Origin of the sequence: Methylobacterium sp. WL120, from assembly GCF_008039465.1 — a bacterium.
Taxonomy (GTDB): Bacteria; Pseudomonadota; Alphaproteobacteria; order Rhizobiales; family Beijerinckiaceae; genus Methylobacterium; species Methylobacterium cerastii.
This window is the reverse complement of record NZ_VRUT01000003.1, coordinates 1-55,954: the sequence shown is the minus strand read 5'-3', so window position 1 is coordinate 55,954 and position 55,954 is coordinate 1. Positions and strand designations below refer to the sequence as shown.

General features: G+C 70.2%; 54 protein-coding genes, 1 tRNA gene, 1 other RNA gene and 1 pseudogene (1 of these 57 cut by a window edge). 29 read left to right on the top strand and 28 right to left on the bottom strand.

Translation table 11 applies throughout. The features are described 5' to 3' along the window. Positions 1-140 carry the 3' end of a protein adenylyltransferase SelO gene (locus FV229_RS01330; RefSeq protein ID WP_246688001.1) on the top strand. It extends 1,303 nt beyond the left edge of the window, so only the last 140 of its 1,443 coding nucleotides appear in the window; the start codon falls outside the window, past its left edge; the stop codon is at positions 138-140. A gap of 4 nt (positions 141-144) precedes the next feature. On the opposite strand, the gene FV229_RS27160 is transcribed toward FV229_RS01330, so the two are convergent. Next, the gene (locus FV229_RS27160) at positions 145-288 is read right to left on the bottom strand and encodes a hypothetical protein (protein WP_187275018.1); all 144 of its coding nucleotides are present in this window, start codon (positions 286-288) and stop codon (positions 145-147) included. Positions 289-344: 56 nt separating this feature from the next. Here FV229_RS27160 and FV229_RS01325 point away from each other — a divergent pair, with 56 nt between their 5' ends. Both FV229_RS01325 and FV229_RS01320 read left to right on the top strand, forming a co-directional pair. Next, complete coding sequence (locus tag FV229_RS01325) at positions 345-572, top strand: hypothetical protein (protein WP_147750210.1); 228 nt, start codon at positions 345-347, stop codon at positions 570-572. A gap of 4 nt (positions 573-576) precedes the next feature. Beyond that, positions 577-933 (top strand): hypothetical protein, encoded by a 357-nt coding sequence (locus tag FV229_RS01320; RefSeq protein ID WP_147750209.1) that lies wholly within the window; start codon positions 577-579, stop codon positions 931-933. 22 nt (positions 934-955) lie between these two features. Here FV229_RS01320 and FV229_RS01315 read toward each other — a convergent pair whose 3' ends face one another. Both FV229_RS01315 and FV229_RS01310 read right to left on the bottom strand, forming a co-directional pair. Then, positions 956-1,321, bottom strand: coding sequence for a photosystem reaction center subunit H (locus FV229_RS01315; RefSeq protein WP_147750208.1), 366 nt, complete (start codon positions 1,319-1,321; stop codon positions 956-958). A gap of 38 nt (positions 1,322-1,359) precedes the next feature. Further along, complete coding sequence (locus tag FV229_RS01310) at positions 1,360-1,785, bottom strand: response regulator (RefSeq protein ID WP_147750207.1); 426 nt, start codon at positions 1,783-1,785, stop codon at positions 1,360-1,362. A gap of 207 nt (positions 1,786-1,992) precedes the next feature. On the opposite strand from FV229_RS01310, the gene FV229_RS01305 reads away from it, so the two are divergent. The 4 genes from FV229_RS01305 to FV229_RS01290 all read left to right on the top strand — a co-directional run bounded on the left by FV229_RS01305 (position 1,993) and on the right by FV229_RS01290 (position 5,731). Next, the gene (locus FV229_RS01305; protein WP_147750206.1) at positions 1,993-2,667 is read left to right on the top strand and encodes a YoaK family protein; all 675 of its coding nucleotides are present in this window, start codon (positions 1,993-1,995) and stop codon (positions 2,665-2,667) included. A 63-nt stretch (positions 2,668-2,730) separates the two neighbouring features. Next, complete coding sequence (locus FV229_RS01300; protein WP_147750205.1) at positions 2,731-3,732, top strand: WD40 repeat domain-containing protein; 1,002 nt, start codon at positions 2,731-2,733, stop codon at positions 3,730-3,732. A gap of 71 nt (positions 3,733-3,803) precedes the next feature. After that, positions 3,804-4,328 (top strand): DUF2937 family protein, encoded by a 525-nt coding sequence (locus tag FV229_RS01295; protein ID WP_147750204.1) that lies wholly within the window; start codon positions 3,804-3,806, stop codon positions 4,326-4,328. Positions 4,329-4,486: 158 nt separating this feature from the next. Further along, the gene (locus tag FV229_RS01290; protein WP_147750203.1) at positions 4,487-5,731 is read left to right on the top strand and encodes a peptide ABC transporter permease; all 1,245 of its coding nucleotides are present in this window, start codon (positions 4,487-4,489) and stop codon (positions 5,729-5,731) included. A 37-nt stretch (positions 5,732-5,768) separates the two neighbouring features. Here the strand turns inward: FV229_RS01290 and FV229_RS01285 are convergent, their stop codons facing one another. From FV229_RS01285 to argC, 5 genes are all read right to left on the bottom strand, one after another. After that, positions 5,769-6,191 (bottom strand): metallopeptidase family protein, encoded by a 423-nt coding sequence (locus FV229_RS01285; RefSeq protein ID WP_147750202.1) that lies wholly within the window; start codon positions 6,189-6,191, stop codon positions 5,769-5,771. Beyond that, positions 6,188-6,901: a pyrimidine 5'-nucleotidase gene (locus FV229_RS01280; protein WP_246688000.1), complete on the bottom strand. Its 714-nt coding sequence runs from the start codon at positions 6,899-6,901 to the stop codon at positions 6,188-6,190. The genes FV229_RS01285 and FV229_RS01280 overlap by 4 nt, the downstream gene beginning before the upstream one ends. A 120-nt stretch (positions 6,902-7,021) precedes the next feature. Next, the gene (gene argB, locus FV229_RS01275; RefSeq protein ID WP_187275017.1) at positions 7,022-7,921 is read right to left on the bottom strand and encodes an acetylglutamate kinase; all 900 of its coding nucleotides are present in this window, start codon (positions 7,919-7,921) and stop codon (positions 7,022-7,024) included. 64 nt (positions 7,922-7,985) lie between these two features. Continuing rightward, on the bottom strand, positions 7,986-8,456 hold the full coding sequence (locus FV229_RS01270; RefSeq protein ID WP_147750200.1) for a nuclear transport factor 2 family protein: 471 nt from the start codon (positions 8,454-8,456) through the stop codon (positions 7,986-7,988). 76 nt (positions 8,457-8,532) lie between these two features. Further along, a complete protein-coding gene (gene argC, locus FV229_RS01265) occupies positions 8,533-9,480 on the bottom strand; it encodes an N-acetyl-gamma-glutamyl-phosphate reductase (protein ID WP_147750199.1) in 948 nt (315 codons plus the stop codon). Positions 9,481-9,657: 177 nt separating this feature from the next. Between argC and FV229_RS01260 the strand changes: the two genes are divergently transcribed. Then, positions 9,658-10,161: a hypothetical protein gene (locus FV229_RS01260; RefSeq protein WP_147750198.1), complete on the top strand. Its 504-nt coding sequence runs from the start codon at positions 9,658-9,660 to the stop codon at positions 10,159-10,161. A 139-nt stretch (positions 10,162-10,300) separates the two neighbouring features. Here the strand turns inward: FV229_RS01260 and rpsI are convergent, their stop codons facing one another. The 3 genes from rpsI to FV229_RS01245 all read right to left on the bottom strand — a co-directional run bounded on the left by rpsI (position 10,301) and on the right by FV229_RS01245 (position 12,055). After that, positions 10,301-10,786 (bottom strand): 30S ribosomal protein S9, encoded by a 486-nt coding sequence (gene rpsI / locus FV229_RS01255; protein WP_147750197.1) that lies wholly within the window; start codon positions 10,784-10,786, stop codon positions 10,301-10,303. 1 nt (position 10,787) lies between these two features. Next, positions 10,788-11,249 (bottom strand): 50S ribosomal protein L13, encoded by a 462-nt coding sequence (rplM, locus tag FV229_RS01250; RefSeq protein ID WP_147750196.1) that lies wholly within the window; start codon positions 11,247-11,249, stop codon positions 10,788-10,790. Positions 11,250-11,476: 227 nt separating this feature from the next. Then, on the bottom strand, positions 11,477-12,055 hold the full coding sequence (locus FV229_RS01245; RefSeq protein ID WP_147750195.1) for a CoA-binding protein: 579 nt from the start codon (positions 12,053-12,055) through the stop codon (positions 11,477-11,479). A gap of 199 nt (positions 12,056-12,254) precedes the next feature. Between FV229_RS01245 and FV229_RS01240 the strand changes: the two genes are divergently transcribed. Together FV229_RS01240 and FV229_RS01235 are read left to right on the top strand one after the other, a co-directional pair. Next, positions 12,255-13,673: an alpha/beta hydrolase gene (locus tag FV229_RS01240; RefSeq protein ID WP_246687999.1), complete on the top strand. Its 1,419-nt coding sequence runs from the start codon at positions 12,255-12,257 to the stop codon at positions 13,671-13,673. Further along, entirely contained in the window at positions 13,670-15,217 is a 1,548-nt protein-coding gene (locus FV229_RS01235; protein WP_147750193.1) for a GMC family oxidoreductase, read from the top strand. Before FV229_RS01240 ends, FV229_RS01235 begins: the two co-directional genes overlap by 4 nt. Positions 15,218-15,316: 99 nt before the next feature. Here FV229_RS01235 and FV229_RS01230 read toward each other — a convergent pair whose 3' ends face one another. Then, positions 15,317-15,589: a DUF2312 domain-containing protein gene (locus FV229_RS01230; RefSeq protein WP_147750192.1), complete on the bottom strand. Its 273-nt coding sequence runs from the start codon at positions 15,587-15,589 to the stop codon at positions 15,317-15,319. A 95-nt stretch (positions 15,590-15,684) separates the two neighbouring features. Here FV229_RS01230 and ssrA point away from each other — a divergent pair. Continuing rightward, positions 15,685-16,042: a transfer-messenger RNA gene (gene ssrA / locus FV229_RS01225) on the top strand. A 132-nt stretch (positions 16,043-16,174) separates the two neighbouring features. Here ssrA and FV229_RS01220 read toward each other — a convergent pair. Continuing rightward, positions 16,175-16,372, bottom strand: a complete 198-nt coding sequence (locus tag FV229_RS01220) for a hypothetical protein (protein ID WP_147750191.1) — start codon at positions 16,370-16,372, stop codon at positions 16,175-16,177. A 177-nt stretch (positions 16,373-16,549) separates the two neighbouring features. On the opposite strand from FV229_RS01220, the gene FV229_RS01215 reads away from it, so the two are divergent. Next, complete coding sequence (locus FV229_RS01215) at positions 16,550-16,945, top strand: TIGR02300 family protein (protein WP_147750190.1); 396 nt, start codon at positions 16,550-16,552, stop codon at positions 16,943-16,945. Positions 16,946-17,205: 260 nt separating this feature from the next. Here the strand turns inward: FV229_RS01215 and FV229_RS01210 are convergent. Beyond that, positions 17,206-17,280, bottom strand: a tRNA-Val gene (locus FV229_RS01210). Between the two features lie 231 nt (positions 17,281-17,511). Here FV229_RS01210 and FV229_RS01205 point away from each other — a divergent pair. The 7 genes from FV229_RS01205 (at position 17,512) to FV229_RS01175 (ending at position 32,237) form a co-directional block, all read left to right on the top strand. After that, positions 17,512-18,564, top strand: a complete 1,053-nt coding sequence (locus FV229_RS01205; protein WP_147750189.1) for a hypothetical protein — start codon at positions 17,512-17,514, stop codon at positions 18,562-18,564. A gap of 10 nt (positions 18,565-18,574) precedes the next feature. Then, positions 18,575-20,728: a glycosyltransferase family 2 protein gene (locus tag FV229_RS01200; protein WP_246688005.1), complete on the top strand. Its 2,154-nt coding sequence runs from the start codon at positions 18,575-18,577 to the stop codon at positions 20,726-20,728. A 164-nt stretch (positions 20,729-20,892) separates the two neighbouring features. Then, positions 20,893-22,233, top strand: a complete 1,341-nt coding sequence (locus FV229_RS01195; RefSeq protein WP_147750187.1) for a UDP-glucose/GDP-mannose dehydrogenase family protein — start codon at positions 20,893-20,895, stop codon at positions 22,231-22,233. 292 nt (positions 22,234-22,525) lie between these two features. Then, positions 22,526-29,947, top strand: a complete 7,422-nt coding sequence (locus FV229_RS01190; RefSeq protein ID WP_187275016.1) for a type I polyketide synthase — start codon at positions 22,526-22,528, stop codon at positions 29,945-29,947. Further along, positions 29,944-31,311, top strand: coding sequence for an aminotransferase class I/II-fold pyridoxal phosphate-dependent enzyme (locus tag FV229_RS01185; RefSeq protein ID WP_147750185.1), 1,368 nt, complete (start codon positions 29,944-29,946; stop codon positions 31,309-31,311). Before FV229_RS01190 ends, FV229_RS01185 begins: the two co-directional genes overlap by 4 nt. Positions 31,312-31,578: 267 nt before the next feature. Continuing rightward, complete coding sequence (locus FV229_RS01180) at positions 31,579-31,788, top strand: hypothetical protein (protein ID WP_147750184.1); 210 nt, start codon at positions 31,579-31,581, stop codon at positions 31,786-31,788. 203 nt (positions 31,789-31,991) lie between these two features. Next, positions 31,992-32,237: a hypothetical protein gene (locus FV229_RS01175; RefSeq protein WP_147750183.1), complete on the top strand. Its 246-nt coding sequence runs from the start codon at positions 31,992-31,994 to the stop codon at positions 32,235-32,237. Between the two features lie 7 nt (positions 32,238-32,244). Here FV229_RS01175 and FV229_RS01170 read toward each other — a convergent pair whose 3' ends face one another. Beyond that, on the bottom strand, positions 32,245-33,015 hold the full coding sequence (locus FV229_RS01170) for an MOSC N-terminal beta barrel domain-containing protein (RefSeq protein WP_147750182.1): 771 nt from the start codon (positions 33,013-33,015) through the stop codon (positions 32,245-32,247). A 203-nt stretch (positions 33,016-33,218) separates the two neighbouring features. Between FV229_RS01170 and clpB the strand changes: the two genes are divergently transcribed. Continuing rightward, entirely contained in the window at positions 33,219-35,849 is a 2,631-nt protein-coding gene (gene clpB / locus FV229_RS01165; RefSeq protein ID WP_147750181.1) for an ATP-dependent chaperone ClpB, read from the top strand. 85 nt (positions 35,850-35,934) lie between these two features. Further along, positions 35,935-36,603: a metallophosphoesterase family protein gene (locus tag FV229_RS01160; protein WP_147750180.1), complete on the top strand. Its 669-nt coding sequence runs from the start codon at positions 35,935-35,937 to the stop codon at positions 36,601-36,603. A 4-nt stretch (positions 36,604-36,607) separates the two neighbouring features. On the opposite strand, the gene FV229_RS01155 is transcribed toward FV229_RS01160, so the two are convergent. The 8 genes from FV229_RS01155 to FV229_RS01120 form a co-directional block, all read right to left on the bottom strand. Beyond that, entirely contained in the window at positions 36,608-37,165 is a 558-nt protein-coding gene (locus FV229_RS01155; RefSeq protein ID WP_147750179.1) for a sugar O-acetyltransferase, read from the bottom strand. A gap of 66 nt (positions 37,166-37,231) precedes the next feature. After that, entirely contained in the window at positions 37,232-37,609 is a 378-nt protein-coding gene (locus FV229_RS01150; protein WP_147750178.1) for a DUF423 domain-containing protein, read from the bottom strand. Continuing rightward, complete coding sequence (yihA, locus tag FV229_RS01145; protein WP_147750177.1) at positions 37,609-38,262, bottom strand: ribosome biogenesis GTP-binding protein YihA/YsxC; 654 nt, start codon at positions 38,260-38,262, stop codon at positions 37,609-37,611. The genes FV229_RS01150 and yihA overlap by 1 nt, the downstream gene beginning before the upstream one ends. 1 nt (position 38,263) lies before the next feature. After that, a complete protein-coding gene (gene yidC / locus FV229_RS01140) occupies positions 38,264-40,108 on the bottom strand; it encodes a membrane protein insertase YidC (RefSeq protein WP_147750176.1) in 1,845 nt (614 codons plus the stop codon). After that, positions 40,098-40,667, bottom strand: a complete 570-nt coding sequence (gene rnpA / locus FV229_RS01135; protein ID WP_147750175.1) for a ribonuclease P protein component — start codon at positions 40,665-40,667, stop codon at positions 40,098-40,100. The genes yidC and rnpA overlap by 11 nt, the downstream gene beginning before the upstream one ends. A 67-nt stretch (positions 40,668-40,734) precedes the next feature. Then, on the bottom strand, positions 40,735-40,869 hold the full coding sequence (rpmH, locus tag FV229_RS01130; protein WP_082643292.1) for a 50S ribosomal protein L34: 135 nt from the start codon (positions 40,867-40,869) through the stop codon (positions 40,735-40,737). 194 nt (positions 40,870-41,063) lie between these two features. Then, the gene (locus FV229_RS01125; RefSeq protein ID WP_147750174.1) at positions 41,064-41,606 is read right to left on the bottom strand and encodes an adenine phosphoribosyltransferase; all 543 of its coding nucleotides are present in this window, start codon (positions 41,604-41,606) and stop codon (positions 41,064-41,066) included. A gap of 70 nt (positions 41,607-41,676) precedes the next feature. Further along, entirely contained in the window at positions 41,677-42,471 is a 795-nt protein-coding gene (locus FV229_RS01120; RefSeq protein WP_147750173.1) for an inositol monophosphatase family protein, read from the bottom strand. 310 nt (positions 42,472-42,781) lie between these two features. Here FV229_RS01120 and FV229_RS01115 point away from each other — a divergent pair, with 310 nt between their 5' ends. Together FV229_RS01115 and FV229_RS01110 are read left to right on the top strand one after the other, a co-directional pair. Next, a complete protein-coding gene (locus FV229_RS01115) occupies positions 42,782-43,801 on the top strand; it encodes a cytochrome c peroxidase (protein WP_147750172.1) in 1,020 nt (339 codons plus the stop codon). A 21-nt stretch (positions 43,802-43,822) separates the two neighbouring features. Beyond that, the gene (locus FV229_RS01110) at positions 43,823-45,484 is read left to right on the top strand and encodes a HAMP domain-containing methyl-accepting chemotaxis protein (RefSeq protein ID WP_147750171.1); all 1,662 of its coding nucleotides are present in this window, start codon (positions 43,823-43,825) and stop codon (positions 45,482-45,484) included. Between the two features lie 125 nt (positions 45,485-45,609). Here FV229_RS01110 and FV229_RS01105 read toward each other — a convergent pair whose 3' ends face one another. After that, complete coding sequence (locus FV229_RS01105) at positions 45,610-46,824, bottom strand: NADP-dependent isocitrate dehydrogenase (protein WP_147750170.1); 1,215 nt, start codon at positions 46,822-46,824, stop codon at positions 45,610-45,612. A 212-nt stretch (positions 46,825-47,036) separates the two neighbouring features. On the opposite strand from FV229_RS01105, the gene FV229_RS01100 reads away from it, so the two are divergent. Together FV229_RS01100 and FV229_RS01095 are read left to right on the top strand one after the other, a co-directional pair. Next, complete coding sequence (locus FV229_RS01100; RefSeq protein WP_147750169.1) at positions 47,037-47,585, top strand: formaldehyde-activating enzyme; 549 nt, start codon at positions 47,037-47,039, stop codon at positions 47,583-47,585. 73 nt (positions 47,586-47,658) lie between these two features. Then, positions 47,659-48,402, top strand: a complete 744-nt coding sequence (locus FV229_RS01095) for an RNA methyltransferase (protein ID WP_147750168.1) — start codon at positions 47,659-47,661, stop codon at positions 48,400-48,402. Between the two features lie 99 nt (positions 48,403-48,501). Here the strand turns inward: FV229_RS01095 and FV229_RS01090 are convergent, their stop codons facing one another. Further along, entirely contained in the window at positions 48,502-49,293 is a 792-nt protein-coding gene (locus FV229_RS01090) for a tetratricopeptide repeat protein (protein WP_147750167.1), read from the bottom strand. Positions 49,294-49,397: 104 nt separating this feature from the next. Here FV229_RS01090 and FV229_RS01085 point away from each other — a divergent pair, with 104 nt between their 5' ends. Together FV229_RS01085 and FV229_RS01080 are read left to right on the top strand one after the other, a co-directional pair. Then, a complete protein-coding gene (locus FV229_RS01085) occupies positions 49,398-50,798 on the top strand; it encodes a leucyl aminopeptidase family protein (protein ID WP_147750166.1) in 1,401 nt (466 codons plus the stop codon). 120 nt (positions 50,799-50,918) lie between these two features. After that, positions 50,919-51,125, top strand: a pseudogene (locus FV229_RS01080) (DUF4287 domain-containing protein); the annotation flags it as partial. A 12-nt stretch (positions 51,126-51,137) separates the two neighbouring features. Here FV229_RS01080 and FV229_RS01075 read toward each other — a convergent pair. The 3 genes from FV229_RS01075 to FV229_RS01065 all read right to left on the bottom strand — a co-directional run bounded on the left by FV229_RS01075 (position 51,138) and on the right by FV229_RS01065 (position 54,157). Next, positions 51,138-52,313, bottom strand: coding sequence for a M20 aminoacylase family protein (locus tag FV229_RS01075; protein WP_187275022.1), 1,176 nt, complete (start codon positions 52,311-52,313; stop codon positions 51,138-51,140). Positions 52,314-52,503: 190 nt separating this feature from the next. After that, positions 52,504-52,788 (bottom strand): hypothetical protein, encoded by a 285-nt coding sequence (locus FV229_RS01070; RefSeq protein ID WP_147750165.1) that lies wholly within the window; start codon positions 52,786-52,788, stop codon positions 52,504-52,506. 61 nt (positions 52,789-52,849) lie between these two features. Continuing rightward, the gene (locus FV229_RS01065) at positions 52,850-54,157 is read right to left on the bottom strand and encodes a capsule biosynthesis protein (RefSeq protein ID WP_147750164.1); all 1,308 of its coding nucleotides are present in this window, start codon (positions 54,155-54,157) and stop codon (positions 52,850-52,852) included. A 212-nt stretch (positions 54,158-54,369) separates the two neighbouring features. Here FV229_RS01065 and FV229_RS01060 point away from each other — a divergent pair, with 212 nt between their 5' ends. Both FV229_RS01060 and FV229_RS01055 read left to right on the top strand, forming a co-directional pair. Then, on the top strand, positions 54,370-54,744 hold the full coding sequence (locus FV229_RS01060) for a (2Fe-2S) ferredoxin domain-containing protein (protein WP_187275015.1): 375 nt from the start codon (positions 54,370-54,372) through the stop codon (positions 54,742-54,744). After that, complete coding sequence (locus tag FV229_RS01055) at positions 54,741-55,799, top strand: flippase-like domain-containing protein (RefSeq protein WP_147750163.1); 1,059 nt, start codon at positions 54,741-54,743, stop codon at positions 55,797-55,799. The genes FV229_RS01060 and FV229_RS01055 overlap by 4 nt, the downstream gene beginning before the upstream one ends. Positions 55,800-55,954: the final 155 nt, after the last annotated feature.

Sequence of the window (55,954 nt, the reverse complement as noted above, 5' to 3'; positions counted from 1 at the left end):
GCACGCTGCTGATCGACGAGGTCGAGGCGCTGTGGGCGCCGATCGCTGCGTCCGACGACTGGTCGGCGCTCGACGACAAGCTCGCGGCGATCGCGCGCATGGCCGAGGCCTACGGCACGGCGCCCGCGCCGGTTTGGTAAGGCCTCAACGCTCCTCCTCCTCGCGGCGGCGCGCCTCGGCGTGGCCGGCGCGGATGCCGAGGTCGACCATCGTGCGTGTGATGCGCAGGCCGAGCCAGAACAGCAGAACGCAGACGGCGACCGCGGCGGCGATCTTCACGGGGTTCACGGGCGGCGCCCTCGCGGCGGTGGACGATCGGATTGAGTTAGGGCAGAGGCACTGGTGTGCGCGAGACCTTTCACATCGAAGTCCTCGGCCCCGAGCCGGGTGACGTCCAGACCCGGATCTCGGTGCGCAGCGCCGGGCTCGAGGGGGCGCAGGAGCGTGCGCTGCGCCTATTCGCCCGGGCCCGCGTGCCGCAGCGCTCGGTCGGACCGGCGGAAGCGGTGCGGGTGATCGACGGCGCCGGACGCGAGGTGTTCTTCCGCAGCCGCTTCGACGAGCCGGGCTAGGCGCATGCGCAGGGCTCTCTTGGTCCTCGCGCTGGTCGTGCTGCTGCCGGCACTGTTCGTGCGCAGCTACAGCCTGCCGCCGGCACCCGACCGGCGCGGTGGGACGACGATCCTGCTGAGCGTTCCGAACCGGCCGCTGTTCGGCAGCCCGCGGGCCGATTGCGTCGACACGCCGGAGGACGGCTCGGTGATCGCCTGCCTGATCGCCTCGGTGAACCGGTCGCGGGCGGAGGGCGTCCCGCTCCTGTCGCTGCCGTTCTCGCCGACCGCATACGGCCTGTCGGAACGGGTGGCGCTGCTCGGGCGGGACGAAGCCGCGGGGAAGGCGCAGCTCGCCCGGATCGCCCGCTTCGGCTGGTGAGGCGCGCTCACCCGCGCAACATTTATTTGGGCTTGGCCGGCGCGGCGGGCTCGACTGCGGGCTTCGGCTTGCGGGCCTCCTGTTGGCTCTCGGCCTTCTCCTCGTCGGTGTCGCCCTTCTCGATCGTCTTCTCCGGGTCGGCGGCCAGCGTTTTCACGATCTCCAGCACGCGCTCGCATTCGGTGACGTAGGAATAGCTCTCCAGCACGATCGCCGCGTCGCGCAGCGTGCGCAGGTCGCGCACCATCTGCTTGTTGGCGGCCTCCTGGAGCTCGCTCTTCCGGGCGATCGTCTCCTCGATCTTGGCGGCCTTCACGTCGCAGGCGGCTTCGACCGGCGTGGCGAGGCCGGCGGCGAGCATCAGGAGGGCGGCGTGAGCGAGGCGCATGCGTCAGGGTTCCGGGCGTCGTGCGTCGAGGGACGGGATCAGGCGTGGTGGGCGTGGCTGCGCAGGATGTCGTTCGTCAGCGCGACGAGCTGGCTCGGACGGTAGGGTTTTGGCACGAACACCGATTCGGGGACCGCCTCGCCCTGCGAGAGGCAGGCGCGGCCGCCGGAGGTGTAGACCACCGGCAGCGAGGGGCAATGCGCCCGCGCGGCCCGGGCCAGCGTGATCCCGTTCGTGTTGCGGGCGAGGTCGATATCGGTGAAGAGCAGGTCGACGGTCTCCCGGGCGAGGATCGCCTCGGCCTCCCAGGCGTCGGCGGCAGTCAGGACGCGGTAGCCCTCGTCGAGCAGCGCTTCCGCTGCCAGTTCGCAGACGAACGGCTCGTCCTCGACCACCAGGATGGTGGTCGGCGCGCGGTCGAGGTAGCTCGGCAGGCCGAAGGCGGCGCAGGCGAAGGACATCATGACGCAACTCCAACTCACCCGGCGTGGGACGAAGGTCCCGCAGCCGGATCGAAGGACAAACGGCGCCCTACGGTCCGGCGTTCGCCGTGATTGCATCGAATTGCCGAGGTTTGGTGAGCGAAGCCTTAACCCTGCTCGCCCGCCCCTGAACGAGGCGCCGGGAATGGTTAACCAAGGGTTGACGCGTCGCGCACCGGATCGGGTTTCGTGAACCGGTCCTGGCAGGTCGGGACCGGGCTCGTGCTCACCGCGCTCGCCGGATTCGTCGACGCGCTGGGCTTCGTCCGGCTCGGCGGCCTCTACACCTCGTTCATGAGCGGCAACACCACGCAGCTCTCGGTCTTCCTCGGGCATGCGGATTTCGCGCACGTGGTGCTGCCGGCGATCCTGATCGGCGGGTTCCTCGGCGGCGCGATCCTCGGCAGCGGCCTGTCGATCCTGATCCCCTCCCCCTGGGCGACGCCGGCGGTGCTCGGCTACGAAGCCCTGCTGATCCTGGCAGCCCTCGGGGTCGGCCTCGCGATTCCGGAACTCGGCATCGCCGCGTTCTTCATGGCGGTGGCGATGGGCTCGCAGAACGCCGTGCTGGCGCAGGTGAAGGGGTTCCGCGCCGGCACCACCTTCGTCACCGGGGCCCTGTTCAGCCTCGGGCAGAAGGTGGCGCAGGCGCTCACCCGCACCGGGCCGCCCTTCGGCTGGGTCGGCGACGGGGCGGTCTGGGCCGCGCTCCTCGTCGGCGCGTTCGGCGGCGCCGTGGCCTATGCCCGCCTAGAGCTCTATGCCCTGTTCATCCCGGCGGCGGTCTCCGGCCTCCTCGCCCTGGTCGCCGCGATCTTCGCGCTGCGCCACCAGACGATGATGCCCGAGCCGCCCGCCACCTGAGCCCGTTTCACGCCTGTTCCGCTCGCCTTGTCCTGCCCGCGCCCGTCCTGATCGAGTCTCCCGATGAGCAACGCTTCGCTGACCACCCACGTCGCCCCGGTCGAGGCCGGCGCCCACGTCGTCGCCGCGCACTTCCTGAAGGACGCGCTGGGGATGGCCCTCGGCGACGGCACCGTCCTGCTCAGCCGGGACGGCACGTCCAGCCGCCTCGCCGCCCATCCCGAGGCCGGCATCCTGGCCGCCGTGGGCGACGGCAACCGCCTCGTCACCGGCGGCGACGACGGGCGCGTGGTGGCGCTCCGGCCCGACGGCACGCTGTCCGAGGTCGCCACCGCCAAGGGCGGCGCCTGGATCGACGCGCTCGCCCTGCATCCCGACGGGTCGGTGGCCTACGCGGCCGGGCGCACCGTGGTCGCCCGCGACGCCAAGGGGCGCGAGCGCACGTTCACGGCCCCCTCCACCGCCCGCGGCCTCGCCTTCGCCTCAAAGGGCTACCGGCTGGCGGCCTCTCACTACAACGGCGTCTCGCTCTGGTACCCGAACCACGAGACGCCCGCCGAGATGGTCGAGTGGAAGGGCTCGCACATCGACGTGACGTGGTCGCCCGACGGGCGCTTCGTCGTCTCGACCATGCAGGAGAACGCGCTGCACGGCTGGCGCCTGCAGCCGGACCGCGGCCACATGCGGATGTCGGGCTACCCGGCCAAGGTGCGCTCGGTGTCGTGGTCGTCGGACGGCCACTGGCTCGCCACCAGCGGCGCGGAGGCCGCGATCGTGTGGCCGTTCGATTCGAAGGAAGGCCCCACCGGCAAGGCTCCACGCGAGTGCGGCGTGCGCCCGGCCCGCGTCTCCCGCGTCGCCTTCCACCCCAAGGCCCTGGTGCTGGCCATGGGCTACGAGGACGGCTGCATCCTGCTCGTGCGCTTCACCGACGCCTCCGAACTGCTGGTCCGCCCGGCGGTGAAGGGCAGCGGGATTTCGGCGTTGGCCTGGGACGCGAAGGGCGGGCGGCTGGCGTTCGGATGCGTCGACGGGGCGGCGGGGCTGCTGACCCTGCCCGCCTGATTGCGGTCGGGTTCTGGAACTGCCGCCGCCACCGTGCTCTTCTGCCACGACCACCACGACGAGGATGCCCCGTGTTCCGTGTCTTCCGCACCCTAGGCCTCGCCCTCGGCCTGCTCGGCGGCGGGCTGGCGGCGCAGGGCCCCGAATTCGCCCAGCAATACGCCCAGCGCCTCGGCGGCGCCCTGGACGAGCTGAAGCGCGAGGTCGCGACGCTCGAATCGGACGCCAAGGCCACCGGCAACACCCGCGAAGGTGCCGTCGATCGCCTGCGCACCAATCCCGACACCCTGGTCGCGCGCCGGGGCGAGGCCGCGCGCTACGACATCGAGCGGCTGGAACGGCTCTCGGCGCAGCAGCAGGCTTTGGCGGACGCGGCGAGCCCCCTCGGGCGGCTGGCCGCCGTGATCCGCGACCCCGACGTTCCGCTCGCCCGCGCCACCTACCGCGATTACGACCCGGCCCTCCCGACCACCACCGACGGGATCGTCGCCGGTCTCCTCGGCTTCCTGGCCGCCTGGGGCGGCTGGCGCGTGCTCTCCGACGTCGGCCGCCGCGTGGTCCGCCGCCTGCCGCGGACCGCGGTCACGACGGCTTAAACGGGCGTCGGCGCGATCACGGCGGGCGACGTCGGCGCCTCTGTGTGGCCGGGCGTCTACAGCCCCTAGCGCGCGGCTTGCTTAAGCGAGACATCGAGGACGGGCGCGGCCGGGCTTTCCGGCACACGCAACCGTCACGCTGGTTCCCGAGTCGCACCATGGCGCGCCCATCCACCCAGACGATCGACCCCGCGCTCGATGCGGCCGCGCTCCTGCGCCGTGTCGGGTTCTTCGGGCTGTTCGTGATCCTTCCGGTGGTGGCGCAGGTGGCGCGGCGCGCGACCGTGATCCTCGCCCCGATCTCCGTCGCCCTGCTGATCCTCGCCAGCGCCATCGACGGCCGCCAACGGCCGCTGCGCGCCAGCGGCGTCCGGCTTCTGCGCGCCCCGGCCTTCCTCGCCGGCCTCCTCGTGCTGGCCTGGATGGCGCTGTCGCTGGTCTGGACGCCGTTCCCCGGCCCCGCCTCCGAACGGTTCGCCAACCTCGTCGCCACGATCCTGCTGACGCTGGCCGGCTACATGGCGCTGCCGGACCGGATGCGCTCGGCCAACCTCTACCTGCTGCCGCTCGGTGTCACCGCGGCGGCGATCGTCGCCATCATGCTCGGTCTGTTCGGCGACAGCCTGATGCGCGGCGTCCCGGACGACGACAACGCCCTCGACCGCGGCCTCACCCTCCTCGCCCTGCTGGTCTGGCCCGCGGTGGCCTGGCTGCGCTCGCGTCGCCGCGACCGGGAGGCGCTCGGCCTCGCCGTGGTGGTGGCCGTGGCGCTGGCGGTCTCGCCGGATGTCGGGCAGATCGCGGCGCTCGCGATCGGGGCGCTGGCCTTTGCGGTGACGAGCTTCCGGCCGCGCCTCGGCGTCGGCCTCACCGCCGGCATCGCCGCCGGCTTGCTCGCGGTGGCGCCGCTGCTGCCGTTTCTCGCCCGACCCGTCGGCGCCGCCCTGTTCGGCCCCCTGAGCCCCGGCGTGCTGACGCTGAAGAGCTGGCAGCGGATCGTGACCACCGAGCCGGTCAGGCTCATCACCGGCCACGGATTCGAGACGGCGTTGCGCGGGCGCGTCTTCGGGCTGATCCCTGTGAACGCGCCGAGCACCGCGCTGTTCGCCATGTGGTACGAGCTCGGCGTCGTCGGGGCGCTGGCCGCCGCCTACGCCCTCTACGCCTCGGTCCGCCGCGCCGGCCGCAACGTGCCGCTGCTGGTGCCCGGGGCGATGGCGGGCTTCGCCGCTGCCTTCACCATCGCCTGCATCGGCGTCGGCCTGACGGTAGTGTGGTGGCTGACGACGCTGGCCATCACCATCCTCGTCTTCGTCGCGATCGAGCGCGGCCAGTTCCGCACCCGCCGCCCGAAGGTGAGCCGCCTGAAGCTGCCGCCCCTGGGCGAGCCGCCGACGCCTTGAACTTCGTCTCATGGGTCAGGACCCATGAGGTCCGGTCTCAAAGGTCGGCGGCAGCCTCGATGCCGGCCATGTCGGCGTCCGACAGCCCGACATGGTGGCCGATCTCGTGGATCAGCACGTGGGCGACGAGGTGGCCGAGCGTCTCGTCGTGCTCGGCCCAGTAGTCGAGCAGGGGCCGGCGGTAGAGCCAGACCGTGTTCGGCATCTGGCCCGTAACGGTCTCGCCGGCCTGTGCCAAGCCGACGCCGCGGAACAGGCCGAGCAGGTCGAACTCCGATTCGCACTGCATCTCGGACAGCGTCTCGTCGTCGGGGAAGTCGTCGACGACGATGCGGACGTCGCGCGCCAGCGCCTGGAACGCGGCCGGCAGCGCCGCGAAGGTGGCGTGCGCCAGATCCTCGATCTCGACGAGGCTCGGCGCCTTCGCGGCGCTCAGGGCTTGCGCGTCGACGAGGCTCACGCGGCATCCTTTGCGACGGGAAGGACGCAGCGGCGCAGGAACGCGGCGAGGTCGTTGGTGATGTGGTCGATATGGGCTTCGCGCACCGCCTCCTGCTCGAAGGCCTCGCGGTAGGGGTCGATCGCGGACGGCACCACCAGCACGGTGGCCATGCCCATCTGGTGCGGCACTACGAGGTTGCGGGCGATGTCCTCGAACAGGGCCGCGCGCCGTGGGTCGACCGCGTGCTGGGCGAGGAAGCGCTCGTAGGTCGCGCGTTCGGGCTTCGGCACGAAGTCGGCGGCGGCGATGTCGAACACGTCCTCGAAGTGGTCGAGGATGCCGAGGCTTTTCGCGACGTTCTCGGCGTGCTTGCGCGAGCCGTTCGTCAGGATGAGCTTGCGCCCGGGCAGCTGCTCTATCGCGTCGCCCAGCGCCGGATCGAGCCGAATCGTCGCGTGGTCGATGTCGTGCGCGAAGTCGAGGAAGGCGTGCGGATCGACGCCCTCCTCCACCATCAGCGCCTTCAGGGTCGTACCGTAGCGGTGGTAGAAGTATTTCTGCAGCGCGCGCGCAGACAGCCCGTCGAGGCCGTAGAGCTGCATGACGAACAGCGTGATGCGCTCGTCCACCTGCGGCCACACCATCGCGTCGCTCGGATAGAGCGTGTTGTCGAGGTCGAACACCCAGGTGTCGACGGCCTCGAAGCCGCGGGCGTCGTCCGCCGTCACGTGGCTCTCGCCGGTTATTGTTCTGTCCGAGATGTCCGGTCTCCGAGATGACCGCAAGGCAGGATGTGCGCACCCGGATTCCAAGCAAGATCCGGGCGCGCACGATGCGGGGTTGTGCCGTCAGCTCCGGCGGATCAGGGTGCCGGCGCCGTAATCGGTGAAGAGTTCCAGCAGCACGGCGTGGTTGACCTTGCCGTCGAGGATCACGACCGCCTCGACGCCCTGATCGATCGCGTACATGCAGGTCTCGATCTTCGGGATCATGCCGCCGGTGATGGTGCCGTCGGCGATGAGCCGCCGGCAATCCTCGACCGTCAGCTCCGGGATCAGGTTCTTGTCCTTGTCGAGCACGCCCGGCACGTCGGTGAGGAGCAGCAGGCGCTTGGCACGGAGCGCCCCGGCGATGGCGCCCGAGAAGGTGTCGGCGTTGACGTTGTAGGTCTTGCCGTCGGCCCCGTAGGCCACGGGGGCCAGCACCGGGATCAGCTCGGCTTTCAGCACCGCGTCGAGCACGCCGCGCTCGACGTGCTCGGGCTCGCCGACGAGGCCGAGGTCGACCGTCTGCATCTCCCGGCTCTCGGGGTCCATCACGGTCTTGGTCGCGCGCTTGGCGCGGACCATGTTGCCGTCCTTGCCGCACAGGCCGATCGCCCGGCCGCCCTCGGCCGAGATCCAGCCGACGATCTGCTTGTTGATCGAGCCGGCCAGGACCATCTCGACCACCTCGACGGTGGCCTCGTCGGTGACACGGAGGCCGCCGCGGAACTCAGACTGGATGCCGAGCCGCTCGAGCATCCGGCCGATCTGCGGGCCGCCCCCGTGGACGACGATCGGTTTCACGCCCGATTGCTCGAGCAGCACGATGTCCTCGGCGAAGTCTTCGGCCGCGGAGGCGTCGCCCATGGCGTGCCCGCCATACTTGATGACCACGATCTCCTGGTCGTAGCGCTGCATGTGGGGCAGTGCCTGGGACAGGACTTCGGCGCGGACGTGCACGTTCGGCAGTTCGGTCATCGGCATCCTCTCGCGCCGGCTTCGCGACGCGCAGGTCTCTACAGGAAGCTTGGCGAACCGCGAAGCGCCATCACAGGCCCAGCTCCGAGAGGCCCGGATGGTCGGCGGGTCGCGGCCCTTGCGGCCAGTGGAACTTGCGCTCCGAGGCGGCGATGGCGACGTCGTTGATGCTGGCCTCGCGGCGGCGCATCAGGCCGGACTCGGTGAATTCCCACTGCTCGTTGCCGTGGGAGCGGAACCAATGCCCGTCCGCGTCGTGCCACTCGTAGGCGAAGCGCGCCGCGATCCGGTTCTCGTGGAAGGCCCAGACCTCCTTGATCAGGCGGTACTCCCGTTCGCGCTCCCACTTGCCGGTCAGGAAGGCGACGATCGCCGGGCGCCCGACCAGGAACTCGGAGCGGTTCCGCCACCAGCTGTCGGGCGTGTAGGCCAGCGACACCCGCTCGGGGTCGCGGGTGTTCCAGGCGTCCTCGGCGCCGCGCGCCTTCTTGGCCGCGGACCCGGCATCGAACGGCGGCAGCGGTGGGCGCGTCTCGGTCATGCGGTTCGATCTCCTGGTCGCAGCCGCCCGATCGTTCGCGGGCGGCGCGGTCGATGCGTCGGGCGGACGGCGCGGGTCAGGCGCCGAGCCCGAGCATCAGGCCGATGTTCTGCACGGCCGCGCCCGAGGCGCCCTTGCCGAGGTTGTCGAGGCGGGCGACCAGCACCGCCTGCCGGTGCTCGGCCGAGCCGAACACCCGCAGCTCCAGGCGATCGGTGTCGTTGAGCGCCTCCGGCTCGATCTGTTCCTTGTGGGCGCCGGTGGTCGCGCCGGGCACGACCTGCACCAGGGGCTGCCCCGCGTACCAGCGCACGAGGGCGTCCTCGAGGTCGCCCGCCGACGGGCGGCCCGGCAGCGCGTCGAGATGGAGCGGGATCGACACCAGCATGCCCTGCCGGAACGCGCCGACGGAGGGGATGAAGATCGGCCGGGCGGTGAGCCGGGAATAGGTCTGCGTCTCCGGCAGGTGCTTGTGCGCGAATCCGAGGCCGTAGAGCAGGAACGGCGCGGCGGAGCCGGCCTTGTAGGATTCGATCATGCTCTTGCCGCCGCCGCTGTAGCCGCTGACCGCGTTGATGCTGACGAAGGTGTCGGCCGGAATCAGGCCGCCCTCGACCAGCGGCCGCAGCAGCGCGATCGCGCCGGTGGGATAGCAGCCGGGGTTGGCGACCCGCCGCGAGGCGGCGATCGCCTCCGCCTGCCCGGGGGCCATCTCGGCGAAGCCGTAGGTCCAGCCGCCGGCGATCCGGTGGGCGGTGCTGGCATCGAGCACGCGGGGACCGCCGCCGGGCAGCGCGTCGCAGAGCGCCACCGTCTCGCGGGCCGCGTCGTCCGGCAGGCAGAGCACCACGAGGTCGACCTCGGCGAGCAGCGCCCGCTTCACGCTCGAATCCTTGCGGTCGGCATGCGCGATGCTGCGGAGCACCACCTTGCCGTCGCGCTCAAGGCGCTCCCGGATGCCGAGCCCTGTCGTGCCGGCCTCGCCATCGATGAACACCGTCGGCTTTTTGGTCTCGCCCGCCATCGCTCGTCGCACCCTCGAAGCCGGCCGCCGCCGGGACGTCGTGTCGCGGTGCGGGAGGTGGCCGGTGCGTGCCGGCCTGTCAATGCCGGGCGCCATCAACAAGCCATCGCGCTGCTGCCGGAACGCGGTGGGCGTGCCCCCGTTGTCGGCAAAATCGACGACGATGGGTGAAAGACGATGTCCGAGACCGCGAAAAAGACCGATCCCAAGCTTTGGGAGAAGACCAAGGACAAGGTCACGAAGAGCGAGAAGGGTGGAAAGGCCGGCCAGTGGTCGGCCCGCAAGGCCCAGCTCGCGACGCAGGAATACAAGAAGGCCGGCGGCGGCTACGCCGGCAAGAAGACCGACGACAACCACCTGAAGCAGTGGACCGACGAGGATTGGGACACGAAGTCCGGCAAGGAAAGCGGCAAGACCGGGGAACGCTACCTGCCGAAGAAGGCGCGCGAGGCCGTCTCGGACGAGCAGTACGACCGCTCGACGCAGAAGAAGCGCAGCGACACGGCGAAGGGCAAGCAGTTCTCGAAGCAGCCGAAGGACGTGGCGAAGAAGGCTGCGGCCGCCCGCAAATCCGCCTCCGGCGAGACCAAGGCCGACCTGATGAAGAAGGCCAAGGCGCAGAAGGTGCCCGGGCGCTCGAAGATGTCCAAGGCGGAGCTGGAGAAGGCTGTCCACGCCTGACGCGGCAGTCGCGCCCGCTGGGACCTGTCGGGCGGTCCGCTCAAGGCGAGCTCGACCGATTCGGGTCGGCGATTGGACCGAACCAATAAAAAAGGCGGCCCCGCGAGGAGCCGCCTTCTCTTTTGACCGAATGAGCCGATCAGCGCTTCGAGAACTGGAAGCTGCGGCGGGCCTTCTTGCGGCCGTACTTCTTGCGCTCGACCACGCGGCTGTCGCGGGTGAGGAAGCCCTCGCGCTTCAGCGGCGCGCGGAGTTCCGGCTCGTAGTAGGTCAGCGCCTTCGAGAGGCCGTGGCGCACCGCGCCGGCCTGGCCCGAGAGGCCGCCGCCGGCGACCGTGACGGTGATGTCGTACTGGTCGACGCGGTTGGCCACCGTGAGCGGCTGGCGCAGGATCATGCGCAGCACGGGGCGGGCGAAGTACACCTCGACGGCGCGCTTGTTGACGACGACCTTGCCGGTGCCGGGGCGGATCCAGACGCGGGCGACCGCGTCCTTGCGCTTGCCGGTGGCGTAGGCGCGGCCCTGGGCGTCGAGCTTCTGCACGTGGACGGGGGCGGCGTGCTCGTTCTCGAGGCCGCCGGCGTTCGACCGGTTGAGGTCGGAGAGGGACTGAAGCGTCGCCATCTTAAGCGCTCACGTTCTTGCGGTTGAGGACGCCGACGTCGAACGTCTGCGGCTGCTGGGCCTCGTGCGGGTGGCTGGTGCCCTTGTAGACCCGGAGGTTGCCCATGATCTGGCGGAACAGCGGGCCGCGGGGCAGCATGCGCTCGACGGCCTTCTCCACGACGCGCTCGGGGAAGCGCCCTTCGAGGATGAACTTGGCCGACCGCTCCTTGATGCCGCCGGGGAAACCGGTGTGGTGGTAGTACACCTTCTGGACGTATTTGCGCCCGGTGAACTTCACCTTGTCGGCGTTGATGACGATGACGTTGTCACCGCAATCGACGTGGGGGGTGTAGGCAGGCTTGTGCTTGCCGCGCAGACGCAGGGCGATGATCGACGCCAGACGGCCGACGACGAGGCCCTCCGCGTCGATCACGATCCACTTCTTGTCGACGTCGGCGGGCTTCAGCGAAAAGGTTTTCATAAGCCGAATTCCGTTGGCGCTCGGTGGTGTGTCGAAAAACGAGCCGCCGCCGCGTCGGGGGACGCGGCGGCGTTGGCCGGTGGATAGACGGGGCGACGCCTGAGGTCAAGCCGTTTCGCAGGTCCGCATCACCCGAAAAGCGATGTTCTGGAAGGAGTTCAGCCTAGTGGTATCCAGATACCGCAAGGCCGGGACCTGTCCCGTCGCACCATCGCGAATGGTGTGCTTCAATCCATTCCACCACCTCGCGGGGCGATGGTGAACTTCTGTACGCCCTTGCCCGCGAGCACCGGCTTCTTCGCGCTGATGATGCGCGAGTTGACCCCGGTCCAGCCGATCTCGCCCGAGAGCCGGCCGTACTCGATCTTGGGGCAGCGGTTCATGATGACCGTGACGCCGCGCGCCTCGGCGCGGGCGGCGGCCGCGTCGTCGCGCACGCCCAGCTGCATCCAGATCGTCTTCGGCAGCGGGTCGAGCGCCAAGGCCTCGTCGACGAGGCCGCCGGCGGCGGCCGAATTGCGGAAGATCTCGACCATGTCGACCGGTTCGCCGAGTTCGGCCAGCGATGCGACCACCGGGCGCCCGAGCAGCGTCTGCCCGGCGAGGCCCGGGTTCACCGGCGTCACCACGTAGCCGCGGTCGAGCAAATATTTCAGCACGATCCAGCTCGGCCGCGCCGGGTTGGCCGAGGCACCGACGAGGGCGATCGTGCCCGTGGCCCGCAGGGTCGCGCGGATGTGCGCGTCGGCGTAGCGACCGTGGCGGGTGGCGAGGCCGTCGGGAACCTGGTCGAGGGTCGGGATCATCGAACTTCGCTTCCTTTTCGGATCGCGGACTCTTTGGTATCGCAGACCTCCCTGCTTACGGTGCCGCGCGGATCGGGTCGATTCCGGCGGTCGGCCCGAGGTGCAGCCACCCGGTACCGCGGCAGGGCGACATCGGGCGAAGCGCGGCATTAAGGCCGCTTGATTGCCACGCGTCCCGCGCGATCTCGCTGCGATGATCTTGAACTTACCCACCGCGGCCGCGACTGCGCCGCCGACCCTGTTCTGCCTGCACTTCCTCGGGGGCAGTGCGCGGGAATGGGCGCCGACGGCCGAACGCCTCGGGGCGGATGTCGTTTGCGTGCCGATCGACTTGCCCGGCTTCGGCGACGCCGCGGACGTGACCGGCTACGACGTGGCGGCGATGGCCGACCACGTCGCGGCAAAGGTCCGCGCCGCGCGGCCGGGACGCTGGCTCATCGCCGGGCACAGCATGGGCGCGAAGGTGGCCCTCGCCCTGGCGCGTCGTGCCGAGGATGGCGAGGCGGGGCTCGAAGGGCTCTCCGGCCTCGTCCTGCTCGCCGGCTCGCCGCCGAGCCCCGAGCCGATGGAGGAAGAGCGTCGCGCGGCGATGATCGCCTGGATCGGCGCCGACGCCGGGACTCGGCAGTCGGAGGCCGAGGCCTTCGTCGCGTCGAATGTCGGCGCGCCCCTCCCCGCCGACCGGGCCGACGCCGCAATCGCCGACGTGCTGCGCGCCGAGCCGGCGGCCTGGCGCGCCTGGCTCGCGGGCGGAAGCCGCGAGGATTGGTGCGAGCGCGTCGGCGTCCTGCGCACCCCCGCCCTCATCCTCGCCGGTGGCGAGGACGGCGACCTCGGACCGGAGGCGCAAACCGCGCTGATGGCGCCGCATTTCGGTTCGGCCCGCCTAGTCACCCTCGACGGCGCCGGCCACCTGCTGCCGATCGAGCGGCCGGATGCGGTCGCCGACTTGATTCGCGGCCACGTCGTCGCGCCGCACACGGAAGAGCCTGAAGCGCCGAAGATCAACGCGGCGTATCGCGACCTGATCGCCTCCGAGCGGGTCAACGGCCGCCTGCGCACGGCCTTGCACGAGCGCGCCGCGCCGGACGATCCCGCCTATCGCCCGCAGGCCCTCGACGCGGTGGAACTCGCGATCCTGCGGGCCGTCGTCGCCCGGGTGCTGCCGCAGGCCGCCGGGATCGATCTCGCCGCCCGCATCGACGCGCGGCTCGCGGGCGGCGCCGGCGACGGCTGGCGCTTCTCCGCGTTGCCGCCGGACGCCTCCGCCTATCGCGCCGCCCTGCGCAGCCTCGACGCCGCGGCGCAGGCGGGGGGACACCGCTTCGTTGCGCTGGACGGCGCGGCACAGGACGACCTGCTCGAGGCGATCGAGGCCAAGACCCTTTCGGGCGGTCCGGCCGGTGGCTTCGATCCGGAGCAGCTGGCCTTCTGGTTCGAGGACCTGCGGTCGGACGTGGTGCGGACATGGCTCGCCCATCCGGTGGCGCTCGCCTGGATCGGCTTTTCCGGCATCGGCGCGGGCGGCGACGGGCCGCGGCCGGTGGGATTCACGAAGGTCGGTTTGGGCGAGCGCGAGGGCTGGGAGCCCGTCGCGCAGGGTGGGGATGCACGATGAACCTCGATACGATTAGGCGCTATTCCACCGACGAGGTGGTCGACGCGGTGGTGATCGGCACCGGCGCCGGCGGTGCGCCGCTGATGGCGCGCCTGGCCGCCGCCGGTTCGCGCGTGGTCGCCCTGGAGGCCGGCCCGAACTTCGATCCGCAGGCCTTCGCCTTCGACGAGACCCTCGCCGACGAAATATACTGGACGGACGAGCGCCTTAGCGGCGGTTCGACGCCGGAAGCCTTCGGCGGCAACAACAGCGGCACCGGCGTCGGCGGCTCGACCCTCCACTGGGGCGCGTTCTGCCCGCGTGCCGACCAGCGCGACCTGATGATCCACACCGAGACCGGAGAGGGCATCGACTGGCCGGTGAACTACGACGAGCTGCTGCCGTTCTACGAGCGCGTCGAGGCCTTCATCGGCGTCTCCGGCCCGCAGAGCTATCCGTGGGACGCGAGCCGGCGCTACCCCCTGGCCCCCGTGCCCCGCAACGCTTCCGCGCAGATCATGGCCGAGGCCTGCGCCGGCATGGGCATCCGCGCCACGGACGCGCCCGCGGCCGTCGTCTCGCGCGACTTCCCGCAGGAAGGCGGCGCGGTGCGATCGGCCTGCATCAATTGCGGCTATTGCCATCAGGGCTGCCGCAACGGCGCCAAAACCAGCATGGACGTGACCTACCTGCCGCTGGCGGTGGCGCATGGCGCCGAGATCCGGCCGGAGGCCCGCGCGCACGGGTTCGAGCGTGACCGCGAGGGCCGGATCACAGCGGTGATCTACCGGCAGGGCGGCGTCGACCACAAGCAGCGTTGCGCGCAGGTGTTCCTCTGCGCCGGCTCCGTCGAGACCGCGCGGCTGCTGCTGCATACGGGACTGGCCAACGGCAGCGGGCAGGTCGGGCGCAACTACATGGGCCATGTCGCGACGCAGGTCTGGGGCACGTTCGATGCCGAGACGCGGCCGAACAAGGGCTACCCGTCCTCGCTGATCACCGAGGACATGATCCGCCCGAAGGACGCCGACTTCGCCGGCGGCTACCTCGTCCAGAGCCTCGGCGTCGCGCCGCTGACCTTCGCCAACTCGGTGGCGCGCGGGCGCAAGCTTTGGGGCAAGGCGCTCGGCGACTACCTCGCAAACTACAACCACGTGGCCGGCATCGGCATCAACGGCGAGACCCTGCCCTGCGACGCCAACCGGCTGACGCTCTCGGACGAGGCCGACGCCCTCGGCATGGGCAAGGCCGCGATCGATTTCGGCTACGGCCCCAACGAGACGCGCCTGAACGCCCACGCCACGAAGCTGATGATCGACCTGTGGACCCAGGCCGGCGCCCGCGACATCTGGGTGCTCGACCGCGTCGCCCACACCATCGGCACCTGCCGCATGGGCCATGACGGCGACCACGCGGTGGTCGATGCGTTCGGGAAGTCGTTCGAGGTCCCGAACCTGTGGGTCTGCGACGGCTCGACCTTCCCGAGTTCGCTCGCGGCGAACCCCGCGCTGACGATCATGGCCCTGAGCTTGCGTAGCGCGGAGAAGGTGCTGAGTGGCGCCTGACATGTGACGGCGGGTCATCCCTCATCCGCAGAGGAAGGGAAGACCCGCGTCGCGTGCGATCTCGTACGCTTGGAGGCCCCTTCTGAGCCCCTGCCGCGATCAAGCAGCGATCGCCTCGGGCTTCGGCGCGGGTGCGTCCATCGCCCGCATGTAGACGTCGAGCAGCGTCTCGTGCTCGTCGCGGGCATCCTGGTCGAGCTTGCGCAGGCGGATGATCTCCTTGAGGATCTTCACGTCGAGGCCTTCGCCCTTCGCCTCGGCGAAGATTTCCTTCTTCGCCTCCGTCAGCGCCTTGATCTCCTCGTCCACCTGCTCGATCCGCTCGACGATGGAGCGGATGCGGTCGCCGGCGATTCCAATGGTGTCGGTCATCCGAGAACCCTGTTCGTGAGAAGCCACGGCGGGCTCGTCGCGCATCGGGGTGAGCGAACGGTTAAGGCGGCCGATCCCCTGAGCGCCGCACGACGGATCTGGATTTCCGGCCGTCGATCGTCTATATGAGACCTGCGGTTGATGACCGGTTCGTAATAACGTTTCAGGACCCGGAGGGCAGTACTCCGGCGCCTCCACCACGAACGCAGCGGCGCTGCGTTTCTGATGGGGGCGAAATAGGTTCGACTGGGCGGTAAAGGGATCGCGAGTTCAGCTTCACTTCGGTGAGGTACGATGCGACTGTCGGTAGGGACTCGACCGGTTCGACGCGGGCAACCCCCGTTTCGGGCACCTGACCAAATCCTAAATGCCAACGATAACGTTGTCATGGATGCCCGCCTCGCGGCGTAAGCATCTTGCGGTAGGGTAACCGTCGAAACAGAACCCGGGGCTTCGGCCCCGGGACCCACCTTTCCTCAGCCTCGGATTGAGCGCCCTGCCCTCTCGGCGGAGCGGAAACGCATGTCCGGGCGACGCCCCGCAGGCCCGAGAGCCGGCGAGGCGAGGCAACGGCGGCTGCGGTGCTTAGCGCTGCTTGTCCTTCTTGTTGGCGTTGTGATGCCCGACGGCGCAGCCGGCGGCAGCGCCCATCTTGCCGTGGCCCGCCATGTGGCCGGCGACGCCGCCGACGATGGCGCCCTTGATGCAGCCCTTGGCCTCGGCCGGGGCGGACTGGCTGAGGGCGCCGAGGGCGAGCAGGCCGGCGAGGAGTGCGAACTTCATGAGCGTGGATCTCCGTTGCTGTGAAGATCGAACGAGCGGGCCGGCGACAGCGTTCCGGCGGTCCTTTTCCGGTCTTCGCTGCAGGTCCGCCATGCGTGCGCCGAGCGAGATGAATTGACACCGCGCGAAAACCCACGACATCACGGGTCTTGATCGCACTGACACAGGAAGGCGCACGTGGCTCGTCCCGAACTCGGTACCAAACGGATCTGCCCGACGACCGGCAGGAAGTTCTACGACCTCGGTCGTGATCCGGTGGTTTCCCCCTATTCCGGCGAGGTCGTCCCGACCGCCGCCCTCACCCCCTTCGCGAGCCGGTCCGCGCCGATCGCCGCCCGCAAGGAACCCGTCGCCGACGAAGACGAGGCCGACGCCGCCGGTCCGGAACTGGTCTCCCTCGACGAGGTCGAGGCCGAGGAGACCGAGAAGGACACGGATACGGACACCGAGGGCGACGACGTCATCGAGCCGGATGCCGACGGCGAGACCGCCGACGACGACACCCTCGTGGTGGACGACGAGGACGACGACACCACCGATCTCGTCGACGTCGAGGACGAAGACGACGATTGATCGCGCGACGCAGGTCGCGCCGGTTCGCCCGGCGCGACCACGTCCCCGATTCGCCGTCCGCGTGGGGCTGATCTGGGCGCATGCGACTTGCGCGGGCTTGCCGGCAGAATCGGCCCAAGGTCGGATGGAGACATTAGAGGCACACCTCGGGTGCTCGAACCCCAGGCGTGGCGCCGGTCGCACGCTGACCTGTTGCGGCCAAGAAAAAAGGGCCCCCTGCGGAGCCCTTGCTTCGATCATCGATCATTCCGCGAGTGGAATGGTGGGCGCGACAGGGATCGAACCTGTGACCCCTTCCATGTCAAGGAAGTGCTCTCCCGCTGAGCTACGCGCCCCCGCCGAAGCCGTTTGGCTTCGGTGTGGGGGGCTATAGCCTTCGCCGTCCGGGGGCGCAAGCCGGAACGGACGAAACGCACGCTGGATTTGGTCGTCCGGTTTCGCCGCAGTCCGGGCGACCCGTCGTTGCCCACTGCAACGCTCTTCGAAATGGGTTATGGCGCGGTCTCGGTCGGCGCTAGAGGTCGCCCGGGATCGGGCCCGGGCGACGGGCGCTGCAGCGACGGGACATGCGGTTCTTCATCGATTACGACAACGGCGACGTGATCCATGGCTGGATTGTCCCGGACAACCCCCTGGCGGTCAGCCGGGTCGTGGTGTCCGTCGAGGGGCAGCGGGTCGCGGAAGTCTCCGCCACGATCACCGAGCCCGCGTTCCAGCGCAGCGGTTGGCACTCCACCGGGCAATGCGTGTTCGTGTTGCGGGAATCCGAAGTGCCGGGCCTGGCGGCGATACCGGTCCTTGAGCTCTACGACGCCGACACCAACGTGCTGGTCTATCGCCGCGTCCCGCGCGAGGGCCTGATCGATCGCCGGGTGCTTCTGATCAACACCGGCATCCATCCCGAAGTCGGCCTGCAGAACGCGCTGTTCCCGTATTTCCAGCAATCCCATTTCGGCATCCACAAGCTCTCCGACGAGATCGTGACCAGCGTCCTCGGAAACGAGACTCCGACCTCCCGCCTTATCGCCGGCGCGCTCGTGGTGCCGCGCTATGAGCAGTATTTCCCGCCGGATCGCATGCTGTCGGCGATCCTGGTCCACGATCCGCATGTGGAGATGGCCACGCGGATGCTGTGGCTGAAGGCGCGTTCCAAGGTGGTGGCCGAGGACGATGCCGGTTGGCGCGTCGATCGCTATGCCGAGGCAGCCCTATTCGTCGACGACTACGACTACACGGATCAAAAGAGCCTGAAGCGCTTTTTCCGGATGCTGCCGGAGCAGGCCTACCACCTCCTCTACAACCCGCTGTCGCGGCAGCTCGGCACGCGGCTACCCGACGACCGGCTCCATCCCGGTAATTCCATCGTCGCGATCGAAATCCTCGCGCGCCTCGGGATCGTCGGACACCGGACCTACTTCGACGCTTTCGCCTCCACCCTGTTCGACCAGATCGGACTGGAGGGCGGTCTGCCCCTGCCGGCGCCCGTTCCGATCTCCGACGAGGCTCTGGCCCTGGCCGAGCGCCTCCGCGCCGTGAAGGCGGTCGCCGACATGCTGGTCTTCGACATCGCCATGTCGGACGCGGTGCTGATGTCCCTCGCCAAGAGCTGGAATCACTGACGTGGTGGATATCGAGGCTGTCCTCGTCGGCGTTGGAGCGAATCGGACGCTCGTCGTCCACCGCGACGCGGACGGGCTTCGCCTCGACCTCGCCGGCCTTGGGCTCGGCGGAGCCTGGGTTACGATCACGCTGCACGACAACCCCGCCGCGCCGCGCGAGGCCCACCCGCTGATGAGTCTTGTCGTCAGCGACGAGGCTCGGTTCGGCGTTCCGGTCGCGCACGAGGCCGTCGGCGCCGGCGTCTCCGCCTGGACCGGTCAGGTCCCGGCGACGATCCGCGCCCTCCGCGTCGCGAACCTCGCCGGCGGCAGGCCTCCGCATCCGAGCCGGATCACGATCCGCCGCCGCACCCGTCCGGCCTTGGTGGCGAGAGCCTTTTCCCGGGCCCCCGGGCTTGCGGTGCGGGCGGTTTATTGGCGCAGCCTCGGCAAACGGGTGCGCGGGCGCAGCTTCCTCGACCGGGCGCTGCGGCACCGGAGCGAGGGCGGCTACGCCGCCTGGATCCGGCGAGCCGACACCCTGGACGCGGCCGAGCGCCGCCGGATCGCGGCGGAGGTCGCCGCCTGGGAGGCGCCGCCGTTGATCTCGGTGCTGATGCCGGTCCACGACCCGGCGCCGAAGGTCCTGCGAACGGCGCTGCGCTCGGTCCAGGCCCAACTTTATCCGTATTGGGAACTCTGCGTCGTCGACGACGCCTCGACCGATCCGCGGATCCCGCAGCTGCTCGCGCGCTTCGCAGCCGCCGACCCCCGTATCCGCGTCGCGCGCCGGGTTGAGAACGGACACATCGCCCGCGCGACCAACGACGCGGCGGCGGCGGCGCGGGGCACGTTCTGCGCCTTCCTGGATCATGACGACGCGCTGCCCGCGCACGCCCTCTACGAGGTGGCGCGGGCGATCCGCGCCAATCCCGATCTGGTGCTGATCTACAGCGACGAGGACAAGGTCGACCGCCGCGGCAACCGGTTCGATCCGCACTTCAAGGCAGACTTCGACCGCGAGCTGCTCTACGCGCAGAATTACATCAATCACCTCACCGTGGTGCGCACCGAGGCCTTCCGGGCGGTCGGCGGCCTGCGCCCGGGATTCGAAGGCAGCCAAGACCACGACCTGTTGCTGCGTCTGACCGATCGGCTCGACCCCGCCCGCATCCGGCACATTCCGGCGGTGCTCTATCATTGGCGCGCTGCGAGCGGCTCGGGCACGTTCTCGGACCGGGCGAGCGCCCGTACCGAGGCGGCCCGCCTGCGGGCGCTGGACGAGATCGTCGCCCCCTGGGGCGGCAGGGCCGAGCGCGGTCCCGCCGGATTCAACCGGCTGGTGCGCCCGATCCCCGATCCGGCGCCGCGCGTCTCGGTGATCATCCCGACGCGCGACCGCGCCGAACTGCTCCGCGTGACCCTCGACGGCCTGTTCGGTCGGACCGATTACCCGACGATCGAGGTCGTCGTCGTCGACAACGACAGCCGCGAGCCCGAGACCCGCGCCCTGTTCGCGGAATATCGCGACGACCCGCGCCTGCGTGTGGTGGCGGTGCCTGGCGCGTTCAATTTCTCTGACCTGTCGAACCGTGGGGCGGCGGCGGCGACCGGCTCCGTGCTGCTGTTCCTGAACAACGACGTCGAGGTGGTCGAACCGGGCTGGCTGCGCGAGCTCGTCTCGATCGCCTTGGTGCCTGATGTCGGCGCGGTCGGCGCCAAGCTCCTCTACCCGGACGGGACGGTGCAGCATGGCGGCGTCATCCTCGGGATCGGCGGGGTCGCTGGCCACAGCCATCTCGGGGTCGACGGCGACGCGCCGGGCTATTTCGGGCGGATGACGGTCGCGCACGAGGCCTCGGCCGTCACCGGCGCGTGCCTGGCGATGCGCGCCGACGTGTTCGCCGCCGTCGGCGGCTTCGACGCGGAGGACCTGAAGGTCGCCTTCAACGACGTCGATCTATGCCTGCGCGTGCGCGAGGCGGGCTACCGGATCGTCTGGACGCCCTTCGCCACCCTCGTCCACCACGAGTCGAAGAGTCGCGGACCCGAGGATACGCCCGAGAAGCTGATCCGATTCGAACGCGAGACGGCCGTGATGCAGGCACGCTGGGGGGCGCGTCTGCGGGCGGATCCCTATTATAACATCAATCTGTCACGCATCTCTGGGCACTACCGATTCTAACCCCGTGTTCGTATTTTCACCCTACCGGGCGGTGGGACAGTGATACGGTTTCGCCCGGAGCTTCTGAGACGAGGGGCGCCGTACGGCCTGTTCCCTGCGAAGCCGATCCAGGGTAATGCTGCAGTGCAATCGGCGATCGCATCCGAGCCGACGACGGAGGTTGCATGCGGATCGTCATGGTCGGGTCGGGGTATGTCGGCCTGGTGTCCGGGACTTGTTTTGCCGATTTCGGGCATGAGGTCGTGTGCCTCGACCAGGACCCGGCCAAGATCGAGGCGTTGCGCGCCGGGCGCATGCCGATCTACGAACCCGGTCTCGAAGCGCTCGTCGCCGAGAACGTGCGCCGGGGTCGGCTCGGCTTCGGGATCGACCTCGCGGCGGCGGTCGCGGGCGCCGACGCGGTGTTCATCGCGGTGGGCACGCCCTCGCGACGCGGCGACGGCTTCGCCGACCTCAGCTACGTCTACGCCGCGGCCCGCGAGATCGCGGCGGCGCTGACCGGCTATACGGTGATCGTCACAAAATCCACGGTTCCGGTCGGCACCGGCGACGAGGTCGAGCGCATCATCCGCGAGGCGCGGCCCGAGGCCGACTTCGCCGTCGTGTCCAACCCGGAATTCCTGCGCGAGGGCGCGGCGATCGACGACTTCAAGCGACCCGACCGCATCGTCATCGGTGCCGAGGACGCGCGCGCCGAGGAGGTGATCCGGGAGGTCTACCGCCCGCTCTACCTCAACGCCGCGCCGATCCTCGTCACCGGACGGCGTACCGCCGAGCTGACCAAGTACGCGGCCAACGCCTTCCTGGCGACCAAGATCACCTTCATCAACGAGATCGCGGACCTGTGCGAGCAGGTCGGCGCCGACGTGCAGGAGGTCGCCCGCGGCATTGGCCTCGACAACCGCATCGGCGCGAAGTTCCTCCATGCCGGCCCGGGCTACGGCGGCTCGTGCTTCCCCAAGGATACGCTGGCGCTGGTGAAGACAGCGCAGGATGCCGGGACGCCGATGCGGATCGTCGAGACCGTGGTCGCGGTCAACGAGAGCCGCAAGCGGGCGATGGCGCGCAAGGTCATCCAGGCCTGCGGCGGCTCGGTGCGCGGCAAGACGATCGGGCTGCTCGGCCTCACCTTCAAGCCCAACACCGACGACATGCGCGATGCCCCTTCGCTCGCGATCGTCGCCGGTCTGCTGGACGCCGGTGCGACCGTGCGGGCCTACGACCCCGAGGGAATGGGCCAAGCACGTGCGCTCCTGCCCGACATCGATTACGCCGACGACCCCTATTCCTGCGCCGAGGGCGCCGACGCCTTGGTGCTCGTCACCGAGTGGAACGCGTTCCGGGCGCTCGACCTCGAACGGCTGCGCACCACAATGGCCGAGCCGGTCCTGGTCGACCTGCGCAACGTCTACCGCGTCCAAGACGTGGAACGCCTCGGCTTCCGCTACGCCGGCGTGGGACGTGCGTCGGGGGGCGGGCGATCCGAAGAACGAGACGGCGGGTGAAGCCGGCAACTCGAGCGTCCAGAGGTCGATCGATCGGCGCGCGCTGCAATGACGCGGCGCTTTCAACACAAATTCACCGGTTTTGAACGGTTCAGATGGCAATGGTGACAAGGCTGCGGCAAAGCTTAGGTTGATGAACATTCACGACAGCCGAGCGCAAACCGGCCTCTTCGATGCCGTCGTCCCTCCCTTAGGTTGGACAGCGATTTAGAGCCATACTAAGCATCGCCTCGAAGCGCGGTGCTGCCGATGCCCGATCCGTTTTCCGTTAACGAGCGTGTGCGAATCAAACGTGACACAACGTACTGACATCGCGATCGTCGGTCGCGCCTGCCGGCTTCCCGGCGCGCCGAGCGTCGACGGACTCTGGCAGTTGCTCACGGAGGCGCGCTGCGCCGTCGGCCGTATCCCCGGCGACCGCTGGTCGCTCGACCGGTTCGGGCACCCGCGGGCGCAGGAGCGCGGCAAGAGCTACACATGGGCCGCGGGCGTGCTCGACGACATCTGGTCGTTCGACCCGGCGGTGTTCGGCATCTCGCCGCGCGAGGCCGAGCAGATGGACCCGCAGCAGCGGCTCCTGCTCGAGCTGACCTGGGAGGCGCTGGAAGACGCGGGCATGCGGCCGTCGAGCGTCGCGGGCAACCCGATCGGCGTGTTCGTCGGCGCCTCGTCGCTCGATTACGGCAACCTTCGCATCCTCGACGTTCCGTCGGGCGACGCCTACGCCGCCACCGGCAACACGCTCTCGATCCTGTCGAACCGGATCTCGTACATCTTCGACCTCAAGGGGCCTAGCTTCACCGTCGACACCGCGTGCTCGTCCTCGCTCGTGGCCCTAGACAACGCGGTGGCCGCGATCCGTTCGGGCCGCGTCGACACGGCGATCGTGGCCGGCGTTAACCTGCTCGCGAGCCCGTTCAACTTCATCTGCTTCTCCAACGCGCAGATGCTGTCGCGCACCGGGCTATGCCAGGCCTTCTCGGCCTCCGCCGACGGCTACGTCCGCTCGGAGGGCGGCGTGGTGCTCGTGCTACAATCGGCGGAAGCCGCGCGACGCGGCGGCTCGACCGTCCGCGGCGTGATCGCCGCCACCGGCGTCAACTCGGACGGGCGCACCACCGGCATCTCGCTGCCCTCGGGCTACGCGCAGGGCGCGCTGCTGGAGCAGGTCTACCGCGAGGCCGAGATCGACCTCGACGACGTGGCGTTCATGGAAGCGCACGGCACGGGCACGCCGGTGGGCGACCCGATCGAGGCCTCCGCCATCGGCGGCAAGATCGGCATGGGCCGCAAGAGCCCGCTGCCGATCGGCTCGATCAAGACCAACATCGGCCACACCGAGCCGACCTCCGGCCTCGCCGGCCTGCTCAAGGCGAGTCTTGCGCTCGAGCACGACCTCGTGCCGCCCTCGCTGCATTCGGCCGAGCTCAACCCCGACATCCCGTTCGCCGAGATGAACCTGCACGTGGTGCAGACCGGGTTGGCGATCCCGCGCGGCGCGCGCCAGCGCTTCGCCGGCGTGAACTCCTTCGGTTTCGGCGGCACCAACGCCCACATCGTGCTGACCGATCCGGCCCCGGTCGCCGCGGCGGCCTCCGCGGCCCGCGTGCCCGAGATCCTGCTGCTGTCGGCCCAGAGCCGCGCCGCCCTTAACGAACTCGCCCTCGACTACGCCGAGCGCTTCGACGGTGCCGACGCCGCCGAGGCCGCCCGGATCGCGGCCGGCGCCGCGCACCGTCGCGAGCGCCTGGCGTCTCGCCTTGCGATCACGTTGGACGGCAAGGCCGACATCGCCGGCGAGCTCCGCGCCGTCGGCGAGGCCGAGGATTCGGCGGTCGCGCTCACCGGCACCGCGATCGACCGGGCGGCGGACGTCGCCTTCGTCTATTCCGGCAACGGCAGCCAGTGGGCCGGGATGGGCCGCGAGGCCTATGCCGAGAACGTGGCGTTCCGCGCCGCCTTCGACCGGATCGACGCGCTATTCGCGGCCTATTCGAAGTGGTCGCTCAAGGCGGCACTCGACGCTGAAGACCTCGAAGAGCGCCTGGCGCTCACCAGCGTCTCGCAGCCGCTGATCTTCGCGATCCAGAGCGCCTCGACCACGGCGTTGCGCGCCGCCGGCCTCGCGCCGAAATTCGTACTCGGCCACAGCGTCGGCGAGATCGCCGCGGCCGAAGCCGCCGGCATCCTGAGCCTCGAGCAGGCGGTGAAGGTGATCTTCTACCGCAGCCACCATCAGGAGACGACCCGCGGCCAGGGCACCATGGCGGTGCTGCTGATGCCGGCCGAGGAGGTCGAAGGCTTCCTCAAGGATTACCCGACCCTCGACATCGCCGCCTACAACAGTCCCAAGGCCGTCACCGTCGCCGGGCCGGTCGCCGCGGTCGACGCTGCGCTCAAGGCCCTGTCGCGCAAGCGCCGGCGCGGGCGCAAGCTCGACCTCGACTACGCCTTCCACGGCCGGTTCATGGACCCGACCGAGAAGCCGCTGCTGCGCGACCTCGCCGGCCTCAAGCCCTCGACCGGCACCACGAAGATGGTCTCGACCGTGACCGGGTCGGTGCTCGACGGGACCCAGTTCGGCGGAACCTACTGGTGGCGCAACATCCGCGAGCCGGTGCGCTTCTCCGAGGCGGTGCAGGAGGCGACCCGCCAGGGTGCCCGCATCTTCGTCGAGGTCGGCCCGCGCGCGACGCTGATGTCGCATATCGGCGACGCCATCGAGCCGCTCGGCATCGACAACGCCACCGTCGGCGTCATGCACAAGAAGGCCAGCGGCAGCGATCCGATCGCCCGCGCGCTGGCGGCCGCCCTGGTCCAGGGCGCCGCAGTGGACGAGCCGACCGTGTTCGGCGACGCGCCTTCGGGCGCACTGGACCTGCCGACCTACCCTTGGCAGCGCCGCCCGTTCCGCCTCGGCGACACCACCGAAAGCCTCGGCTCCGCGACGGCGCGGGTCTACCATCCGCTGATCGGCTCTCGCGTCCAGGTCGACGGCCTGGAATGGCACGGCTACGCCGACATCGCGACGATCCCGGAACTCGACGACCACCGCATCGAGGGCCAGGCGATCATGCCGGGCGCCGGCTTCGTCGAGATGGCGCTGGCCGCCGTCCGTGAGGCCCTGCGCAGCGACCACGTCGTGCTCGCCGAGTTCGAGATCCACTCGCCGATGGTGTTCGGCGAGGAAGCTTTGCGCGAGGTCGCGGTGCGGATGGCCGGCTCCGGCAACGCCGTCCAGGTCCTCAGCCGCCCGCGCCTGACCCCGTCGCCCTGGCAGCTGCACGCCTCGGCCAAGATCGTCGAGGGCACCTTCGCCCCTCCGGTCCGGCCCGACGTCGAGATGCCGTCCGAGAACGTGCTCACCGGCGACGATCTCTACCTGCGCGCCGAGGCCGCCGGCCTCGGCTTCGGGCCGAGCTTCCGCCAGGTCGCGGCGAGCGCACGCATCGACGACGTCACCATCGTCTCCGACCTCGTCCCCGCCGAGGCCGACCCGCGCTACGGTCTGGTGCCGGCACGGCTCGACGCCTGCTTCCACGGCCTGATCCTGCTGTTCGCCGACCTGCTCGGCGAGAACGCCGGCAAGGCCTACATCCCGGTCCGCTTCGGCGAGGTCCGGCTGCTGCGCCCCGGCGCCTCGATCGCGCGGGCCGTCATCCGGACGCGGCGCTGCAACGAGCGCTCGATCCTGGCCGACTTCACCATCCTCGACACCGAGGGCGAGGTGGTCGCCACCATCCGCGAGGGTCGTTTCCAGGCCCTGCGCGCCAAGGGCGGCGGCGACCTCGCGGCCTACGCGATCACGCAAGGGGTGGAGCTGGCCACCGAGCCGACCGCGATCGCGATGGACCGCCGTTCGAGCATCGCCGCGCTGTTGAAGCCGTCCGCCAAGGTCGCGCGGGCCGCGTCCGGCGCCCCGCTCTCACCGGGCCACCTCCTGCTCGAGGGCTGGGCGACCTCGCTCGCCTACCGCCTCGCCTCCGGCCTCAAGCAGGGCACCGCCGTCTCCGTCGACGTGCGCGTCCCCGCCGAGATGCGGCCCTGGCTGGTCAACGCCCTCTACGCGCTCGAGAGCAGCGGCCTGGCCGAGCAGGATGGCGGGCGCTGGCGCCTCGGCGACGGCGACGCCCTGCCGGCGCCGACCGAGATCATGCGCTGGATCGCGGCCGACCATCCCGAGCTGTCGGCCGAGCTGGTGCTCCTGGCCGACGTCGGCGCCCTGGTCGATCGCCTGCTCGCGGGCACGCTGACCGAGGCCCCGAGCCTGCCGCAGAACGCGCTCGACGCGTTCACCCTGCGCAGCGCCACCGCCCGCGCTTCCGCCGACGTGGTCGCTGGAATCGCCGAGGCCTGCCGCGACAGGCTGCCGAAGGACCGGGCGCTCCGCCTCCTGCAGGTCGGCTTCGGTCCGCTATCCGCCCAGGCCGCCGCCTTCGCCGAGACGGCCGAGGCGCGCCTCACCGTGTTCGACACCGACCGTCGCCTGGCGGAGCGTGCCCGCCTCGCCCTGCCTCGTGGCGTCGCGGTGATCGAGGCGGCCGAGGACCTCCCCGCCGCTGGCTTCGACCTGATCCTGGCCAGCGGCGCGCTGCACCGCGGCGACCGCGACCTGCCGCAGCGGCTTGCCAACGCGCTGGCCACCGGCGGCCTGCTGCTCGCCGTCGAGCCTGGCGCCTCGCTGTTCCGCGACCTCGTCTTCGGCCTGATCCCGGGTTGGTTCGAGGCCGGCGTGGGCGACATGCCCGTCGGCCGCCTCGACGACATCCCGGGCTGGCAGCGCACGCTGAGCGCCACCGGCCTCGTCAGCGTCGCGGTCGATCGCGCGGCTTCCGTCAACGGCGACGACCTGCTGCTCGTCGCCGAGGCCCCGCCCCGACCCGGCAAGGCGGCGGCGCAGACCTTCGCCTTCGTCATCGGCTCGGACGACGAGTTCGCCGCCGAGACCGCGTCGTCCCTCGCGACCCTGCTCGTCGCGGCCGGCGTCCACGTCTCGATCATCCTCGACTCCGAGGCGTCCCTGTTGGAGCTGGAGCGGGAGACCCCGGACACGGTGGTGTTCCTGGCCGGCGCCTTCACCCGCGGCGGCGATGCGGCCGCCCGGCTGCGCGACCGGTGCCTCAGCCTGAAGCGCTGCACCGAGCATCTCGGCGCGCGCCCGACCAAGCTCTGGGTGGTCTCCCCCGGCGCGACCCGCGATGCCGGCGGGTCGGCGGCCTCGGTCGAGGCCGGGGTCTGGGCCTTCTCCCGCACGCTCGCCAACGAGATCGCGACGCTCGACGTGCGCCGCATCGACCTTGCGCCCGAGATCGGCTCGAAGCGCTCCGCCGAGCGCCTGCGCGACCTGATCCTCTCGGGCACGCCTGAGACCGAGATCGTCCTCGACGACGACTGCACGCGGGTGATCCGCTTCCGTCCGGGCCACGCCGCCCGGCGGACCGATCCAGAGGCGGTGCCGGCCGAGGCCGCGCGCCTGGAGCGCAGCAACACCGGCGGCCTCAATGAGATGGTTTGGGGTCCGGCGACGCGCCGCGCACCGGAGGCCGGCGAGGTCGAGATCGCCGTCGAGGCCACCGGCCTCAACTTCCGCGACGTGCTCTGGGCGCTGTCGATGCTGCCGGAGGAGATCCTGGAGGACGGCTTCGCCGGACCTCGCCTCGGCCTCGAATGCGCCGGCCGCGTCGTCGCGGTGGGCGCCGGCGTCAAGGCGTTCAAGGTCGGCGATCCGGTCGTGGCCTTCGCCCAGTCGGGCTTTTCCACCCACATCGTCGTGCCCGAGCTCGTAGTCGCGCCGGCGCCCGACGGCCTCGATCCGATGGCCGCCGCCACCGTGCCGGTCGCGTTCCTCACTGCCTATTACGGCCTCGTCTCCTGTGCACGCCTGCGCCGCGGCGAGTGGGTGTTGGTCCATGGCGGAGCCGGCGGCGTCGGCTTGGCCGCGCTGCAGATCGCCAAGCTGAAGGGTGCCCGCGTCATCGCCACAGCGGGCTCGCGCGAAAAGCGCGCCCTTGTGAAGGCGCTCGGCGCCGAGCACGTGCTTGATTCGCGCTCGCTCGCCTTCGTCGACGACGTCCGGGCGCTGACCGGCACCGGCGTCGACGTGGTCCTCAATAGCCTGTTCGGCGAGGCGATGGAGCGCTCGCTCAACGCGCTGAAGCCGTTCGGCCGCTTCATCGAGCTGGGCAAGCGCGACTACGTCGCCAACACCCATATCGGCCTGCGCCCGTTCCGCCGGAACCTCAGCTACTTCGGCGTCGACCTGGACCAGGTGCTCCAGCACCAAGGCGAGGACGGCGCGCGGATGTTTCGCGAGGTGATGGCTCTGTTCAACGACGGCGGCCTCAAGCCCCTGCCCTATCAGCCGTTCACCGCGGACGAGACCTCGGATGCGTTCCGGCTGATGCAGCAATCGGGTCACGTCGGTAAGATCGTGATCGCGCCGCCCAAGCCCGGCCGGGTGCTCGCCGCGCGCAGCACGCCCTTCGTGGTCACGACTGACGGCGTCCACCTGATCACCGGCGGCCTCGGCGGCTTCGGCGGCGAGGCGGCCCGCTGGCTTGCCGACCGCGGCGCCAGGAACCTGCTCCTCGTCGGCCGCAAGGGCGCGGAGACGGAGGAGGCCAAGGCGGTCGTCGCGGATCTCACCGCCCGCGGCATCACCGTCGAGGTGATGCCGTGCGACATCACCGACCGCGTTGCGGTGGACGCGCTGCTCGCCGGCGTCGAGGCGTCCGGCCGCAAGCTCGCCGGCGTGATCCACGCCGCCGCCGTGCTGCAGGACGGTCTCATCGCCAACCTCGACGCCGCCGGCCTCGACGCTGTGATCGGCCCCAAGGTCGTCGGCGCGCAGAACCTCGACGCGGCGACCCGTGAGCGCGCGCTCGACTACTTCGTGGTGTTCTCCTCGGCCACCACCTTCATCGGCAACCCGGGCCAGGGCGCCTACGTCGCCGCCAACGGCTTCATGGAAGGGCTGGCCCGCCAGCGCCGCCGCCGCGGGTTGCCGGCGCTGGCCGTCGCCTGGGGTGCCATCGGCGATGTCGGCATGCTCGCCCGCAACAAGGCGGTGATGGAAGGCCTCGCCGGCCGCGTCGGCGTCACGCCGATGGAGGCCCGCCGTTGCCTCGGCCTGATGGCCGACGCGCTCGGCGCCCAGGGCTCGACGCCCGACGACGCGGTGTTGGCCATCGCCTCGATGCACTGGGGCAAGACGCGCGAGCGCCTCGCGACCATGCGCTCGCCGAGCTACGACGACCTCGGGTCCGACCAGCAGATGGAAGCCGGCGCGGTGGCCGCGATCAGCATCGGCACGCTGCTCAAGGGCGGCGACGTCGACGCGGTGCGCAAGACGGTGTCCGACGCGATCGTCGAGGACATCGCCCGGATCCTGCGCCTGCCCAAGGACGACATCAGCCGCGTGCGGCAGCTCTCGGAGATCGGCCTCGACTCGCTGATGGGCGTCGAGCTCGGTGCGAGCCTGCAGGAGCGCTTCGGCCTCGATTCGCCGCCCGCGGGCCTCTCGTCGGGGATGACCGTGAACGAGTTGTCGGAGTCCTTAATTCAGGCGGTTTCCGCGCCGATGGACGAGGCTGCCGGCGTCGCCTTGAGCCTCGCCTCCAGGCACGTCGGCAGCGAGGTCGACGTGGCGGTACTCCAGCCGTTCCAGGACCTCGTCGAGAAGAAGAGCCTCGAGAGCAAAGAGATCCTGTCATGACCCAATCGCCCCGGCCGGACGGTGGGCGCGCCGCGCTCGCGGGCTTCGTGACGAACCGGCTTGGGCGCAACGCGCCCCGGCCGACGGCCCTGCGCGCGCCCGAGAAGGGCGGCGACCCGTCGGTGCAGGATTTCGCGAGCCTTCCGGGCTATCGCGAGCTGCGCCTGCAGCGCTCGGCCGCCGAGCTGATCGGCCTCGACAACCCGTTCTTCCACGTCCACGAGACCAAGGCCGGCGCGACCACGCGCATCGCCGGCCGGTCCTTCGTCAACTTTTCCTCCTACGACTATCTCGGGCTGAACGGACACCCTCGCATCTCGGATGCGGCGCGCGAGGCGATCACCCAGTTCGGCACCTCGTCGTCGGCGAGCCGCGTCGTCGCTGGTGAGCGGCCGGGCCATATCAGCCTGGAGAAGGCGCTCGCTGCGCATTACCAGACCGAAGCCTGCGTCGTGATGGTGAGCGGGCACGCGACCAACGTCACGACCATCGGGGCCTTGCTCGAAGCCGGCGACGTGATCTTCCATGACGCCCTGATTCACAACAGCATCGTCACCGGCGCGCAGCTGTCGGGCGCCCAGCGCCGCTCCTTCGCCCACAACGACCTCGACGCGCTGGAGAGCCTGCTGCAGGCGACGCGGCACGAGCACCGCCGCGCCCTGATCGTGATCGAGGGCCTCTACAGCATGGACGGCGACGCGCCGGACCTCGCCGGCTTCATCGCCCTCAAGGAGCGCTACAACGCCTGGCTGATGGTCGACGACGCCCACGGGCTCGGCGTGCTCGGGCGCAACGGCGCCGGGCTGTTCGAGCATGCCGGCATCGACCCCAAGCGGGTCGACATCTGGATGGGCACCTTCTCGAAGACGCTCTCTGCCTGCGGCGGCTACATCTGCGGCGCCTCCACCCTCATTGAATACCTGAAGTGCACCGCCGGCGGCTTCGTCTACAGCGTCGGCATGTCGCCGCCGCTCGCGGCCGCCGCGGAAGCCGCCCTCGAAGTGATGCACGAGGAGCCGGACCGGGTGGAGCGCCTGCGCCAGAACGGCGCGCTGTTCCTCGCCTGTGCCAAGAAGCGCGGGCTCGATACCGGCACCAGCATGGGCCTCGCGGTGATCCCGGTGATCGTCGGCGATTCGCTGAAGTCGGTGACCCTGTCCGACCGCTTGTACAAGCGCGGCATCAACGTGCAGCCGATCATCCATCCGGCGGTGCCCGAGCGCGCTTCGCGCCTGCGCTTCTTCATGACCTCGGAGCACACCCCCGAGCAGATCCGCGAGACGGTGGCCGCGGTTGCCGAAGAACTCGCGGCCATCGAGAAGGGCGGCTCGCTGATCGAGCAGCTTCTGGCCAAGCGCAGCTGACGATCCACGAGATAAGATGTTCGGAACGCCCGGGTCTCGAGCCCGGGCGTTCTGCGTTTCAGCAGGGAATTCCAGAGACGCGATCTGCATTTTGCCAATCCAGACCTTTGGTTTGCAAGACACCCGTAGGTTGAGCGCAGAACACTGCTTCCAGCCGATTTAAGACCCGCGGTCGGTCCCTAGCCTGATCTATCTCAGGATTTTGTGCTTAACGGTCCTTTAACCACGTCCTGCGACCTTGGTGGTGTCTTCCAGGGACCGCCGACCATGCTGCACTCCGATCCGCTCCTCACCCGCCCCACCCTCGTCCACACCGGGCTGCTCGCCCAGGCGGTGGATGGCCTGAAGCGCAGCGCCACGTCTCCCGCCGACATGTGGCGCCTGCTGACCGAGAACTACATCGTCGACCTCGACGTGGTCGCCGCCTTGATGCCGGTATCCGAGCCCGAGCCTGTCTGGCTCTCCGCCCGAGACTGATGCGGCAAGGTCACAGCCACGATCGATGCTGTCGATCTGGCACGGCCCCTGCAAAGACACCGTCGCGACCAAGCCCAACGTCGGCAAGCCGAAGCTCATCAAGAGAAACGTCGTCACGAGGAACGCCCGGACAAGAAACACGCGGTGGCTCGAACGCCCGAGCACCCCGCGGACCTGCCGATCACTCGAACTCGAGGTCCGTCATGTCCGATCTGTTGTCCGTTGCCCTCGTCTGCGCCGGCACGCTCCTGGCGCAGGATTGCTCCCGCGAGACCGCGCTCGACGTCATCGTCTCGCCGGCACGCACCCCGATGGAATGCGTGATGCACGCGCAGACCATGGCCGCCGCGGCCGGGCTGCCCGGCGGCGACGACCGCTACCTCAAGATCTCCTGCGAGCACCGCCGCACCGAAGGCGAACCCCTGGTCGTCGCGCGCCGGTCGTCCTGATCGCGCCTCAGCCGATCGCCGTCAGGGTGTCGCCGACGGCGAGCATGCCGCCGGCGATCACCTCGGCGTAGACGCCGCAATCGCGGTGGCCGAGATGCGCATCGATCGCCCAGGGGATGTCGAGGTCGCGCGCGCCGCTGACCGGGTCGACGTTGGTCGCTGCGCAACGCACGGTGCGCTTCGTCAACTTCAGGCGTAGGCCGCTCCGCGCCTCCAGCACGCGGCCGACCATCTCCAGCTCGGCCCAGGGCGCGAGCCCTTCGACGTGGAGGTTGCCGCGGAAGCGCAGCGGGTCGACCGGAGCGCCGACGTATTCCTCGACCGCGCGGACGCTCGCGAGGTTGATCAGCGACACGTATCCGATCTTCGAATCGGTGAAGCGGTATCCGGTGTGCTCCGGCGCTGCGAGCACCCGCGGCTCCCCGCGCAGGGCGTCGGGCAACCGACGCCGCATGAGGTCTTCCAGCGTCGCCCGGCCCGCCGCGGTGTCGAGCTTGGCGACGACCGTCTCGCCGTCCGCCTCGACGGTGAGCGTCGCCGTGGCGTCGTCGTAGCGCGTGCGCAGGCGGGCCAGCGCCTCGTCGCGCATCAGCATCAGGTACTTCGTCTTGGGCTGGTGCCGCGGCGCGACCGGGTCGAAGCCCGAATCGCCGTTTTCGATCGCGTAGAGCCTGTCGCCCGGAAAGTAGCCCGATGTCTCCAGCACCGTTCGCTCCAGCGGCTCGGGGCTGAACCCTTTCACGGGGTAGCGGTAGAGGGCGGACAGCGTCGTCGTCATGCCCGCACCGTGACCCGGATCTTCGCCGGGATGCAAGGGGGCGTCGCCCTCTTGTGGTGCGCAATTACAACACCACATCCCTGTGACCGGCGGCCTTCGGCGCCGGGGCTTTCTGCGGCGGTTTCCGCCGGGGAGGCGACGTCTCGGGCCGACACCGTGCCTTCCAGGGCGGCGGAGGCCGAAGCGGTAGGATGAAGACACGCATGAATTTTGAAAAATACACCGAGCGCGCCCGCGGCTTCGTCCAGGCGGCGCAGAACCTCTCGGTGCGCGAGGGCCATCCCCAATTGCAGCCGGGCCACCTGCTGAAGGTGCTGCTCGACGACCCCGAGGGCCTGTGCGCGGGCCTGATCGACCGCGCCGGCGGCAAGTCGCGCGTCGCGCTGGCGCAGGTCGAGGCGTGGCTCGTCAAGCAGCCGAAGGTGTCCGGCAACGCCAGCCAGCCGCAGGCGACCCGCGACCTCGTGCGCCTGTTCGACACCGCCGAGAAGGCCGCCGAGAAGGCGGGCGATTCCTACGTTACCGTCGAGCGGCTTCTGCTCGCGATCGCGGTCGAAAAGGACACCGAGGCCGGCAAGGCGCTCGTTTCTGCCGGCGTGACCCCGGCCTCGCTCAACGGCGCGATCAACGCCCTGCGCAAGGGCCGCACCGCGGACAACGCCTCGGCCGAGAACGCCTACGACGCCCTGAAGAAGTACGCCCGCGACCTCACGGAGGCGGCGCGCGAGGGTAAGCTCGACCCGGTGATCGGCCGCGACGAGGAGATCCGCCGCACCATTCAGGTGCTGTCCCGCCGGACCAAGAACAACCCGGTGCTGATCGGCGAGCCCGGCGTCGGCAAGACGGCGATCGTCGAGGGGTTGGCGTTGCGCATCGTCGACGGCGACGTGCCCGAGAGCCTGAAGGACAAGAGCCTGCTCGCCCTCGACCTCGGCGCACTGATCGCGGGCGCGAAATTCCGCGGCGAGTTCGAGGAGCGGTTGAAGGCGGTGCTGTCCGAGGTGACGGCGGCGGCCGGCGGCATCATCCTGTTCATCGACGAGATGCACACCCTCGTCGGCGCCGGAAAGGCCGACGGCGCCATGGACGCCTCGAACCTGCTCAAGCCCGCGCTCGCCCGCGGCGAGCTGCACTGCGTCGGCGCGACCACACTCGACGAGTACCGCAAGCACGTCGAGAAGGACGCGGCGCTGGCCCGCCGCTTCCAGCCGGTCTTCGTCTCGGAGCCCACCGTCGAGGACACGGTGTCGATCCTGCGCGGGATCAAGGAGAAGTACGAGCAGCACCACGGCGTCCGCATCCAGGATTCGGCCCTGGTTGCCGCCGCCACGCTGTCGAACCGCTACATCACCGATCGCTTCCTGCCCGACAAGGCGATCGACCTGATGGACGAGGCCGGCTCGCGCCTGCGCATGCAGGTCGACTCGAAGCCCGAGGAGCTGGACAACCTGGACCGCGAGATCGTGCGCCTGAAGATCGAGGGCGAGGCCCTGAAGAAGGAGACCGATTCGGCTTCGCGCGACCGACTCGCCCGGCTCGAGCGGGAGTTGGCCGACCTCGAGGAGCAGTCGGCCACCATTACCTCGCGGTGGAAGGCGGAGAAGGACAAGCTCGGCGCCGCCGCCGAACTGAAGAAGAAGCTCGACGAGGCGCGCAACGACCTGGCCTCCGCCCAGCGGCAGGGCCAGTATCAGCGCGCGGGCGAGCTCGCCTACGGCGTGATCCCCGGGCTGGAGAAGCGGCTCGCCGAGATCGAGGCGGCGGCCGAAGGCGCGGTCGCGCGCGACGGCATGGTCGAGGAGGCGGTGACGCCGGCTCACATCGCGGGCGTCGTCTCCCGCTGGACCGGCGTGCCGGTGGAAAAGATGCTGGAGGGCGAGCGCGACAAGCTGCTCGCGATGGAGGACGCGATCGGCAAGCGGGTCGTCGGGCAACGCGAGGCGGTGGAGGCGGTCTCGACCGCGGTCCGCCGCGCGCGCGCCGGCCTGCAGGACCCGAACCGGCCGATCGGCTCTTTCATGTTCCTCGGGCCGACCGGCGTCGGCAAGACCGAGCTGACAAAGGCGCTCGCCAACTTCCTGTTCGACGACGACACCGCCTTGGTGCGCATCGACATGTCCGAATACATGGAGAAGCACTCCGTGGCCCGGCTGATCGGCGCGCCCCCCGGCTATGTCGGCTACGAGGAGGGCGGCGCGCTCACCGAGGCGGTGCGGCGCCGTCCGTATCAGGTCGTCCTGTTCGACGAGATCGAGAAGGCGCATCCGGACGTGTTCAACGTCCTGCTGCAAGTGCTCGACGACGGGCGCCTGACGGACGGACAGGGCCGCACGGTCGACTTCCGGAATACGCTGCTGATCATGACCTCGAACCTCGGCGCCGAGTACCTGGTGGCGCAGCGGGACGGTGAGGACACCGACGCGGTTCGGGACGACGTGATGGGCGTGGTGCGCAACCACTTCCGGCCGGAGTTCCTGAACCGGATCGACGAGATCATTCTGTTCCACCGCCTCAAGCGGGCGGAAATGGGGGCGATCGTCGACATCCAGCTCGTCCGGCTGCAGAAGCTGCTCGACGAGCGCAAGATCGCCCTTGACGTGGACGCCGAGGCGCGCGCCTGGCTCGCCGACCGCGGCTACGACCCGGCCTACGGGGCGCGACCGCTGAAGCGCGTGATCCAGAAGACGGTGCAGGACCCGCTGGCGGAGCTGTTGCTGTCGGGCAAGATCCACGACGGCGAGAGCGTGCCGGTCGGGGTCGGCCCGTCCGGGCTCGTCATCGCCGGCACCTCCCCCGAGCCGCGCCGGCGGCCCGAGAACGTGACCCTGAACTGAGGTTTGGATCGCACTCCGCCCCGGCCGCTCGGATCGAGCGGCCGGGGCTTTTCTTTGCGCCGCCGCGCGGCGACACTAGGCCGACATGAGCGACTTGACCTACGCCATCGGCGACATCCACGGCTGCGCCGACCTGCTCGACGCGCTCCTCGCCCGCATCGAGACCCATGCGGCGGGACGCCCGCATCGCCTCGTCTTCCTCGGCGACTACATCGACCGCGGGCCGGACAGCGCCGGTGTTTTGCGGACGATCAGCCGCCTGCATTGGAGCGATCCCGAGCGGGTCGCCTGCCTGATGGGCAACCACGAGGCGATGCTGCTCTCGGGCCTGACGACGCCCGGCGCCGACGACCTCTGGCTCCGAAACGGCGGCGCCGAGACCCTGGCCTCGTTCGGCGTCGACGAGGCGGCGGCGATCCCCGGCGACGTGCTCGATTGGATCGAGGCGCTGCCGACGATGCATGCGGACGCCGAACGCTGGTACGTCCACGCCGGCTTCCGGCCCGGGACCGACCCGGAGACCTCGGACGCGCAAGACCGCCTCTGGATCCGAGAGCCCTTCCTCTCCGAAGATTGCGATTTCGGCCGGCATGTCGTCCACGGCCACACGCCGCAACACTCCGGCACGCCCGATCGCCGCCGCTTCCGCACCAATCTCGACACCGCCGCCGTCTACGGCGCCGCGCTGACGGCGGGCGTCTTTTCGGACGTACAGGGGCCGGCCGTGGAGTTCCTGCAGGTGCGGGCGGGCTAAAAGTCTACCGCGTCGCCACGACCCGCGCCGGGTTGCCGACCACCGTCGCGCCGGCAGGCACGTCCCGCGTCACCACCGCGCCGGCGCCGATGACCGCGTCGTCGCCGACGGTGACGCCGGGCAGGATCAGGGCGGCGCCGCCGATCCAGACGTTGGCGCCGATCGCGATCGGGCGCCCGAATTCGAGGCCCGATCGGCGAGTCTCGGCATCGCGCGGGTGGTCGGCAGTCAGGATCTGAACGCCGGGACCGACCTGTGTGCCGTCCCCGATCGTCACCGCGACCACGTCGAGGACGATGCAGCCGAAATTCAAGAACACGTCGGCGCCGAGCGTGATGTTGTAGCCGTAGTCGCAATGGAACGGCGGCCGGACGACGACCCCTGCCCCGACGCCGCCGAAATGCTCCATCAGCAGTACGCGCCGCTCCGCAGGCGATGCGGCCAGCGCTGCGTTGTAGCGCACGAGCCATGCCTTGTTGGCCGCCGCATCTGCCTGAAGCTCGGGATCGCCCGCGCGGTACAACTCGCCCGCGATCATCTTCTGCTTCTCGGATTTCGGCATCGTGCCTCGCAGTCCGAATGGGTGTTTCGATCGACCCGGCACGGGTCCGCCGGCCACGCGACCGTTTTAACGCCTGACGGGCAGGAACGCCGCGACGGCCGCCGACGCCCAGCCCAGCATCAGCAGGATGCCGCCCGACGGCGCGGCCATCGGAAACAGCGGCCGCTGCGCCAGCGCGCGAATCGCCAGGTCGCCGGAGAACAGCGCGAGGCCGAGCACGAGCGCGAAGGCGGCGATCCGCGTGGCCACGGCATGGGTCGCGCCGACGGCGGCGAGGCCGGCAAGGGCCAGGATGGCGGGGGCGTGGAACAACAGGAACTGCGCTGCGGTCTTCAGGCTGTCGGCGCCGGGGATGTGGGCGGCGGCGGCGCTGGCCGCGACGCCGAGGCCGCCGGCGAGGCAGGCCAGGGCGACGAGGGTGCGGTCAGCCATCGTCGTCGGCATTACGCTCCGCGCTCGGCCATCAGCCGGGCGACGGCGGCCCGAAGCTCGGGCACGCCGCGGTCGTCGCGGCTCGAGGTCAGCAGGATCTGCGGGTAGGCCGCCGGGCGCCGGGCGAGCGCAGCCTGGATGCCGGCGATCCGCGCGTCGATTTCGGACTTCTTCAGGGCGTCGCCCTTCGTCAGCACGATCTGGTAGCTCACCGCCGCCTTATCGAGCCCGTCGAGCACGTCGGTGTCGATGCCCTTCAGCCCGTGGCGGGAATCGATCAGCATGAACACCCGCGCGAGGTTGGCGCGGCCTTTGAGGTAGGCGTGGATCAGGTCGGTCCAGGCCTCGACCTTCTCCTTGCCGACCGCGGCGTAGCCGTAGCCCGGCATGTCGACCAGCGTCAGCCGCTCGCCGATCCGGAAGAAGTTGAGCTGCTGGGTCCGCCCCGGCGTGTGCGAGGTGCGCGCGAGCGTGTTGCGCCCAGTGAGCGCGTTGACGAGGCTCGACTTGCCGACGTTCGAACGGCCGGCGAAGGCAATCTCGACGCCGTCCATAGCCGGCAACGTGCCGAGTGAGGGCGCCGCGGCGACGAAGTCGGCGGCGCCTGCGAACAGCAGGCGCCCGCTCTCGGCGAGCGCCGCGTCCTCTTGCTCCTGCTGTGTCACGTCAGCTCTTCGCAGGCGCGGTCTTGCTGCCGCGCTTGAACGTGTTCCGCAGGTTGTCCCACAGCTCCACTTTCACACCGTTGCGGCGCATGATGACGTATTGCTGCGTCACCGAGAGTGTGTTGTTCCAAGCCCAGTAGATCACAAGTCCGGCCGGGAAAGAGCCGAGCATGAAGGTGAAGACGATCGGCATGAATGTAAAGATCTGCGCCTGCACTGGGTCCGGCGGGGCGGGGTTCATCTTCATCTGCACGAACATCGTCACACCCATGATGATCGGCCAGATGCCGAGGTGAACGAAGTCGGGCGCCGCGAACGGCAGCAGGCCGAACAGGTTGACGATGCTGGTCGGATCGGGCGCGGCGAGGTCCTGAATCCAGCCGAAGAACGGCGCGTGGCGCATCTCGATGGTGATGAACAGCACCTTGTACAGCGCGAAGAAGACCGGAATCTGCACCAGCACCGGCCAGCAGCCGGCGACGGGATTGATCTTCTCTTTCTTATACAACTCCATCATCGCTTGTTGCTGCTTCATCTTATCGTCTTTGTACCGCTCCCGGATGGAGGCCATCTCGGGCTGCACGGCCTTCATCTTGGCCATGGAGACGTAGGAGCGGTTGGCGATCGGCAGGAACAGGAGCTTGAGGCAGAAGGTCACGATCAGGATCGCGACGCCGAAGTTGCCGAGGAGGTGGAAGAAGAAGTCCAGCGCCCGGAACATCGGCTTGGTGATGAAGTGGAACCAGCCCCAGTCGATCATCAGGTCGAACTGCTTGATGCCGAGGTTCTTCTCGTAGCCGTTGATCGTGTTGACCTCCTTGGCGCCGGCGAACAGGCGCTGGGTGGTCGAGGCGGTGGCGCCGGGTTCGACGCTGCGGCCGTCGCCGCGCACGCTGGCCTGGTAGATCTTGGTCGCGCCGTCGGTGCGCTCGGTGAACGCGCCGGTGTAGGCCGCGCCCTGGTCGGGGATCGCGGCGGCGGCCCAGTACTTGTCGGTGATGCCGACGAAGCCGCCGGTGACGTTCGCCCACGCCTTGCCCTTGGTGTTGGCGCCGCCGTAGGCGGGCTCCTTGGCGAGGTGGTCGTAGGTGTATTCCTGTAGGCCGTCGCCGCCGAGCACGCCGATCATGCCCTCGTGGAGCACGTAGTAGCCCTGGGTGTGCGGCTTACCCCAGCGCGAGACGAGGCTGTAGGGAAAGAGCGTGACCGCGTTCGCACCCTTGTTCTCGACCTCGTCGCGGACCGTGAACATGTACTTGTCGTCGACGGCGAGGATGCGCTTGAACACGAGGCCCGCGCCGTTGTCCCACGACAGCGTCACCGGCATGTTCACGCCCAGCGTCTGCCCGTCGGCGGTCCACACCGTGTCGTTGGTCGGCAGCGGGCCCGCGTTGGCGCCGACCCAGCCGAACTCGGCGTAGTACGGCGCCTCGGTGCCGGCCGGCGACAGCAGGACGATCTCGGGGCTCTTGTCGTCGACGGTCTCGTGGTAGTTCTTCAGCGAGATGTCGTCGATGCGGCCGCCCTTGAGGGCGACCGAGCCGGCGAGCGCCGGGGTCTCGATCTTGATGCGCGGCGAGCGGGCGAGCGCCTCGGTGCGGCCGATCGGGCCGGTGGCCGCGTTGGGCAGGGTGCCGGCCACCGGGGCGGCCGGGCCGCCCTCCTTCGGGCTGGGCGACGGCACGCCGTCAGGCGTCACGCCCGGGCTCTGCTGGGCGGCCTGGTTCTGCAGGTTGGCCTGGCGCTGCTGTTCGACGCGCGGCGCGGCGACGAAGTAGTTCCACCCGAGCAGCACCACCAGCGACAGGGCGATGGCCACGAACATGTTCGTCTTGTCATTGCCCATCGGGGCCACCGTCGCACGCGTTCGAGGTTGCTGAGGGCGCACGGGCTGGTGCCGCAGCGCGATCGGAAGGTCGGGACGTCGAAGGGTCCTTGCCGCGGCCCTTCGCGGCGCCGGGCTTGGGCGGGCGCGGCGGACGGGGATGCGCGTTCGGCCCGCGGGGCTTGGCCACCGCGGGGATCGCCCGGCGCAGGTCGTCCTTGAGGGTGTCGAACGCGGCGTCGATCGCCGGACGGCGGGCGATCAGCACGACGTCGGCCGGGACCGCACCGAGCTCGGGGCCGAGTTCGGCGACCGCGGCGCGGAGGCGCCGACGGATGCGGTTGCGCTCGGTGGCATGGCCGACCCGCTTGGTGATCGTGAAGCCGAGATGGAGGCCGGCGATCGATTCGCCGTCCCGGACCTCGCCCGCGTCGCGCACGCGACCCTGCGCCGTCAAGCGCTCGGTGTGGAAGCGGCGCCCGTCGGCCGCCGCCAGGAAGTCGGGCCGCCGCCTCAGACGTGCCACCGTCGGCGGGTTCGCCGCGGGCGCGAGGGTGGCCGGCGAGTCCGTTACGGGCATGGGAAGCTCGGCCTCGCTCACGCCTCGGGCACCATCCGCGCCGCGAAGGGCGGCGCGACGGTCACGCTCAGGCCGAGAGCTTCTTGCGGCCGTGCGCGCGACGGCGGGCGATGACCTTGCGGCCGCCGGCGGTGGCCATGCGGGCGCGGAAGCCGTGACGGCGCTTACGGACGAGACGGCTCGGCTGGTAGGTTCTTTTCATGGCTCTGCAAGCCTCCAAAGGTCGAGGCGCGTTCGCGGGCGGCTATCGCCGCACCCGACCTTCACGCGTCTTTAAAGTGTGAATGCACATGCGGACGGCGCCCGAACGGAGCGCCATCGCGACTGCGCGGCTTATGGCGGATGGGATTTACCGAGTCAACGTTTCGGCGGGCTTCCCAATGCCCGACGCGCGCCTCAGTGCCCCTCGAACTCCATCAGGGTCCGTACGGGCACGTCGAGGTCGCGCAGCTTCTGCGCGCCGCCGATCTCGGGCAGGTCGATCACGAAGCAGGCCGCGACCACCTCGGCGCCGATCTGGCGCAGCAGGTTGACCGCGGCGGTGGCGGTGCCGCCGGTGGCGATCAGGTCGTCCACGAGCAGCACCCGGTCGCCGGGCTTGATCGCGTCGACGTGGATCTCGAGCTCGTCGGTGCCGTATTCGAGGGTGTAGGCGATCGAGACGGTCTTGTGGGGCAGCTTGCCCTTCTTGCGCACCGGCACGAAGCCCGCCGAGAGCTGGTGCGCGACCGCGCCGCCGAGGATGAAGCCGCGGGCCTCGATGCCCGCGACCTGATCGATCCGTCCGCCCGCGTAGGGGTGCACCAGGGCGTCCACCGCCCGGCGGAAGGCGCGCGGGTCGCTGAGCAGCGTGGTGATGTCCCGGAACACGATGCCGGGCTTCGGATAGTCGGGAATCGAGCGGATCGAATCCTTCAGGGCGATGTGGCGGCGTTCCATGCCGGGCGGGCCTTCCTCGTGATGATCGGCGGCTTAGAGCAGATGGCGCGGAATCTGGCCAGTTCGCGGCTCAGCCGTTGACCTTGCGCAGGATGGCGACGAGCTCGCGGTGCAGGCCCTCGTTGCCGCAGGCCACCGATTTCGCGGCGAGCGGCTCCGAGGCGCCGTCGGCGGAGGTGACGAAACCGCCGGCCTCGCGCACCAGGATGATGCCGGCGGCGATATCCCAGGTCTGCAGGTCGCGCTCCCAGTACAGGTCGAGCCGGCCGCAGGCGACGTAGGCGAGGTCGAGGGCCGCCGACCCCATCCGCCGCGTGCCGCCGGAGACCGCCATCACCGCGGCGACCTCGCGCAGCAGGCGGGGATGGTTGCCGCGCCCGAGATAGGGCGTGCCGTAGGCGGTGAGCGCGTCGGCCATGTCGACCCGGCCCGAGACGCGCAGGCGCCGGTTGTTGAGGTAGGCGCCCTTGCCGCGCTCGGCGACGAACAGCTCGTCCTTGACGGGATCGTAGATCACGCCCGCGACCACCTGGCCCTCGCGCTCGAGCCCGACCGAGATCGCGAAGTGCGGGATGCCGTGCAGGAAGTTCGAGGTGCCGTCGAGGGGGTCGACGTGCCAGACGTGGCTCTTGTCGGTGCCCTCGACGACGCCGGACTCCTCCAGCACCATGCCGTAGCCCGGCCGCGCCTTGGTCAGGGCGTCGCGCAGGGTCTCCTCGGCCTTGCGGTCGGCCGCCGAGACGAAATCGCCGGGGCCCTTTCGCGAGACCTGCAGGTTCTCGATCTCGCCGTAGTCGCGCCGCAGCCCCTTCGAGGCCTTGCGCACGGCGTCGACCATCACGGTCATCAAGGGTGAGGAGATCATGTCGAGGGCCTTGAGCGTTCGCGCGTCGTTGGACGCCGCGTTAAACGCTCTGGGGCGTGGAATCGACCCCCGGAACCGGGATGGCAGGCATCCCCGCCGGTCGCGGAGCCGATCACGCCGAACGCCGGCTGCGGTTCTGCCGCGATGTGGTCGGACGGCGCAGGTAGTAAAACCCCAAGTAGAAATTCTATCGAGCGTTGCAGTCATATCATCATTGCGAAAAACAATTGATCATCGCAATTTTTATAAAGTCGGTTGTTAACTTTGGTCGACCACAACGCTTGGGAGATACCAGGGGGTCGGCCGGATCATGAGAAATACAGCGCTTTCACGCTGCCTGAGCGTTCTCGCTTCGGCGGCGTTGATCGCCTGCGCCACGGTCGCGCAGGGCCAGAGTCTGGAGTCCGCCAAGGCCGCCTACAAGCGGCCGGATCTGATCCCGTTTCCGGAAGAAGCGCGGTATTCGCCGCAGACGGCGACGCTCGGCAAGATGCTGTTCTTCGATCCGCGCCTGAGCGGCAAGCAGAACCTCTCCTGCGCCAGCTGCCACAATCCGTCGTTCGGGTTCGAGGTCCCGGTCGCCGGTGCGATCGGTGCGACCAACAAGCCCCTCGGGCGCAAGGCGCCCACCGTCCTGAACGCCGCCTGGATTCCGACCCTGTTCTGGGACGGCCGCGCCCCGAACCTGGAAACCCAGGCGATGGGTCCGATCACCGCCGAAGGCGAGATGGACGGGAAGTTCCCGGAGATCATCGGCCGCCTGAACAAGATTCCCGAATACAGCGCCTGGTTCGGCAAGCTGTTTCCCAAGGACGGCGTCACCCAGGACAACATCCTGACCGCGATCGCGACCTACGAGCGGACGGTCGTGGCCGGCACGGCGCCGTTCGATCGCTGGGTCGAGGGCGACGAGAGCGCGATCTCGCCGGCCGCGCAACGCGGATTCGACCTGTTCACGGGCAAGGCCGCGTGCGCCGGCTGCCACACGGGCTGGAACTTCACCGACAACAAGTTCCACGACATCGGCATCCCGACCAAGGATGTCGGCCGTGCCGCCTTCGAGCCCGACGACCCGCGGGCGATGCACGCGTTCAAGACGCCGGGCCTGCGCAACCTGACCTACCGCGCCCCCTTCGGCCACGCCGGACAATTCGCCGACCTCGAAGCCGTCCTCGCCTTCTACGAGACGGGCGGCGTCGCACGTCCCTCAAAGTCGCCGCTGACGCGGCCGTTGCGGCTGGAAGCGCAGGAGCGGGCGGACCTTCTCGCGTTCCTGCGCACGCTGACGGCGGAGCAGACCCGGACCACCCTGCCGAACCTCCCGAACTGACGCGACGACGGAACGCCCACCATGTCGATCCGCTACAAGATCCTTCTTCCGCTCCTCGGCTTCATGATTCTGGCGGGCCTCCTGTCCGGTGTCACCGGGCTGGTCGGACTGGATGCCGTGGGCGACCTTTCGCGGGTCGCCGAGCGCACGAACGAAGCGAACGCGGCGAGCCGCGCGGCGCGCGACCGCTTCCACGGTGCCGACGAGCTGGTCGCGCGGGTGACCGCGATGACCGACCTGATCGACATGACGGTGGTCGCCGCCGACTTCACGGCCAAGGGCGACCAGCTCTCGGCCCTGCTCGGGCGGCTCGAAGCGGCCGCGTCGTCGGACCGGATGCGGGCCGTCTCCCGCGCGGCCGGGACCGCGGCGGCCGCCTGGCGCAGCGATGCGGAGATCCTGCTCGGCCTCCGCCCAGCGCAGGGCGTTCCCACCACGGAACGGATGACGCGCCATCGCCGGCGTTTGACGGAGGCCTTCGACGCCGCCGTGGCCCTGGCCACCGAGGATGCGCAGGCCGGGATCGCGGCGACCCATCGCGCCACGGTATGGACGATCTGGGCGATGCTCGGGCTCGTCGGCGCCCTCACCCTGGTCGGGGTGACGACGGCCTGGTGGCTCGCCCGGAGCCTGTCGCAGCCCCTGATCCGGCTGACGGCCGACACGGACCGCCTCGCGCGGGGCGACACGAACGTGAAGCTGCTGGCGGCCGCCCGCCGGGACGAGATCGGCGACATCGCCCGGGCGGTGGTGAAGATCCGCGACATGTCGCTGGAGGACGCGGCCCGGCAGCTCGAGACCACCGCGGCGGAACGCCTGCGCGAAGAGGCTGCGCGGCGCGCCATGCTCCACGAGCTCGCCGACGGGTTCGAGCGGACCGTCGGGAACATCGTCGCCCGAGTCTCCGATACCGTGGACGGGCTGCAGGCCTCCTCCGATACGATGCGCGCGGAAGTGGAGGGAACCGCCCTGTGCTCGACCCGCGCTGCGGGCGCGGCCCGCGACACCGGCGGCAACGTGGACGCCGCGGTGAACGCGGCCGGCACGATCGGCGCGACGATGGGCGAGATCGGCCGGCAGGTCGATCAGGCGACGGCGATGTCGGCCACCGCCGTGCAGGCCGCATCCCGCACCGAATCCACCATGGCGGCGCTCGACCGCGCGGCGAACCGGATCGGCGACGTGATCGGCCTCGTCTCGACCATCGCGCGGCAGACGAACCTGCTGGCGCTCAACGCCACCATCGAGGCCGCCCGCGCAGGCGAGGCCGGCCGCGGCTTCGCCGTCGTGGCCGCGGAGGTCAAGGAACTCGCATCCCAGACCTCCAACGCCACGGCCGAGATCGATCGGCAGGTCGCCGCGATCCAGGCGGCGACCGGAGACGCCGCCGGGGCGATCCAGGACATCGCCGCCCAGATCCAAGCCATGAACGGCGTGGCGACGAGCATCGCCCACGCCGTGCAGGAGCAGAGTGCCGCCACGCAGGCGATCGTGCGCAGCATGGCCGAAGCCTCGGCCGGCACCGACCAGGTGACGAACGACATCGCCGAGGTCGTCCACTCGGCGGACGGCGCGGGACAGGCGGCGCAATCGGTCGCGGCCGCGGCCGACGCGCTCGCCGGCCAATCCGGCATGCTGCGCGCGGAGGTCCGCCAGTTCCTCGCCGACGTGCGCGCCGCCTGAATCGAGAACGGCGATGTGCTTGCGCGCATCGCCGTCCTCGACCGGTCGCATGCCGGGCATCGAAATGATGCGGCACCGGGCCACCCCGCCGTCGTCGCGGGGCGCCCGATGTGCCTGGAGACGCCTCAGCCGGCCATCGCAGCCTTGAGGTTCTCGTCGACCTTGTCGAGGAAGCCGGTGGTGGAGAGCCACTTCTGCTCCGGCCCGACCAGGAGGGCGAGGTCCTTGGTCATGAAGCCGGCCTCGACGGTGTCGACGCAGACGGTCTCGATCGTGGTCGCGAACTTCGCCAGCTCCGCGTTGCCGTCGAGCTTGGCCCGGTGGGCGAGGCCGCGGGTCCAGGCGAAGATCGAGGCGATCGAGTTGGTCGAGGTCTCCTTGCCCTTCTGGTGCTCGCGGTAGTGGCGCGTCACCGTGCCGTGGGCGGCCTCGGCCTCAACGGTCTGGCCGTCCGGGGTCATCAGCACCGAGGTCATCAGGCCGAGCGAGCCGAAGCCCTGCGCCGCCGTGTCCGACTGCACGTCGCCGTCGTAGTTCTTGCAGGCCCAGACGTAGCCGCCCGACCACTTGAGGCACGAGGCGACCATGTCGTCGATCAGGCGGTGCTCGTAGGTGATGCCGAGCGCCTGGAACTTGCCCTTGAACTCGGCGTCGAACACCTCCTGGAACAGGTCCTTGAAGCGCCCGTCATAGGCCTTGAGGATGGTGTTCTTGGTCGACAGGTAGACCGGGTAATTGCGCGCCAGCCCGTAGTTCAGCGAGGCGCGGGCGAAGTCGCGGATCGACTCGTCGAGGTTGTACATCGACATCGCGACGCCGGCCGCGGGGAACTTGAACACTTCCTTCTCGATGACGGTGCCGTCGTCGCCCTCGAACTTGATGGTCAGGCGGCCCTTGCCCGGCACCTTGAAGTCGGTGGCGCGGTACTGGTCGCCGTAGGCGTGACGGCCGATGACGAAGGGCTGCGTCCAGCCCGGCACGAGGCGGGGCACGTTCTTGCAGATGATCGGCTCGCGGAAGATCACGCCGCCGAGGATGTTGCGGATCGTGCCGTTGGGCGAGCGCCACATCTCCTTGAGCTTGAACTCCTCGACGCGCTGCTCGTCGGGGGTGATCGTGGCGCACTTCACGCCGACGCCGTGGCGCTTGATCGCGTCGGCCGCGTCGACCGTGACCTTGTCGTTCGTGGCGTCGCGATGCTCGACGCCGAGGTCGTAATAGTCGAGGTCCAGGTCGAGATAGGGGTGGATCAGCTTGTTCTTGATCTCGGACCAGATGATTCGGGTCATCTCGTCGCCGTCGAGCTCGACGACGGGCTTCGCCACCTTGATCTTGTCCATGAGCCACTGCCTTCCGTAGAAATCCGGGCGGACCCCATGCAAATGCCGTGCGGCCGCGGGGCGGGTCATAGCGCGGGCCTTTCCCGGACGAAAGCCGGGGGCGCGGACAGGCCGCCGGGCCTGTCATGCGCGCCGGGCCGTGCGGCGCGAGGGGTGGACATCCGGCGCCGCGGCTGAAATCAGCGCGCATCCATCGAGCGTCAGGAGCAACCATGAGCGAGCGCATCATCCTGCGGGCCGGCGAGGCGCTGGTCGCCGGCGGGCCCCCGAACACGGCTGCCGAGCCCGAGGTGATCATCGGCGAGCTCGACGGGCCGGTGGGCACCGCGCTCGCCACGCTGACCGGCGACCAGGTCGTCGGCCATTCCCGCGTCTTCGCCCTGCTGAACACCGACATCATGGTGCGCCCGGTGACGCTGTGCGTCTCCAAGGTCAGCGTCACGGAATCGAAGTACACCTCGATCCTGATGGGCACGGTGCAGTTCGCCATCGCCAACGGCGTGCTCGACGCGGTGCGCGCCGGCTACATCCCCAAGGACAAGGCCAACGACCTCGGCATCATCTGCTCGGTCTGGCTCAGCCCGGGCGTGATCGAGGCCGAGACCGTGGATCACAAGGCGCTGTTCGACATCCAGCGCCGCGGGATGACGGAGGCGATCCGCAAGGCGATGACCAACGAGCCCTCGATCGACTGGCTCCTCGAGAACCAGGACAAGATCGTGCACAAGTATTATCAGATGGGTCTGGACGGGAAGATCTGAGCGCCGCGAACGAGGGCCTCCGTCTGCTCGGAGGCCCTTCCGCACGGCGGACGTCCGTGCGAGAGGCCCGCGCATGAGCGTCCCCATGGTCATCCTCGTCGAACCGCAGTTGGCCGAGAACATCGGCATGACCGCCCGCGCGATGGCGAATTTCGGGCTGTCGGAGCTGCGGCTCGTCGCGCCGCGGAACGGCTGGCCGAAGAAGGGCATGCGCGAGGCCGCCTCCGGCGCGACGCACGTGCTCGACGCGGCAAAGGTCTACGCGACGCTCCCCGAGGCCGTCGCCGACCTGAACGTCCTGTTCGCGACGACCGCGCGGGAGCGCGGGCAGATGAAGCGCGTCCTGCTGCCCGACGTCGCCATGGCGGAGGCGAACGTGCGGATCGCGAATTCCGAAAAGGTTGGCGTGATGTTCGGGCGCGAGCGCATCGGGCTCCTGAACGACGAGGTCTCGCTGGCCGACGCCATCGTCACCTTCCCCGTGAGCGAAGAATTTCCCTCGCTCAACCTCGCGCAGGCGGTTCTGCTGGTGGGATACGAGTGGCGCCGCGCGGCGGGTCTGGCCCAGGCCCCCTTCACCGGGGAGATCCGGGCGCCGCAGGCGACCCGCGAGGCGCTGCTCTCGCTGTTCGAGACGCTGGAGGCGACGCTCGCCCGCGCCGGCTTCTATCCGCCGGAGAAGCGCGAGAGCATCGCCCGCAACATGCGCGACCGGCTCCACCGCATGAGCCTGACCGAGCAGGACGTGCGCACCTTTCGCGGTGCGCTGAAGGCGCTGGAACGCGGTGCCCGGCGCCGGCCGGACGGGACTGCCTAGAGCCTTTTCCAGCGCGGTCGATCCCGGCTCGCGTCGAGACGATGCGACCCCACGACGAGATGGAGCGTTTTCCGTGATCCGGAGATCAGGGATGACGCCCTAGCCGCGCTCGGCGGGCTTGCGCGCCGTCGCGGTACGGGTCGATTGCGCGGCGAGGCTGCGCAGCGAGGCGAGGTTGGCGGCGACCTCCGCCGGCGGCAGGTCGCGCCGCAGGATCGCCTCGGCCTCGTCGAAGCGGCCCTTCAGGCCGAGCACCAGCGCGAGGTTGCCGCGCACCCGCGCATCCGCGCCCGGTCGTGAAACGGCGACGCGCATCGTCTCCTCCGCCCGGTCGAGCTGGCGCGCCAGGGCGTAGGACAGGCCGAGATTGGACAGCACCGAGGGCTCGTCCGGCCGGATCTTCAGGGCGGCGTCGTAGAAACCCTGCGCGCGGGCGTGGTCGCCGAGCTGGTCGGCGACGGAGCCCTGCGCCGAGAGGATGCGCCAATCCGGCTGGGCCGGGGAATGGGCGTTCTGCAGCACCTCCTGCGCCTCCTGCAGCCGCCCGACCTCCACCAGGGACTTGCCGTAGGCGCCGAGCACCGCCGTGTTGCGCGGGTTGCGAAGCGCCGCCTGCTGCAGCACCGCGCTCGCCTGGGCGCGCTGGTCGCTGGCCCGTAGCGCCTGCGCGTAGCGCATCGCGGTGCCGAGGTCGTTGGGGTTGGCCGCGTAGGATTCCGCGAGCGCCTCGGTCTGCCCGGCCGAGGGGCGCGCGCCGTTGATCGAGCCGGTGGTCTCCGGCGAGCGCGACTGGCAGCCCGCGGCCACGAGGGTGATCAGGCAGGCGGCGATCAGCCGGGGTGCCGAGTTCCGTGCGAACGTGGCCGCAACCGGCCGGGAGGCCGCGATCATGGAATGCTCCGTCGAGGTCGGGCGGGTTCTTCCCGCACCCGACAGGACGGTGATAGAGCGTTAACCCTAACCCAGGGTTAAACGCCCCGGCCGGCTGGGACCGCATGACCGACACCGCACCGTCCATCCCTCCGTTGTTGCCGGCCGGTACTCCCGGCATCCCGGTCACGCTCGTCGCCAAGGCCGGCTGGCCGGCGACCGAGGCGGGGCTGGAGGCGTCGCAGAGGACCTATGCGGCGGCGACCGGCTTCACCGCGAAAGCCGGCCAGCTCGCGCTACTGCCGGCCGCCGACGGCAGCCTCGCCCGCGTCCTGTTCGGCCTCGGCGCGACGGACGAGGCCGGCCACGACCGGCTGTCGGCCGGCAAGCTCCCCGGCCTGCTCCCGCCCGGCACCTACGCGCTGGCGCAGGTCGTGGGCGATGCCGCCGCCGAGGCTGCGCTCGCCTGGCTGCTCGGCGCCTACCGCTTCTCGCGTTATCGCTCCGCCGGGCCGGAGCAACCGCGCCTCGTCGCGCCCGACGGCGTCGACGCCGGCGAGGTCGGTCGCATCGCCGCCGCGGTCGCCCTCGGGCGCGACCTCGTCAACACGCCCGCCAACGACCTCGGCCCGGCCGAGATCGAGGCGGCGGCGCGGGCGTTGGCCGGGCGCCATGGCGCTACGGTGGCCGTGATCGCCGGCGCCGAGCTCGAACGCGACTTCCCGCTGGTCCACGCGGTCGGCGCCGCCTCGACCCGCCAGCCCCGTCTCATCGACCTGAACTGGGGGCCGGAAGACGCACCGCGCGTGACCCTCGTCGGCAAGGGCGTCGCCTTCGACACCGGCGGCCTCGACATCAAGCCGTCGGCCGGCATGCTGCTGATGAAGAAGGACATGGGCGGCGCGGCCGCCGCGTTGGCCGCCGCCGACATGGCGATGGGCGCCGGCTTGCGCCTGCGCCTGCGGCTGCTCATCCCGGCGGTGGAGAACGCGATCTCCGGCGAGGCCTTCCGCCCCGGCGACGTGATCCGCAGCCGCGCCGGGCTCACCGTCGAGATCGGCAACACCGACGCGGAAGGCCGCCTCATCCTCGCCGACGCGCTGGCGCTGGCCGACGCCGAGGCGCCCGACCTGTTGATCGACTTCGCGACGCTCACCGGCGCCGCCCGCGTGGCGCTCGGCCCCGACCTGCCGGCCTACTTCACCGAGGACGACGCGCTCGCCGCCGCGTTCGAGGCGGCGGGCCGCACCGCGATCGACCCGGTCTGGCGCCTGCCGCTGCACGCGCCCTATGCGAGCCTCCTCGCCTCGAAGGTGGCCGACCTCAACAACGTCTCGGGCGGCCCCTTCGCCGGAGCGATCACCGCCGCCCTGTTCCTGCGCCGCTTCGCCCCGAACACGAAGCGCCACGTGCACGTCGACCTCTACGGCTGGAACCCCTCGACCAAGCCCGGTCGCCCGGAAGGCGGTGAGGTGCAGTCCGCGCGGCTGGTCTACGCGCTGCTGAAGGAGCGCTATCCGGCGTGACGGCGGGCTTGGGCCGAACCCAGGCGACCCGCGGCCGGCATCGTCCCGCCGGACGCCCGGCACCGATGACGATCAGAGATCCTGCGCCGACGGGCGGCGGGACCCGGAGGAGGCCCCGCCATGCCCACCGAACCGATCAAGGGACCGGCCTCGTACTTCCCGTCCATCGAGAAAAAATACGGGCGCCCGGTGAGCGCGTGGCAGCAGATCGTGCGGGACAAGCTTCCGGCCAAGCACATGGATCTGGTCGCGATGCTGAAGAGCGATCACGGCTTAGGTCACGGGCACGCCAACGCGATCGTGGCGTCCGTCCTGGCGGCGGAGAAGGCCTGCACGCCCTCATCCCGCCAGCGGCAACCCTGTCTCGATCAGCCGCGCCCAGAGCGAGGCCCCGAGCGGGGCGGCGGCATCGCAGAAGTCGTAATGCGGGTGGTGCAGCGCGGCGCTGTCGCCGTTGCCGAGGAACAGGTAGGCGCCGGGGCGGCGGCCGAGCATGTAGGAGAAGTCTTCCGCCGCCATCATCGGCGCCACGGCGCGGTCGACCCGGGCCTCCCCGACGAGGCCCGCGGCGACGTCGGCCATGAAGGCGGCCTCCGCGGGGTGGTTCTCCGTCACCGGATAGCTCGATCCGAAGTCGACGCCGCCGACGGCGCCGAAGCCGGCCGACACCTTCTTGACGATGGCCACGATGCGCGCCTTCGTCGCCGCGCGCACCTCGGTGGAGAGCGCACGCATGGTGCCGCGCATCGTCACCGTCTGCGGCAGGACGTTGAAGGCCTCGCCCGCCTCGAGGGCGCAGACCGAGACCACCGCCGATTGGAGCGGGTCGATGTTGCGCGAGACGATCGATTGCAGCGCGATCACCACGTGGCTCGCCACCAGCACGCTGTCGATCGCGTTCTGCGGAAGGGCGGCGTGGCCGCCGCGGCCCTCGATCGTCAGGGTGAAGCGGTCGGTCGAGGCCATGATCGGGCCGGGACGGATGGCGAACCGCCCGAGCGCGAGACCGGGGATGTTGTGCATGCCGTAGACCGCATCGATGCCGAAGCGCTCCATCAGGCCGTCCTCGACCATCGCCTCGCCGCCGCCGCCGCCCTCCTCCGCCGGCTGGAAGATCAGTACCGCCGTGCCGTCGAAGGCGCGGGTGGCGGCGAGGTACTTGGCGGCGCCGAGCAGCATCGCGGTGTGCCCGTCATGGCCGCAGGCGTGCATCTTGCCCGACACGGTCGAGCGGTAGGGAAGGTCGCGCACCTCCTGGATCGGTAGCGCGTCCATGTCGGCCCGCAGGCCCAGGGTGCGGTTGCGGTTCGCGCCGTTTCCCGTTCCCCGCCCGCGGACCACCCCGACCACGCCGGTCCGGCCGATGCCGGTGACGACCTCGTCGCAGCCGAAGGCTTCGAGCTTGCCCGCCACGAAGGCGGCGGTGCGCGTCACGTCGTAGAGCAGCTCGGGATGGGCGTGCAGGTCGTGCCGCCACGCCGCCATCTCGTCGGCGAAGGCGTCGATCTCCGGCAGGCTGCCGGTGGATCGATGCGCGGCATCCGCCTCCTGGCCGGAGGTGTCGCCGGCGGACGGAGCGTCGGTGGAGAAGTGGTGCAGCGCCATGGATCGGGAGGCCTTCGGCTCCGGTCGTCGCGGCCGGCTCGTCTCCCCAGCAAACAGGGGGCCAAGGTCCCGGTCAACGCGCGATCCGGGCCGCGCCGCCTCAGCGGCGGCCGGAACCGCCGTCGTTGTGCGCACGCGTCTGCGCCGCGAGCGCCGCGTCGAGCTTCCGCATCGCCTCGAAGCGCGCGATGTCGGCCTCGACGTCGCGGATCGTCTCCTCGATGAGGTGCTGCTGGATCGCGAGCCGCGGATCGTCCGGGCTCATGTCCTCGCGCTGCCGCAGCCGCAGCACCGCCTGCCGCACCACGCCGTAGACCGCCTCGCGCTCGGCCCGGTTCATGGAGGGCTTGATCGCCTGGGCGACGAGATCGGAGAAGTCCGCCATGCGCGTGAGATCGGGTCCGTTGAAGGCGAGGTCGGGTGAGTCGGTCGAGCGGGGCGCCCGGTCAGATCCGCTGGTCCCTGATCCCGCCGACGATGAGCGACACCGAGCTCCACAGAACGACGAAGCAGAAGAACAGCACCGCGAGCTGGTGCCAGCGCTTCGGATAGAGCGAATCCGTCGGGATCATCGGCGGCACGAAGGCGGTGAGGAAGATGTGCTGCTTGCCGGCCGAGACGCGGGCCTTGTCGAGGATCGTGTTGGCCATCTCGTTCAGCTTCTCGGCGATGGTGCGTTCGACCATCAGGCCCTCGTATTCGAGCAGCGCGTTGGTCATGGTCGCGCCGCCAGCGGAGCCGCCGTCGGTGGTGAGCTGGTCCTGCAGCCCCTTCATCTGGCTGTCGATCGCGGCCACCGTGGCGGCGAGCACCTGGATCGAGCGCGACTTTTCGTCGAGGTTCGATCCACGCAGCACCTGGAGGTCGTTCTCGGCCTTCAGCTTGTCCTTGCGCAGGGTCATCATCGTCGTCAGCGTGCTCTCCGCCGACTTGATCGGATCGATGATGCCCCAGTGGTTGCGGTAGCGCTGGATGTCGAGGGTCGCCTTGCGCAGCCGCTCCTCGGAGGCGACCGAATCGACCTCGGCCTGCTTGACCATGTCGGCCTGCGCCCGCCGCGAGATCTCGTTGATCAGCACCTCGGAGCGCGCGATCACGTCCTTGGCGATCGCCAGGGCGTCCTCCGGCGTGAAGGCGCGCACCGACAGCTGGATCACGCCCGAGATCGCGTCGATCCGCGCGAGGACGTGCTCCTGCCAGTACTTGGTCAGTTCCTCGATCGGCTGCGGCGCACGGTATCGCGCCCAGAAGTCGGCTTCCTTGCGCGAGAACATCCGCGACACGCCGAGGCTCTTCTCGACGGCGTCGACCATGGCTTGGCTGTTGATGAAGTCCCGGACGATGTAGCTGTCCTGGCTGTTGTGCTTCTGAATCAGGCTCGTGTACTCGCCGAGCGAGACGTTCTCCATCGGCTCGACGTTGCCGCGCACGGCGAACTGCGCCTCGGCGATGTACTGGTCCGACGCGATCGCGAACAGGTAGAACGCGACCACCGCCGTCGGCAGCAGGACGAACAGGCTGAAGCGCTGCACCAGCCGGGCGACGTAGCTCTTCGGCTCGGCATCGGCCGGGCGCAGGCCGGGCAGGCGCGTCCAGGCGAGGCTCTCGCGGGTGCGCTGCACCAGGGAGCGCCGCTCCGGGGCGCGGACCGGCTCGATCGTCTCTGCGCCGCGGCGAAGCTCGGTCACCGAGCGCTGCGCGACCTGCAGCAGGCCGCGGAGTCGATCGCCTTGCCTGACCTCGTCGACGCTCATCCGTTCCGGTTTCCTGCGCTTTGTCCGTTCGGCCGTGCCGTGTCGGGCAGCTTTTCCGAGCCTTCGGGGAAGCCGCTCGCCCACGATCGGAACGGTGCCGCAATCCCGTTCTTTTCGGCCCTTTTTAAGGCGTCGGGCCTGCCGTGCCCTGGGCGGGCTCGGGCGAATCCGCGCGGTTGCGCGCCGCGCCGCCTCGTCCTACCCGATAGGCGATGAAACCGGACCCCGCCGACCGCACGCCGCCCCCAACCGTCCGCACCGCGAAGGCGAAGTTTTCGGAGGTCGTCGCCGTCTGCACCAAATGCGCCAAGCGCCAGGGCTTGTCCAAGCGCGCGATCCGCGACCGGGTGAAGGCCGGCCTGAAGCAGGGCGGCTCCGGGGCGAAGCTGCGGGTGGTCGAGACCGGGTGCCTCGGCCCCTGCCCGAAGCGCCTCGTCGCCGTCGCCACCGGAGCCAGCGTCACGGCCGGACGGATCCTGCTGATCGATCCGACGGCGTCGCCGGACGCGATCGTCGCCCTGCTGCTGCCCCCGCGCGCAAACCTGGGCCAAGACGAGCGCGACGACGCCCGCGACGCGGCCGCGTGAGCGCGCCGGAACCTCTTCGCGCGGGCCGGCCCGCGCTCGCTCGGGCGCTCCTGCGGCGCCTGCCGCTCGTCGGCACCGTGCTCGGCCTTGGGCTCGCGATCTGGCTCGTCGCCACCAACGATCTCGGCGCCGTCGCCGACGCCTTCGGCCGGATCGGCATCCTCGGCCTCGCCGGCGTCGTGACGATGCGGGCGGCGATCGTGCTGCTCTGCGCGCTGGCGTGGCAGCGCATCCTCGATCGCCTGTCGCCGGCGGGCTTCGGCGCCTTCGCCACCCTGCGGTTCGTGCGCGAGGGCATCAACGTGCTGCTGCCCGTCGCCTCCGTCGGCGGCGACGTGGTCGGCGGCCGGCTGTTGACCTTCTGGGGCGTGGCCCGCCCGCTCGCCGCGGCCTCGATCCTCGCCGACATGCTGTTCCAGGTCGGCACCCAGGCGCTGTTCGCGCTGCTCGGCGCCGGCCTGCTGATGCAGGTCCAGGGGGAGCCGGCGGCCGAACTCGCGAGCTGGGTCTTCAGGGCGCTCGCGGTCGCCGGCCTCGTGCTGGCCGCCTTCTTCGCCTTCCAGCGCACCGGCGCGGCGCGCTTCGTCGAGGCCCGCCTCGGCGCGCTCTCGCGCCGATTCGTGCGCGAGGCAGAGCCGGCTCGCAGCGCGGGCGGCAGCGTGCAGGATGCCCTCGACGCGGTCTGGGGCCGCGGCCGGCGGGCACAACTGCTGCAATCGATCCTGCTGCACGCGCTCGCCTGGACGCTGGGCGCCGCCGAGATCGCGATCGTGCTCGCCTGCATTGGCGTCGAGGGCGTCACGCTCTCCGAGGTTCTGGTGATCGAGGCCCTGAGCCAGGCGATCAAGTCGGCGGCCTTCCCGATCCCGAGCGGGCTCGGCGTGCAGGAAGGCGGGTTCGTGCTCGTCGGCGCTCTGTTCGGGATCGATCCGGGCACCGCCATCGCCCTGTCCCTCGCCAAGCGCGTGCCGGACGTGGTGCTCGGCCTGCCCGCGCTGATCGTGTGGCAGAACCTCGAAGCGCGCCGCGGCGCCGTGCGCGCCGAGACGCCATGAGCCCGCAAGAGACGCCATGAGCCCGCAAGAGACGCCATGAGCCCACAAGAGACGCCATGAGCCCGCAAGAAACGCCGTGAACCTGCTCGGGCCGCCGGGAAGGCTTGCACGGTCGCCGAACCCGCCCCAGGGTGCCGGCGCCATGACCCCTGCCC

Coding starts and splice junctions, on each gene's coding strand:
- rpmH (WP_082643292.1), bottom strand. CDS start 40,869: ATGAAAAGAACCTACCAGCCGAGCCGTCTCGTCCGTAAGCGCCGTCAC.
- rnpA (WP_147750175.1), bottom strand. CDS start 40,667: ATGCCCGTAACGGACTCGCCGGCCACCCTCGCGCCCGCGGCGAACCCG.
- FV229_RS01300 (WP_147750205.1), top strand. CDS start 2,731: ATGAGCAACGCTTCGCTGACCACCCACGTCGCCCCGGTCGAGGCCGGC.
- FV229_RS01310 (WP_147750207.1), bottom strand. CDS start 1,785: ATGATGTCCTTCGCCTGCGCCGCCTTCGGCCTGCCGAGCTACCTCGAC.
- FV229_RS01315 (WP_147750208.1), bottom strand. CDS start 1,321: ATGCGCCTCGCTCACGCCGCCCTCCTGATGCTCGCCGCCGGCCTCGCC.
- FV229_RS01160 (WP_147750180.1), top strand. CDS start 35,935: ATGAGCGACTTGACCTACGCCATCGGCGACATCCACGGCTGCGCCGAC.
- FV229_RS01060 (WP_187275015.1), top strand. CDS start 54,370: ATGAAACCGGACCCCGCCGACCGCACGCCGCCCCCAACCGTCCGCACC.
- FV229_RS01245 (WP_147750195.1), bottom strand. CDS start 12,055: ATGATCCCGACCCTCGACCAGGTTCCCGACGGCCTCGCCACCCGCCAC.
- FV229_RS01110 (WP_147750171.1), top strand. CDS start 43,823: ATGTCGATCCGCTACAAGATCCTTCTTCCGCTCCTCGGCTTCATGATT.
- FV229_RS01270 (WP_147750200.1), bottom strand. CDS start 8,456: ATGACCGAGACGCGCCCACCGCTGCCGCCGTTCGATGCCGGGTCCGCG.
- FV229_RS01065 (WP_147750164.1), bottom strand. CDS start 54,157: ATGAGCGTCGACGAGGTCAGGCAAGGCGATCGACTCCGCGGCCTGCTG.
- FV229_RS01085 (WP_147750166.1), top strand. CDS start 49,398: ATGACCGACACCGCACCGTCCATCCCTCCGTTGTTGCCGGCCGGTACT.
- FV229_RS01180 (WP_147750184.1), top strand. CDS start 31,579: ATGCTGCACTCCGATCCGCTCCTCACCCGCCCCACCCTCGTCCACACC.
- FV229_RS01090 (WP_147750167.1), bottom strand. CDS start 49,293: ATGATCGCGGCCTCCCGGCCGGTTGCGGCCACGTTCGCACGGAACTCG.
- FV229_RS01115 (WP_147750172.1), top strand. CDS start 42,782: ATGAGAAATACAGCGCTTTCACGCTGCCTGAGCGTTCTCGCTTCGGCG.
- FV229_RS01220 (WP_147750191.1), bottom strand. CDS start 16,372: ATGAAGTTCGCACTCCTCGCCGGCCTGCTCGCCCTCGGCGCCCTCAGC.
- rpsI (WP_147750197.1), bottom strand. CDS start 10,786: ATGGCGACGCTTCAGTCCCTCTCCGACCTCAACCGGTCGAACGCCGGC.
- FV229_RS01185 (WP_147750185.1), top strand. CDS start 29,944: ATGACCCAATCGCCCCGGCCGGACGGTGGGCGCGCCGCGCTCGCGGGC.
- yidC (WP_147750176.1), bottom strand. CDS start 40,108: ATGGGCAATGACAAGACGAACATGTTCGTGGCCATCGCCCTGTCGCTG.
- rplM (WP_147750196.1), bottom strand. CDS start 11,249: ATGAAAACCTTTTCGCTGAAGCCCGCCGACGTCGACAAGAAGTGGATC.
- FV229_RS01100 (WP_147750169.1), top strand. CDS start 47,037: ATGAGCGAGCGCATCATCCTGCGGGCCGGCGAGGCGCTGGTCGCCGGC.
- FV229_RS01260 (WP_147750198.1), top strand. CDS start 9,658: ATGTCCGAGACCGCGAAAAAGACCGATCCCAAGCTTTGGGAGAAGACC.
- argB (WP_187275017.1), bottom strand. CDS start 7,921: ATGCCGATGACCGAACTGCCGAACGTGCACGTCCGCGCCGAAGTCCTG.
- FV229_RS01120 (WP_147750173.1), bottom strand. CDS start 42,471: ATGATCTCCTCACCCTTGATGACCGTGATGGTCGACGCCGTGCGCAAG.
- FV229_RS01155 (WP_147750179.1), bottom strand. CDS start 37,165: ATGCCGAAATCCGAGAAGCAGAAGATGATCGCGGGCGAGTTGTACCGC.
- argC (WP_147750199.1), bottom strand. CDS start 9,480: ATGGCGGGCGAGACCAAAAAGCCGACGGTGTTCATCGATGGCGAGGCC.
- FV229_RS01230 (WP_147750192.1), bottom strand. CDS start 15,589: ATGACCGACACCATTGGAATCGCCGGCGACCGCATCCGCTCCATCGTC.
- FV229_RS01170 (WP_147750182.1), bottom strand. CDS start 33,015: ATGACGACGACGCTGTCCGCCCTCTACCGCTACCCCGTGAAAGGGTTC.
- FV229_RS01150 (WP_147750178.1), bottom strand. CDS start 37,609: ATGCCGACGACGATGGCTGACCGCACCCTCGTCGCCCTGGCCTGCCTC.
- FV229_RS01320 (WP_147750209.1), top strand. CDS start 577: ATGCGCAGGGCTCTCTTGGTCCTCGCGCTGGTCGTGCTGCTGCCGGCA.
- FV229_RS01175 (WP_147750183.1), top strand. CDS start 31,992: ATGTCCGATCTGTTGTCCGTTGCCCTCGTCTGCGCCGGCACGCTCCTG.
- FV229_RS01105 (WP_147750170.1), bottom strand. CDS start 46,824: ATGGACAAGATCAAGGTGGCGAAGCCCGTCGTCGAGCTCGACGGCGAC.
- FV229_RS01205 (WP_147750189.1), top strand. CDS start 17,512: ATGCGGTTCTTCATCGATTACGACAACGGCGACGTGATCCATGGCTGG.
- FV229_RS01125 (WP_147750174.1), bottom strand. CDS start 41,606: ATGGAACGCCGCCACATCGCCCTGAAGGATTCGATCCGCTCGATTCCC.
- FV229_RS01070 (WP_147750165.1), bottom strand. CDS start 52,788: ATGGCGGACTTCTCCGATCTCGTCGCCCAGGCGATCAAGCCCTCCATG.
- FV229_RS01290 (WP_147750203.1), top strand. CDS start 4,487: ATGGCGCGCCCATCCACCCAGACGATCGACCCCGCGCTCGATGCGGCC.
- clpB (WP_147750181.1), top strand. CDS start 33,219: ATGAATTTTGAAAAATACACCGAGCGCGCCCGCGGCTTCGTCCAGGCG.
- FV229_RS01195 (WP_147750187.1), top strand. CDS start 20,893: ATGCGGATCGTCATGGTCGGGTCGGGGTATGTCGGCCTGGTGTCCGGG.
- FV229_RS01235 (WP_147750193.1), top strand. CDS start 13,670: ATGAACCTCGATACGATTAGGCGCTATTCCACCGACGAGGTGGTCGAC.
- FV229_RS01095 (WP_147750168.1), top strand. CDS start 47,659: ATGAGCGTCCCCATGGTCATCCTCGTCGAACCGCAGTTGGCCGAGAAC.